A 57,671-nucleotide genomic window follows, 5' to 3' on the forward strand; every position below is an offset into this window, starting at 1 on the left:
CTTGAAAGTGTCATAAACTCATACAGTTTCACATTTGCAGCCCGCAATCACGCGGCCGCTGCGGCGGCTGCGCCCGCTGTGGCCTGTCGTGGCCAGCCACTGACAGCCACTGGGATAATCATGGCCAGCCGCACAGCAGTCGTCGGGCCGGCCACCGGGTATCTCCCTCAGCAGCCCCTACAGCAGCCCCTTCAGTCACACCCAAAATCCGCCCGATACTTGAGGATTCCACGCGACAAACTAGATTGTGTGTACGGTATTCCTTATATTCTTCATATTCTTTCCAGATAATCTTCCGGGAGAACGCGGCCGGGAACTGATTTGAACTGATCGGAACCGGTTGGAACTGATTGGAACCGATTGCGGGCCTCTCACAGCTGAAGCCCGGCCAGAGTCCGGCCAAGAACCCCAAGATTTAAACGAAAACAAGAACCTAAACAGTCAAAAACATTCAACGTTGCAGGATAGAAAAACTTCTATGGCGAATTCAGACGGCCTAAAGCGCCTTGTAATTGTCGAGTCGGCGACGAAAGCTCGCAAGATTCAGCCGTATCTCGGCGATGATTACATCGTGGAGGCGTCGGTGGGCCACATTCGCGACTTGCCCCGTGGCGCAGCCGACGTTCCGGCTCGTTACAAGAAGGAGCCCTGGGCTCGTCTGGGTGTGAATGTCGACAACGGATTCGCCCCGCTGTATGTCGTCAGCGCTGATAAGAAGAAGAAAGTCGCCGACCTGAAGGCCAAGCTCAAGGAAGTCGACGAGCTCTATCTCGCAACTGACCCCGACCGTGAGGGCGAGGCTATTGCCTGGCACTTGCTGGAGGTTCTGAAACCCAAGGTGCCGGTGCGTCGCATGGTGTTCCATGAGATCACCAAGCAGGCCATCCTGGAAGCCGCCGCCAACACCCGTGAGCTGGACCAGAACTTGGTTGACGCCCAGGAGGGTCGCCGTATCCTCGACCGTCTCTACGGCTACGAGGTCTCCCCGGTGCTGTGGAAGAAGGTCATGCCGCGCCTGTCGGCAGGCCGTGTGCAGTCGGTGGCAACGCGCGTCATCGTCGAGCGTGAGCGCGAACGCATGGCGTTTATCTCCGCCGAGTACTGGGATGTCGCCGCAACTTTGGACACCGGCTCGGCTTCTGCTGACGCCAACCAGCCGAAGGAATTCGTCGCAACCCTGACCAGCGTTGATGGTCAGCGCGTAGCGCAGGGCCGAGACTTCGATGACCGTGGCCAGCTGAAGAAGTCCGATGGCATCCGGGTCGTCGATAAGCAGCTCGCCGAAACCCTGGCGGCGGACCTCGTGGGCTCTGAGCTCAAGGTCGCGTCGGTGGAGGAGAAGCCGTACACGCGCCGCCCGTACCCGCCATTTATGACCTCCACGCTGCAGCAGGAGGCGGGTCGAAAGCTGCATTACACCTCTGAGCGCACGATGCGTGTGGCGCAGCGTTTGTACGAAAACGGTCACATTACCTACATGCGTACCGACTCCACGACGCTGTCCAAGGCCGGTATCGATGCCGCGCGTAAGCAAGCGCTGGAGCTCTACGGCTCGGAGTATGTCGCCGATGCGCCGCGCCAGTACTCGCGCAAGGTGAAGAACTCGCAGGAAGCGCACGAGGCAATTCGTCCGGCGGGAGAGACGTTCGCAACGCCGGGGCAGCTGGCGGGATCGCTGGATGCCGAGGAGTTCAAGCTCTACGAACTGATCTGGCAGCGCACGGTCGCCTCGCAGATGGCCGACGCACGCGGCACGTCCATGAAGGTCACCATCGCTGGCGCCACCGACACGCACGCCGTCGAGTTCGCCTCCACTGGACGCACGATTCGCTTCCCGGGCTTCCTCAAGGCATACGTTGAGGTCTCCGCGCTTTCCGACGGCCGCAAGGTCGCCGACAACGCTGAGAAGCGTCTGCCACAGTTGACTGAAGGCCAGGGCCTGACGGCCACGGACTTCAGTGCCGACAGCCACTCCACCAACCCGCCTGCGCGCTTCACCGAGGCCAGCTTGGTGAAGAAGATGGAGGACTTGGGAATTGGTCGTCCGTCGACATACGCGTCGATTATCAAGACCATTCAGGATCGCGGCTACGTCTACCCTCGCGGTAACGCACTGGTGCCCTCGTGGGTGGCCTTTGCCGTGGTGGGGCTGATGGAGGAAGCGTTCTCCGATCTGGTCAACTACGACTTCACCTCCGAGCTGGAGGATGAGCTCGACGGCATTGCTGCGGGCAACAAGGATCGCACGACCTGGCTGACCGGTTTCTATTTCGGTGATGACAAGGATCACCGCCACAAGGGTGCCGATGCCATTGCGACCCACGGTGGTCTGAAGAACATCATCGACGTGAACTTGGAATCGATTGATGCTCGGAAGGTCAATTCGCTCCACCTCTTCGACGATGCCGAGGGTAACCCAATCATCGTTCGCGTTGGCCGCTATGGGCCGTACCTGGAGCGCACTCGCCCGGGTACCGGTGAAAACGGTGCCGACGAGGTGCAGCGCGCCAACATCCCGGAGGCCATGACTCCGGACGAGCTGGATCTGGCCGCCGCCGAGAAGCTGCTGGCCATGCCGCAGGGTGGTCGTGAGCTGGGCATTAACCCGGCCAATGGTCGCATGATTGTTGCTCGTGATGGCCGCTACGGCCCCTACGTCACCGAGCTGGTTACCGATGAAGAGCGCGAAGGTGTCGTAGCCAAGGCTGAGGAGATCATCGCAGCTGAGCGCGCCGAAGAGGACGCTCAGCGCGCTGCCGAGGGCAAGCGAAAGAAGAACTGGGAAACCAAGACCGCTGCCAAGCAGAAGGAAAAGCGCACCGCGGAAATCATCGAGGAAACTCTGAAGCCGAAGACGGCCTCGCTGTTTTCCTCCATGGAGCCGTCGACTGTCACGCTGGAAGAGGCTCTGAAGCTGATGAGCCTGCCGCGCGAGGTCGGTGTCGACCCGGTCGATAACGAGGTTATTACTGCTCAGAATGGCCGTTACGGTCCGTACCTGAAGAAGGGCACGGACTCGCGTTCACTGGCTAACGAAGAGCAGATTTTCACCGTGACATTGGACGAGGCGCGTCGTATCTACGCTGAGCCGAAGCGCCGCGGTCGCGCTGCTGCGAAGCCGCCGCTGAAGCAGCTGGGCGACAACGATGTCTCCGGTCGCCCGATGTCGGTGAAGGATGGCCGATTCGGTCCGTACGTCACCGATGGTGTCACCAATGCTTCGCTGCGCAAGGGGGATACGCCTGAGACTCTGACCGATGCCCGCGCCTGCGAGCTGCTGTCTGAGCGCCGCGCGAAGGAAGCCGCCGATGGTGGCACTAAGAAGGCTGCGAAGAAGTCGACTCGCAAGACCACGAAGAAGGCTGCGAAGAAGACCACCAGGAAGGCAGTCAAGCGCACCACCAAGCGAGTGGTGAAGGCAACGCGTAAGGGCAAGTAGCGCATTGACCGTTAGCCGCGGCAGGGGCGAAATGGGTGCAGAGCACTTAAGCGCCCGGCGCCCCCTGCGGAGCTGGTGCGCCCGGCGCCTCCTGCGGAGTTGGCTTGGGGCCACCGACCCCGGCCACCTCCGCCCGCATCGTCGGCCCGTACGACAGCCGGCGATGCACCTTCTCAAACGGCCCCTGCATGCCGCGACGCTCCATCGCCCACGCGGCCAACAGTGTCACCAACCAGACGCCTACAGCGATGAGCGTTTGCACGAACGCGCCCATGTCGCGCGGGATATCCAGCATAAACGGGTACACCAGCACAAAGAAGATCACCGACTGCATCAGGTAGCCGGTCATCGAACGCTTGCCGAGCGCCACAATCGGCACCAGCCAACCTGGTACAGCGGCGCCCTCGTTCAGGCGTCGCTGGAGCGGCTGCAGCGCCAACGCCAGCCCGGCTAGGATGCCAGGACCGGCGAACACTCCGGCAAAGTTATTAATTACCAAGAAGGCCATGTGCTGTCCGGCTGGAAGAACTCCAATCGCTGCCAACCCCATAGGGATGCCGATACCGAAAGCCACGACCACAGCCACCACGAGCCACCGAATAAGCAGGGGGCGGTGCGCGTCAACGTCGTCAAGCACGCCCTTGCGAGCCCACACGAAGCCAATCATCATCACCGGCAGGTAGAGGAACAGCTGCAGCGGCAGGGTAGTGATGCTCATTGTCAGGACCTGCAGATTCGCGGCGAGCATATCCAGGTAACTTGTTTCAATCGCACCGCCGTTGACGAACTGGCTCATGTCGGAGCCGACGAACTCGGCGTCGGGCATCGCAATTACGAATCCCAAAAACAGCAGGCTCAGTGCAGCGTTGATCGTCAGCGCAATCCACGCGAGAATCGTCAGCACCTTGTTGCTGAGGCCCATAAGTAGCCCGAGGATGATGCCGCAGATGCCATAGAGAAACATGATGTCGCCAAAGAACAGAAACAGCATGTGCGCAACGCCGAACAGCCCCAGGAACGCATAACGCTTTACGACGACCACCCGCGCCCGCGACCGTGGAAAGTTCCTCCTGGCCAAACTGCGGACGATGAGTCCCACACCGAAGCCGAGCAGCGTTGCGAACATCGGCAGCCCGCGGTTATGCGCGGTCACTGCGGTAAACAGCACGGTGGCCTTGTCGGCGATGCTGTCGCTTATGACGCCGCCGAAGAATGCTGCGGGCAGTTCGGGATCTGCAACCAGCCAGGCGGTGGCAATGTTCGCGATCGCGATGCCGAGGAGAGCGAACCCGCGCGCAGCGTCGGGGACGAGCATGCGAGGTCTGGGGTTGGGGCTAGAACTGGGGCGGTTGTCAGTCATTCCTCCAACGTAAGGGAACTGTGGGTGGGTGCGCAGGTTGGCGGCGGACGGCGAGGTGGGGACGGCGGTTGTCGTGACGTTATGTTGTAGAAGCCTTGCGGTATATCGAAAAGCGATATAGTATCGAAAATCGATACATCGAATAACGATGTGTTGGGGTTTGGCTGCAGCTCCAAGCGCCCCGCAGAATAATCTCACTAACCGCGCCAATTACGGTGCAGTAAGGAAGTTAGCTATGGCATCTCCACAGACCAAGAAGCCAAATGACCCGTATGTCAATCAAACTAAGGAGCGCCGGGATGTAATCGTGAGCCTTTTTGCCGGAGTGTTTGCACTGGTTTACATTTTGCTCCAGCTCCGCCATCCGGTTCTTCATCAGCAGTTCCCCAGTGATCTGACCCTGCTTTTGCCCGAAGTGCTGGGAAGTGACAAAGGGGTTCCTATCGAGGTTATGAGTGGTGGAGTCCTCTCCTTGTTTATTGCTGCGACTGTTGTTCGATGCGCTATCGTCGCCGCGATTGCCGTGCTCTGCGTGTTGTTCTCACTCTCGTACCTGAAGGGCGAGTTTTTTACAGTTAAGACTGCGCGACGAGTTATGGCTATCTCCTGGCTGGTAGCGATGTATCCGGCAAGTAGTTTCCTGCAGCATATGGGTGAAAACTGGGTCGCAAGTGGCCTGAATCTGAGCGCGTGGTACCAGCGTGATCATGCCGATTTCAATGAGCACCTGGGAATATGGTTTGTGCTTATGATAGTCATCTCCACTCTCGGAGTTATGTTGTTCCGAGCTGCGCGAATGCAGGAAGATCAGGAAGGACTCATTTAAATGGCGAAGGTTGTGTGCCACTTAGATGAGCTGCTTGAAAGCCGCGGAATGACGTTGGCAGCCCTTTCCGAACAGGTCGGGGTCACTCCGGTCAACCTCTCAGTGCTGAAAAACAACAGGGCGAAGGCCGTGCGATTCACGACGCTCACTATGTTGTGCGAAGCTTTGGACTGCCAGCCAGGAGATTTATTCTCGGTGGAGTAAGTGTGTTCGCCGTCTGAGAAGTCTAGGGGTACTGGGCGCCCAACGAGCCCTAGGCTTCGTCGGCAAGCGTCGGGCGCACCGGGCGTGCAAGCTGCGTCATGTGCGTACGGCCACGCAGCTCCACAGACTTCAGGGTGGTCCAGCGAGCCTGCTCGTCCTCGTTAGCCAGGCGAATAGTAGAAGCCGTGGCGAGCACGCGGCCCGGGGTGTCCTTGGCCAGCTCGGTCAGACGGGCAGCCTGGTTAACCGCGTCACCAATAACCGTGTATTCAAAACGGTCGCGGGCACCGATGTGGCCGGCGACAACGTGCCCGGCGGAGACGCCAATACCCGCGGTGAGCTGGAGGTCGAGCAGTTCCTCGCGCAGTTCACGGGCGGCTGTGAGGGCGTGCCCAGCAGTGTCATCGAGGGGCAGGGGAGCGCCGAAGACAGCCAGAGCCGCGTCACCCTGGAACTTGTTGATAATGCCCTTATTGCGGTGCACACAGTCAACAACGTGGTCGAAGAAGGCATTGAGCTCACGGACAACGACTTCTGGTGAGTTCTTCTCCGCGAAGTTGGTCGAACCAATCACGTCCACAAACAGCACCGCGACGAGGCGATTCTCGCCGCCCAAAGTCGGCTTTTCTTCCAGAGCCTTACGGGCGACCTCAGACCCGACATAGCGGCCGAAGAGGTCACGGACCCGCTGACGCTCCTGCAGGCCACGCATCATTTCATTGAAACCCGCCTGGAGAACGCCCATCTCGGAGCCGTCGTAAATAGGCACGCGCGTATCCACCTGGCCCTGGCGGACCTTGTTAATCGCGCCCGTGAGATCACGAATCGGGTCGACGATGGACATGGTGGCCAACATCGTGCCGAAATAGCCGGTAATCAGAGCCAGAATTGCCAGCGCGGTGATGGTGGGCAGCAAATCTGCCGCGTCATCTGTGAATAGGCCACGGCGCTGACCTATCAGCACAAGCAGGATTGCTACCACTGGAACACCGCTGGTCAACACCCACGTCTGGCGCAGGCGGTGGCCAATCGGCGGCTCCAGCGAAGAATCCGGGGCCCTACGCGCCAGCGCCTCCACAGCAACCGGACGCACCATGCGCTCCGCAATTAGATAGGTCAACAGTGCCACCATGGCGCCACCGAGCACCGAGGTGAGCAGCACCATCAGGCCAATCTTGCTGTCATAGGCGAACGCGACTCCACTGAAGACAATCACGCCCAGAGACCAGATGACGGTACCCAAGAGTGCCTGATAGACAGGTACGCGCATGACCAGATATCGTACCCGCCGCGGATCGTGCATATCCGGATGACGCTGCCATTTCAACAACGGCTTGAACAGGATCCAAGTAGTGCCGATTCCCGCAATAATTGCCAGAACCAGGTAACCAGCCAGGGCATAGATGACCCCATTGGCCAACCGCGGCAGGTGAGTTTCTTGGTTCAGTGGCAACAGCATGCCGAGGAACAAGCCGACAATCATGGCTCCGACAAGGTTGCAGACGAAGATAAATGAGGCATAAGCAGGCCACATTGTCCCGCTTAGCCATTTCAGATTTCGCCAGAGCCGTTGCATGATTACTACCTTAGTGGCAACCCCGGATTGCAGGGAGTAGTTACCTCACAAGAGTCCCGTGGGGCGCGCTAGAGTTGGGGCCATGACAGAGCCCATGACAGAGCGCAGCGTGTTTTCTCGTATGCCCGAAACCGGTGGGGTTCGCCAGCGGTTGCAGGCTGCTGTGCGCGCTGCGCATTATCGCTTTGCCAACGGTCAACCGCTGGCAGGCGATGGGGTGGAGGTTTCGCCGGAAGGTGGGGACGCGGGGTCGTCGTTAAGCGATGTGCCACGCGACTCGGACATGACGCACGCCTGGCTGTTCACGGGACCTGCGGGGTCGGGGCGGTCGGTGACGGCGACGGCGTTTGCGGCGGCGCTGCTGTGCACGCGGCATGACAACCCCGGATGTGGCGAATGCGAGGGCTGCCGGACGGCGCTGGCGGGAACGCATGGCGATATCAAGATTGTGCGCCCGGAGGGCACCATCATTTCCGTGGCGACGGTGAGGGACGAGCTGCGGCCCTGGGCCTACAAGATGCCCACGACGGCGGATTGTCGCGTGCTAATCATCGAAGACGCCGACCGCCTCAACGAATCCGCCTCAAATGCGCTGCTCAAGGTGGTGGAAGAACCGCCGCTGCGCACCGTCATTATCATGTGCGCACCAACGACGAACGCGGAGGATTTCTCCGTTACGCTCCGTTCGCGCTGCCGTCATGTCTATGTGCCGACGCCGCATATCGACGACGTCACAAACCTCCTGCGCGCCGAGCGGCCAGAGCTTACCGACGAGCAAGCGGTCTGGGCCGCGACGGTGTCCAACGGTCACATTGGGCGTGCGCGTGGCTTTGTCTCCGATGAGGGCTCGCGTGCTTGGCGGGGTAAGGCCCTGGATTTCGTGGAGGCCGTGTTCGATCCGGCGAAGTCGTACGTGGCGGCGCGTGAGCTGGCCAACGAAGTAGCAGGCGAGGTCAAGCGGCGGATGGAGCCACTAGAGGCTGAGGAGCTGGAGAACCTTGAGCGTTCGCTGGGTGTTGGGGCGTCCGGTAAGGGAGCGCAGGCGGCACTGCGTGGCTCTAAGGGCGTGATTAAGGAGTTAGAGGATAATCAGAAGCGGCGGCGCAGGCGTGCGGAGTCGGACCTGATTGACCTGTCGTTGACTGACATTATGGGGCTTTACCGTGATGCCCTGGTGCTGGCGTTTGGGGCGGAATGTGCTGGGTCTGCTTTTGACGCTTCTGTTTCAGATTCCGGCGCTGATTCCGAGTTTGGGGATGGCTCCGTCTATCTCATTAATCCGGACCGTCGTCGGACAGCCGCAGAGCTAGCCCGACGTCTTCCGCCGGAGGCGATATTGGCCTCCATCGATGCTGTCACCGAGGTGCGCGGCATGCTGGTGACCGCGGTGAAGTTGACGGTCCTGATGGATGAATTGATGGCTAAATTGCAGATCGCAGGGCAGGTTGGTCGCAGGTAAGCCGCGAAAAGCACCTAATTCAGCGGACTGCAGGCCCCATTTTGGTAGCGATGGGGGCAGTGCAGTAGTATTACCGCTTGTACATTTTGTGCAGGGTTATTTCTGCTTGCTTGAAAGCTCGGCGCAATGTGCGTGCCGCCTTAGCTCAGTCGGTAGAGCGTCTCACTCGTAATGAGAAGGTCGCGAGTTCGATTCTCGCAGGCGGCTCGGTTTTAAAACGGGATCCTTGGAAAAGGGTCCCGTTTTTTATTTTTTGGATCGGTCAAACATGAGGAGAGCGAATCCGGCGGCAAGCCGACGTGCGGTGATTCCCCGAAACGAATGGGGGCGGAAATCTCGGAGCCGGGGACTCTCAATCGAGTGTTTGCTACTGTTACTCAGCACATGGCAGGTACGCAGATACTAGGAGAACGCACGATGCGACAGCCCGGACACCAGCGATTAGTAGTGCGACCATCAGCGGGACGACTAGCTGTGGTTTTGGCGGCCGCGGCAATCATGCCTGCCGGTCTTGTGGCCTGCACCATCGACACGGAGGCTTCCAGAGCAGGAAGCGCTCAGCAAGCTGCCTCGGCGGAAACTCAAACGTCCTTGGCAGCTGAAGAAGAGGCCATGCAGATGCCGAACCCCACTCCGCCGAATGAGGAGTTTGCAATGCCTGATTCTGCTAACCCCGACGCAGTCGCTCCGGGCGACGCGCCACAACAGCAAGCTAATCGCGCTACTTCGCGTGCCGACGGCTCCAGCGCTGTAGCCGGCAAGGTCATCTACCTCGACCCGGGGCACGCCGGCACCCCACCACCTGCTGACCTGATGGTCACTGACGGTCGTGGTGGCCAAAAGCCGTGTAATACCTCCGGCACCGCTTCCAACGACGGCTTCCCGGAGCACGAGTTCAATTGGCTGATGGCGCAGGAAATCAAGCAGCTGCTCGAACAGCGCGGTGCTCAGGTGCTACTCAGCCGCGAGGATGACGCAGGTCGTGCAGATTGCATCGATGCTCGCGCAGAGAAGGAAAATGCTTCCAACGCCGATGCCGTGGTGAGCCTCCACGCTGACGGCGCTGGAGAGGGCAACCGCGGATTCCATGTGTCGGCGATTTCTCAGCCGCTCGCTAATAATGACGAGCAGGGATCTACCGCGCTGGCAACCGCCCTGCGCGATGCCTTTGTTGCCGCAGGTTTTGCGCCGTCTAACTATCTCGGCAGCGAGGGGCTGAATCCGCGCGCAGACCTCACTGGACTCAACCTATCGACGAAGCCAAAGGCACTGGTCGAATACGGCAACATGCGCGATAGCAGCGACATTGCCCTCTTGACTTCCAGCGAAGGCCGTCAGCGCTTGGCAGAGGCCACTGTGGCTGGGCTGGAAGGTTTCCTGGCGCAGTAGCCAACCTGCTAACTAGCCGGGTTGGCCTTAGCCTTCGGCGTCATCGCTTCGTAAGGCTCCATCATGGGGATATCCAGCATGGTGCTGGGGACACCAAAGGCATCGACAAGTACCTCAGACCAGGGACCAAGGGAATCAACCAGATCGGCCAAGCCCGCTCGCGCGCCCTTGGTGCGAGTACCGGTGAGCAGTGACTGCTCCAAGAACCAGCCGGCGTTATCGCAGACAACCGACAGGAAGAACACATCACGAACCTGCTCGAGCACTTCTTGAGAGCGCTCGTCTGTGATCGTGGATTCGGCTTCGAAGAACGCTTCCAGGATCATGCGATCGATATGCGCCCACGCGCAGGAAATCATGTGGTCCTGGACCTTGTCCACCAGCTCCGCGGCCTTTTCAACAGGCAGTTTCCGCGCCGGGCGCAGCCTGCGAGCAAGGGACTTGAGAAGTCGGTTCTCGCGCTCGATAAGTAGCTGCATCTGGCTGGCGGGGTCAAAGAGCGAGGACTCATCAGCGTCAGTCAGCGCATCCAAGAGGTTCTGGACGACGGCATCTGCACCGGTGCGACGGCGCAATATGCCACTGAAATTGTCGAGGCCAAAGCGCACCATCTCCAGGTTGGAAAAACTCTGCACCTCCCGGGCAAAACCGCCCAAGAGTTCCTTGGTGACCAGCTGCAACATCACCACGTTGTCGCCCTCAAAAGTGGTGAATACGTCAGAGTCTTCTTTGAGAATGGTCAACAGGTTCTCTGCCATGTAACCGGCTCCACCGGTGGCCTCACGCATCTCCTGGATGGCGTCGGTGGCATGTGCGGTGTTGGCGACCTTCAATGCGGCGGCATGCGCCTCCACTTCACGCAAATCGCGAGCCTGCTCCGGGGTTAGATTCGCACGGTCCAGCCCCTCCGCTTCGAGGTCGTGAATCCGCTTGATTAGCAGGTTGGTGGCAAATTGCAGACCGTACGAACGCGCAATGCGGGGGAGTAGTCGGATTCGGTGTTGGCGGTGCTCAATGAGCTTCTTTTCCGGTAGCGAATCGTCGGGAGCAAATTGGCGCCGCAAGTGTGCGTACTTGGTGCCGATGGTCAATGCGGTGCGGGTTGCCGCACCAGCGGCTGCACCGACTGTCACGCGGCCGCGCACGAGGGCACCGAGCATTGTGAAAAACCGTGCATTGGGGCTGTCAATATCGCTGCTGTACTCGCCAGTGGCCGAGACATCTGCAAAACGGTTAAGCAGGTTCTCCCGCGGCACGCGGTAATGATCGAACATGAGAGTGCCGTTGTCCACGCCCAAGAGGCCGCCCTTGGTGCCGTGGTCGCCGATAGCAACTCCGTCGACAGGCGAACCATCATCATTGCGGATTCGAGCGACAATGCAGTGCACACCATGGGATTCTTCCTGCCCTGGTGTGTAGAGCTGGCAAAAGACCGCAGCCCAGCGCCCATCGCGCGCGGCATTGCCCAAAAACCACTTCTCAGAGGAAGCCGTAGGGGAATTGAGGATGAATTCTTCCGTCTCGGGGTCGTAGTGCGCCGTGGTCTCGAGTGATTGGACGTCCGAGCCGTGGCCGCGCTCGGTCATCGCAAAGCAGCCGAGAGCCCGCAGCTCAATGAGGTCACGCACCAACTCGCCGTGACGCTCTGTTCCCAGGTTGCTGACAGCGCCGCCGAAAAGGCCCCACTGCACTCCGGACTTCACCATCAACGACAAGTCGGTGTGGCCAAGCATTTCAATCCCGGTGAGAGTGCCACCGGTATCTCCTGTGCCGCCCTGGTCAGTGCGGAAAGCGCCATAGGGCATGCCGGTCTTAAGCACCTTGGACAGTGACTCGGTGGTGTGCTGCCTGGCCTCCTCCACGGTCAGCCCAGAGGTGGGCCGCAGGGAGGGGTCTTCTAGAAGGACGCGGACATCAGCGCGCGCCTCGGGGAAATAGCCGTCCAGGGCCTTTTGCAGTGCACCTGCCACTTCCGGTTCAGGACGGGAGGGGAGCGTCTTCGGACCGTCGGTCGAGCGACGGCGGGGGATTCGCGTGGAGCTGGAAGAAGTCTGTGCCATAACCCAACGTTAATGGGATATCTGGGGCTTGTCAGCCGCTTTCGACTGAGAAACTCATGAGGAAATCGGGGCCACGGGTCGGAAACAAGCTACCGGGATAGAACGAAGGCGGAAACGCAAAAGCCGTCGTCAAGCAAATACTGCGTTGTGCAGTGCTTGACGACGGCTCGCGTAATCAGACCCTCGGTGGGGCAGACCCCCTAGCTGTGGGAACTAGACGCGCGACTTAACTTCGTCGAGGTTAGTTTCCGGGTGCTCGATGAGGTCTCGGTCTTCAAGACCCTTCGGCAGCAGGAACAGGGCAATCAGTGCCGGGATAGCCATGGCCATCAGGTAGATGGAGATGTAGAACGGGTTACCGGTGGCGTCCATGATCATCTGGGCAATCATCGGTGCGAATGCACCACCCAGGACAGCGCCGATGGCGTAAGCGATGGAAGCGCCGGAGTAGCGAACCTCAGCCGGGAACATCTCGGAGTACATGGCCGGCTGCGGGCCGAAGGTCAGTGCCAGCGGCAGAGTGAGGACTGCGACGGTCATGACGTAGAGGAACGGGCCCTTATCCAGGAGGCTCCACATGACGGCTTCCCAAATCATGATTAGGACGTAGCCGATGATGAAGGTCTTTGCGCGGCCGATACGGTCGGACCAAGCGCCGGCCATGAACATGAAGATGGTCCAGCAGATACCGGCGACGAGAGTGCCTGTCCAAGCGACGGTTGCGGGGTAGCCCAGTGTCTTCTGTGCGTAAGCGCCGAAGAATGCGATCACGAGGTAACCGGTGGCCTGCTGAGCAGCGAAGATCAGGGCGCCCTGGATAACCTTGCCCCAGTGGTTGCGGAAGAGCTCCGGCAGCGGAGCGGAGCGCTCAGCAGACTCAGCCTGCATAGCCTGGAAGACCGGGGACTCATCGACGGTGCGACGAATCATGTAACCAATCAGAACCAGGATGAAGGACAGCAGGAATGGCACACGCCAACCCCAGTCCATGTAGGCTTCCTCGCCGATGATAGCCATAACAATCAGCATGGTGCCGGTAGCCAGGGTCAGACCCAGCGGAACACCGGCCTGCGGGAATGCGCCGTAGATACCGCGCTTTTCCTTCGGTGCGTACTCCACGGACATCAGGGCCGCACCGCCCCATTCGCCACCCGCGGAAAGGCCCTGGAAGATACGGAGCAGAACCAGCAGGATAGGTGCAGCGATGCCGATTGACTCATAAGTCGGCAGCAGACCGATACAGAAAGTAGCTGCACCCATGCCGATGAGGGTGAAGACCAGAATCATCTTGCGGCCGTAGCGGTCACCGATATGGCCGGCGACGATAGCGCCAAGCGGGCGGAAGAGGAAGGAAATACCCAGGGTTGCCCAGGCGAGCACCTGAGCGACCTGTGGGTTCGACTTCGCAGCCGGCTCGATGAAGTGCGGAGCGAGCACGATAGCTGCGGCCTGAGCGTAAATCAGGAAGTCATAAAACTCGATGGTCGTACCCACGAGAGTTCCCGTGAGCACCTTGCGGCGCTGCTTGGGATCATTCGCGATGATCGAAGTAGTCATAAAACAACAAGACTTTCTTTACATACCCGTCCGCACGGCCATCGAGGACCTTGGCGATCTCAGCGGTCGTGCAGAAATCGCCCCAGGTTTTTCTCAGCCAGCGTTTGGGGAATGGACAGATTGTTTGACGGTGTCGAATTCTTACACAGCCAGACCGGTAGCGACCAGCGTTTGAACTTCAGCGAGCGACGACAAAAAGTGGGCAACGGGGGTAATGGGGGTTGGTGAATGGCGGTAGATTTCCTTTGTTTGTGACCGAATTCATTTTCTAGATGTCTGAAAAAGGTGGAATCGGGGGTATGTAAAGGGTGTGGAATGGATGCTGCTTAACGACGGGCCGTTTCCGGCCTGATGTGCGCGAGCTGATGGCCGTTTGTGCGTGAGACTGTCTTAAATAGGGGAAATCTGCGTTTTATGGCTGTTCGGCTACCCCCACATTGAACTAATCTGTAATTATATAATCAGAAGTTGTGTGAATAGTGCGGCGAAAGTGGCGCAAGATACGAAAGAAGTAACGGAACAATAACGATGTAGTGTCGAAAAGGTCATTGCCCCCGGATGGGGCAGGGATGCAAGGTCGGCAACATGCCACCCCGAGACGGGGGTGTGAGCCCCAGGTTTCAGGGGCATTTGTGCCGAGACCAACCCGAGGTGACCAAACTGGGCACGCCACCGCATTAGCCACCACTCCACTAGTCGCCACAGCACTAACCGACTCAGTTGCCCCGCCCCGCCTGCTCAACTATCTCGGCACACCTCTTGTGGTTAGCTCCGGTGGCTTAAAATCTGCACCATTGTGCGTAAGGCGCTGGGGACCGTCGTAAAGTAAACGACATGTCTTCTCACGCAGGAACTAACGGCAATGAAAATGAGGTACCTCACGGCAGGGCCAAATCCAATAAAGGCACGCCGTTGTGGCTGCTCGCCGCAATTGCAGTTTTCGCCGTCGCGTGGGGTGGCAATGAATTCACACCGCTGATGGTGATGTACCGCGAAAACGCTGACCTGGCGCCGGTGTTCATTGACCTTCTATTGCTGGTCTACGCTCTCGGCATCGCGCCGGCACTGCTGATTTCTGGCCCAATCTCGGACCGTATCGGCCGTAAGCCGGTGATGCTCGCCGCGCCGGTGCTCTCGATTCTGGGCTCGACTCTCATCGCGCTGGGCGAGACCATCGCTCCGCTCATTCTCACCGGTCGCTTTATCTCGGGCCTGGCAGTCGGCATTGTCATGGCCGTGGGCGGCTCGTGGGTAAAGGAGCTTTCCGATCCACGCTTTGACCCCAAGGCCACTTCCACCTCGGGCGCGAAGCGTCAGTCCATGGCGTTGACCTTGGGCTTTGGCCTGGGTGCGGGTATTGCCGGCACGCTGGCGCAGTTCGCACCGCTGCCGGGGCAGTTGGCTTATATCATCCACATCCTGATTTCCATCCCAACGATCTTCGGTCTTGTGGCTGTGCCGGAGACCCGCCAGTCGCCGCACCTGGGCGGCAGCAATGCTCCGCACGAAAGCGTCTGGGAATCTCTACACACCCCTTCGGTAACTAACCGTCGCTTCCTGCTCGTCGCCGCGATGGGAGCGCCGTGGGTCTTCGGTGCAGCCGGTGTTGCCTATGCAATCATTCCTTCTCTGCTTCAGGACCACGTCTCCCAGCCAGTGTTCTACTCCGCGATGGTCACACTGTTTGCGCTGCTCTGTGGTTTTGGCATTCAGCAGATTGGTCCACGCTTTGTAACCGAGCACAACGCCCGCGGCTCGCTGATCGCAATGGGCATTGTGGTTATCGGCATGGGAATGGCCGCATGGATGTCCACCAACCCCACCGCAGTGACGGCGTTTATTGCAGCGCTGGTGCTGGGCACCGGCTACGGCCTGGCCATGTTTACCGGCCTCAACGAAGTACAGCGCATCGCCGGCCCGCGCGACATGGCCGGGCTGACCGGTATCTTCTACTGCCTGACTTACATCGGCTTCGCATTCCCAGCAATTCTGACCAAGCTCTCCGAGTCCATCTCCTGGATGACCTACCCGGTCATGCTCGGTGGCGGTATGGTCATCGCCATCCTGATGGGCTTGGTTATTTTCTTCAATTCCACCGTCAACCTGCCACAGCGCGCTGAGTAATCTCGCATTCCCTGGAAGACTAATCAACCCCGTCAATGTGAGGTTGGCACACGTATAAGCGGCTTTCCTTACTAAGCGCCTATAGTTCTTCCTATGGAGAAGCACAAGAACGAATCACCGGCCACCGCGATGACAGAATCGTCGGCAAGCGCGAAACCGCGTGCGCTGGTGACGGGTGGTGCGGGATTTATCGGTTCGACGCTGGTTGACCGGCTGCTGGCTGAAGGGTACGCAGTCACGGCGCTGGACGATCTCTCCCACGGAAAGCTGGAAAACCTCCAGCAGGCATCGCTTAACGACGACTTTGAGTTCATAACCGCCGATGTGCTGGAGGTGGACTGGGACGAGCTGCTCGAGCAAAGCGGCCCGGAGGTTATTTTCCACCTCGCAGCGCAGATTGATGTTCGGATTTCCGTGGCCGACCCGGTGCGAGATGCGACGCTGAACATCATTGGCACAATCAAACTTGCCGATGCGGCCCGAAAGCACGGTGTCCGCAAGGTTGTGTTTACATCTTCGGGCGGTTCCATCTACGGCACGCCGGAGGAGCTTCCGGTGACGGAAAACGTGCCGGTCAATCCGATGAGCCCCTATGCCGCCTCAAAGGCAACGGGCGAACTGTACTTGAATATGTTCCGCAATCTTTACGGGCTCGAATGCTCGCACATCGCGCCGGCGAATGTGTACGGCCCGCGGCAGGATCCGCACGGCGAGGCCGGTGTGGTTGCTATTTTCGCCCAGCGACTGCTGGCGGGAGAGCCAACCAAGGTATTCGGTGACGGAGGAAATACCCGCGACTATGTCTATGTCGACGATGTGGTGGATGCTTTCTACCGCGCATCCGGCGAGGTCGGTGGTGGAATGCGCTTTAATATTGGCACCGGCGTAGAAACCTCGGATCGGCAGCTGCACTCGTTGGTGGCGCAGGCTGCGGATGCCGAGGATAATCCAGAGTTTGCACCGCCGCGCACTGGTGATGTGGCGCGGTCGGCGTTGGATCCCACGCGGGCGCGTGAGGTACTCGGCTGGGAGCCAGCTATGAGTATTCAGGAAGGTGTTGCTCGTACTGTGGAGTACTTCCGGAATCAGGGCTAGCGCAGCTTACGCGGGCGGCTTCGCGCAGTCGTCCGCGTAGGTTAGCCGTGAGTCAGCCAGGTTACTTGCCAGCTTCCTCCGCGCGCTTGGCGTGGATGAGAGCCAGCTCGATATTGTCCTCGAACACGTCGAGAGGCTGTGCGCCCGAGACGAACTGAGTACCAACGAGGAAGCCCGGAGTACCGGAAATGCCCAGCATGGAACCGAACTGGGTGGCATTCTCGACCGCCTCGGTCCACTTGCCGTCCTTAAGCTCCTTTTCAAAGCGCTTCATGTCCGGCACACCGGCCTCACGAGCGACGGCAATCAGTTCCTTTTCAGTGAACTCCGGGTGGCCCTGGCCCTTTTCGCCGGCCTTCTTAAACAGCGCACGGGAGAACTCCCAGAACTTGCCCTGAGCTGCCGCGGCACGGCCGGCCTCAGCGTCCTTGATGGCCTTCTCACCATTGATGGCCATATCGTTCCACTCCAGGCGGACCAGTCCCTCATTGACGTACTTTTCCACGAGGGCAGACTCGGTTTCGTTTGCGAACTTCGCGCAGAACGGGCATTCGAAGTCCGAGTAGATTGAGATTACGACCGGCGCATCCACTGCACCGAGAGCAAAAGGATCATTTTCATTGCGGCGGTGGACATTGTCCATATCCTCCGGGGACTTCAGCTGCGCTCCCGCCTTTGGGCCGTAGATGCTGGCGTCGAAAGAGCCATTCGGGCCAGGTACAGGCGCAATTTCCCCCTTGCCTGGTGCAACGCCCGCCATGTTGACGGTGCTCACGCCGTTGAAGCTAGCCGAACGCGAGCCAGCGAAGAAGCCCGCTGCGCCGACAACGATCAATGCGACGACAGCTAGCGCCCATGCGGCGTTCGGAATCGAGTACCACGACTTGGTTTTTCCATCACTGTCGGCAGACCAGGACTCCAAGTCCTGTTCAGTGGGTACCGGCTGAGAAGCCTGCTGGGGTTCCTGCTGTGTCCCCTGCGGCGCTGCGTCTGCCGAGGGCTGCTGCGAATCGCTGCTGTTGTCAGCGGCGATGTTGTCCTTATTTTCTTCGCTCATGGCTTCTATGGAACCACAGCCTCAGATTCACATGCGCTTAGCGTGCCGATTAGTCGGACGGAGCGTTGTTCTCGGCGTTCGTCGCGCTGTCTTTTTGGCTGCTGTTCTGGCTGCCCGAAATCACAATTTCTTCTTCCGGACGCACAGCGGTCTTCAAGGCCACTGCACGAGCCAGTCGCGCGTAGCGTAGCTCCTGTTCGCGGAAGCGAATGTAGGACGACACCGTGGTAAACACGAACGCCAACACCAGTACGTAGAGCAGCAAATCGGTGCCCCGGGTCACACCAATCCAGTTGGCCACCACGGTCAGATCGTCGGGACGCACGATTGCCCACAGGCACGCGATGACGAAAACGACGAATCCCAGTTTCACGCCCGCCTTGGCGCGTGCTTTACGACGGTTAGCGACGAAGTAAGCCACCAGGCCCACCATCGCCAGCAGCAAAATAATTTGAACGATGGATGCGGTCATGGCAGCCTCTTCGAAATCAGGGAGTCGGCAAGGATATTGACACCGTTGAACAAGGATTGCCCTTTGGACATGGAGTATTCCGTGTAGAGGATGTCCACCGGCTGCTCAGCGGTACGCCAGCCTCTGTTGTCCATGACCTCGACAAATTCGGAGGCATGGCTCATACCGTTCATGCGCAGGTTCAGTTGCTCTGCCACCGTGCGGTTGAAGGCGCGCAGGCCGTTGTGGGCGTCGGTAAGACCGAGCCGGCGCGTGCGTGGTGACAACATGACCACCGTCTTGAGGACAATTCGCTTAATCAGCGGCACCTGGTCATCTTCGGCGCGAGGGCGGCCGAAACGGGTCCCCACAATGATGTCGATTGGTTCGCTGCGCAGTCGCTGCACCATGGCGACTACGTCCTTGACCTGGTGCTGGCCATCGGCGTCGAAGGTGACAAAGTACTTCGAGCCAGCCTGCGCGCGAGCGTATTCCACGCCGGTCTGGATAGCCGCCCCTTGACCCAAATTGACAGGGTGGTTGACCAGGTGAGCGCCAGCCCTGTGGATCTCCAGGCTGGAGTTATCCGAAGAGCCGTCGTTGACCGCGACAATGTTGGGGAAGGTCTCGCGAGCGTGCTCGAGAACCTCACGAATAACCTGGCCCTCGTTGTAGCACGGCACAATCAGCCAGGTGTCCGAGAAATCCATGTTGTCAGTCATCGTTCCGAAGCCTACCGCACAAACAATCGTCGATATGCGCGTGACATGAGCTGAGTTGGCAAAAGTCGGAAAAGTGTCCGCACCGCCAAGTTAAACACCGCCCGCGGCCTGGAAATCAGCCCCTCAGCTATCAGCGTGCGCTGGAGCTGGCGTTCACCGCGGATGATGCCGCGCGAGGTTCGCCGCTCGAACATGCCGTCGGCACGGAAGTACACCAGCGGCTCGGGCAGATTCTCAAACTTCGCGCCGGCGGCCATGAGGCGCACCCAGAGGTCGTAGTCCTCCATCAGACGGATGTCGCGATACCCACCGACCTCACGCACCTTCGCCGTTCGCAGCATCGAGGAGGGGTTATTCACGGGCGAATTGATCTTGATATAACGCGCAATCTCGGCGTGCGTCTGCGGCAGAGTCCGCACGCGCACCACGTTGTCCGGCGTGCCCTCGAACTCCGCCATTGCACTGCCCAGCACATCCAACTCCGGATTAGCGGTCAGCACGTCCCACTGCTTTTCAAAGCGGTCCGCACGCGCAATATCGTCCGCATCCAGCCGCGCCACCCATGGCGTTTCCACCAACTGAAGACCCGCCTGCGAAGCCACTCCCGAGCCGCCATTTTCCGCACAACGCAGCACGGTCATCTCCGAATGCGCCTGCTCATGCTTGACGACGACCCGGTCGAGTTCCTGCCCGATCGGGCCATCGATGACCACAATGACGTGCGCGGCCGGACGCGTCTGGTTCCACAGCGACTGCAGCGCAGCATCGAGCTGGTCGGGGACGACGCGGTGGTAGACGGTCATGAGAACCGTGAGGTTAGTGATGGTGGACATGTGAGTCTCGAACCTTGGGAGTTGCAGGGGGATTTGGACAGTTTTTTTTGGGGGGGGGGGCGGTATTGGATGCGGGTGGTGTTATTCCACCGCAAAAGCCTCCGATACGGCTGACCTGGCAGCACGTGGGGAAAGTGTGCGCAGCGCAAGCAGGTGAATGACAACACCTACTGCAGAGCCTACGGCGATAGCCGCGACCGTGCGTACCGACAGGTGCCCAGGAAGGAAAAGAATAGCAACGGCGATCGTGGTCGCAGCCAACCAACCGATCAGATACATATGGTGCTTTTCCACTGCCAAGGTGACCGAGCCGGTAATCATCAACATGGCGGTCAACGTCGCACCGAGCGTCAGCGCTGCGAGCACCGGCCCGGACACGTGATAGCTATCGTCCAGGATGAGAGTCATAATCCACGGGCCGATGAGCCATGCCAGGCCCGCCCCGAAGGTGCCGAAAGCAGCCAGCGCTCCCAACGGCTTGGCCAGCGCTGCCAGCACGCCTTCGGAGCGATGCCGGACAAAGCTCACAATGATGGCGTTTTGGAACTTCTCTAAGGGCATGAGCAGTGGAGCGCGGGTCAGCGTTACGGCGTAGGCGATACCCGCAATGGTCACCGCTGCGGTGAAGTTGTTGGCATGCGGCGGGGTAAGCGACTCGGCTATCCCTGCGCCAGTGGTGACCGCTTCGCCGGCAATCTTGACGATTGTCGGAAAACCTGTGACCAGCACAGCAGATGCGCCGGATGCGCCCATGGCCGTGACCATGAGAGTGATGAAGCGGCGCACCGGGACGTCGGCACGCGCGAACATGACCGAGCGGGTTGCCGGGGAAAACAGCGCGAGAATAAGCCAACTGACAGTGCCGAACACCGTGATAATCAGCCAGGCCAGCAGGCCCCAGCCGAAGTACCAGGCGATGAGTGCCAGAGCCACGCGCACGAGAATGTCAATCATGATTAGCGCGGCGTAGGGGCCCCACAGTTGGCGGCCGCTGAGCAGACCCGAGGTGGTTGCCTGCATAGAGTACAGCGCCAGACCAAAAGCCATGAGCAGAATTGCAGTGCCGGCGCCATCCTGCACGACCAGTGGGGCCCACAGCGGACCCGTCACTGCCATGGTGACGAAAGTAACTGCGGCGACGCCCAGGGACACTGTGATGGGACGAGCACCGAGAGTTTGACCCGCTTCCGAGGCTTCCTGCTCCTGGCTCTGCCCCTGCTCTCGATCCCGCTCCCGCGATTCCGCAGCACCGATTGCGCGCGTGGTCTCCTGCATCAGCCCGCCGAGAACACCCGTGAGCGCGAAGAAAAGCCCCCAGAACGCCACGAACTGCAGGTTTACCGCATTGGGAAGTGCGCGGGCCGAGATAATCAGCACCGCGAAGCTGCCTATCGCCGCGACAATCGTGGCCAGCGACAACCATTTGAAACCGGACATTGACGTGCCTCTAGCTCTCTAGTCCTTGGCCTTCGAGTAGCCGAGCTTTTCAAACTGAGCGGCCAGTTCCTCATCCACGATTGGAGCACCATTATCGTCGATGCCCTGGTCAGCAGGGGAGCGCGTCGGATCAGTGGGGAAGTCCGGCAAGGAGCTGCGTGACAGCCAGGAGTCAAAGATGACATCCAGGTGCGAGGTGGTGATGCCACGCTCGCGGCATACACGGTTGGCCAGTGCGCGGAAGTCCACTGCATCGACCACACTGTGGCGGTTGGTGGTGGTCCACTTGTGCACCAGGTCGAAGAACACCTCGTCGCCCAGCAGCAGACGCAGAGCGTGCACAGTCAGCGCGCCGCGCTTGTACAGACGGTCGTCGAACATCAGCTTGGGCCCTGGGTTGGCGATGACGATGTCCTGATCATCTTCAAGCAGGTCCAGGTAGTGCTTGCGGGCGTGCACATCCGCGCTGGCACCGCCGCTGACCTCGGACCACACCCACTCGGAATAGCAGGCAAAACCCTCGTTGAGCCAGATATCGCGCCACTGCGAAATGCCGACACTGTTGCCGAACCACTGGTGCGACAACTCGTGGGCAATCAGTCGATTCCACGTGTCCTTGCCGTCGGCGTGGTTGGCTCCGAAGATGGACAGACCCTGTGCCTCGATGGGGATCTCCAGGTCGTCTTCACAAATGACCACCTGGTAGGCACGGAAGGGGTAAGGGCCAAAGAGCTTGGCGAATTCATCGAGCATGCGTCCCTGGTCGCGGAAGTCGTGGCGGGCATTTGCCACCAACTCAGAGGGCACCCAGGCCACTACGGTCGAGGTCTGGCACGGCAGCTCGACCTTCTTAAACTGGCCGACATTGATGGTGGCCAAGTAGGAGGCCATGGGCTCCTCGGTGACAAACCGCCAGCGGCGGCGCGATCCGCCCACGTTCACCGGAGCGTCGGCAAGCCCTGGTGCGACGACCTCGTAGGGAGCGTCGGTGACCATCGTGAACTCGTAAAATGCCTTGACCTCGGGATCGTCATCGCAGGGGTACCACGACGCCGCGCCCACCGGCTGCGATGCCACGAGTGCACCGTTTTCGAGTTCCTCCCAGCCAATTTCGCCCCACTTCGAGCGCACCGGACGTGGCGTGCCCGAGTAAGTCACAATCAGCCGCAGCGTCTCGTCGGGAGCCAACTCGCGGTCAAAGGTGACGCGCAGCTTGCGTCCCGAATGGCGCCAGCGCTTTACATCGATTGAGTGTGCCTGCGAATCGGAAATCGCATCCACCGAATCGACCCCCAGCGCATCCGCAAAGTCGAGCGTGATGTGTGAGGTCCAAGCATTGATTTCGATATGCAGAGTCGCCGTCGCCTTCAGACGATTCGGCCCGACCCGATAATCGAGGTCCAGCTCGTATTTGTTCACCCGGAAACCCAGGTTGAACGCAATACCGGTATAAGGATTAGTGAAATCAGCGCTACTCACGGCTGTTACCTTACTTGAGCTTGTTCCACAGCCACGTAGATATGAGTGCCTCGACGAACGCGACCTGCGAATTATCCGCCGCACCGGCGTGGCCTCCTTCGGTATTTTCGTGATAATCCACCGGCTGTCCCGCTTCCTCCAGCAGCCACGCCAGGCTCCTCGCATGTGCCGGGTGGACACGGTCATCCCTGGTAGACGTCGTAATCAACGCTGGTGGGTAGGCGCGCTGCTCTCGCTTGACGACGCGCTGGACCGGCGAATACTGCGCAATCGCAGCCCGCTCGGTGGGGTCGTCCGGGTTTCCATATTCGGCCATCCAGGAGGCTCCTGCGGACAGCTTGTGGTAGCGCATCATGTCCGCCAGTGGCACCTGGGACACCACCGCTCCCACTAACTCCGGGTAGGAGGTGAGGCAGACTGCGGTCAGCAGCCCGCCGTTGGAACCACCGCGCACGCCCAGCTGTTCGCGCGTGCAGTAGCCACGTGCAACCAAATCGCGCAGTACGGCCTGATGATCCTCATAGACCCTCATCCGCTCAGTCTTGACCACCGAGGAGTGCCAGGTCGGGCCAAATTCGCCACCGCCACGCAGGTTGGCCTCCACGAAGTAGCCGCCCCGATCGAGCCAGGTCAGTCCACGAATCGCCGAGTACTGTGGGACCAGCGAGACCTCGAAACCGCCGTAGGCGTGCACGAGGGTAGGGGCTGGGTTCGGAGTGGGTGTGGCTGTGGTTGTCTCTGCACTAGCGCCTGCGTCGAAGCGGCCGGTGATGCGATACGGAATCCGCGTGCCATCGGCCGAGGTCGCCCAGTGCTGCCGCGTCTCCATCCCCTCACTGTCGAAGAGCGCCGGAGCACGCCGCACTTCCGTGAGCGGGTTGCCGACTTGCCCGTACCAGAGAGTTGCCGGCTGCGTTGCCGAGGTCGACACCAACCAGATTTCATCGTCGCGTTCAGAGGCCGTATCAATCACGCTCACAGTGGCCTGTGCCGGTAACTCGCCGAAAGCCTCCACCGGCTCCCACGAGCCCTCCCGCAACACGACCAACTTCGTCGCCACATCCTCCAACAGCGTCAACACCAGGAAGTTCTTCGTCCACGCCAGCTGCTGGAACGAGGTGTGCGCATCAGGGGTGAAAATCACCTCCACCTCACGCGAGCCCGCCAGCCACTTATCGAGCTCCACAACGGCCACGCCACCAGCCGGAATGCCATTGAACTCCGTGCGGGGCATCAACACCAACCACTGCCGATGGACACTCGTGCGACAGTCCTGCGGCACCTCCAGGATCTGCAGGGAAAAGTCCCCATTCTGCTGCGCCGCCAACTTGCCCGGACGCTCCGCTGCCACGAACCGCTGCGAATTATAAAAATCATGCGCACGCTCGACAAACAGCCGCTCGAAACCCTCCGTCGCGTCGAACCAGCCGCCCACGGCCACATCATCACTGTGGCCTGAGAAAATCACATCCGCGCTTGACGACGGCATGCCGCGCCGCCACCTCCGCACCTGCCGCGGGTAGCCCGAATCCGTCAGTGACCCCGGACCAAAGTCACTGCCAACGAGAATCTCGTCACGGCCCAACCAACAGACATCGGACTTCGCCTCCGTGAGGTAGAACGGCTCATCCTCCACAAAAGTGCAGTTGACGAGGTCAAACTCCCGCACCACAGTGGCATCGGCGCCGCCGCGAGAGAGCAGAATCAACGCGCGGTCATACTCCGGATAACGGCACACCGTGCCCTTCCAGACCCAGTTTTCTCCCTCGGCTTTCGCCAGCGCATCGAGGTCGATGAGAGTTTCCCACTCGGTCGCCTGCGGATCGTCCTGGCCAGCCAGATAGCTCTGCAACGAGGTGCGCCGCCACAGGCCCCGCGGATGCTCGGCATCCCGCCAGAAGTTATAGAGGTACTCGCCGCGCCGCACCGGGTATGCGATCCGGGCATCGGTGTTGAGCGCAGCCAGGATGCGTTGTTCCAGGTTGGTGCGGTCGCTGGTGTCGTCGGCAAGCGAATCGACACCTGCGACGGTGGCCTCCGACTGCGCGCGGGCCCACGCCAGCGCCTGGGAGCCGTCGATATCGTCCAGCCAATCGGGGACAAGATCAGTGGAGAGGAAGGAGAGATTGTTGCCCAAGTCGGTGTCCGTGTCGGTGCCCATGCCCACCACCGTAGCCGACCGCAGTAGGTAAAACCGGGACTCGCGCGTGAAGTAAAGACAAGTCGTGCGTAGACTTGTGCACGTGGCTGAACATTTTGATCTTGTAGTACTCGGCGGCGGTCCTGGCGGATACGTCGCAGCAATCCGTGCATCCCAGCTGGGCCTGAAGACTGCCGTGGTGGAGAAGCAATACTGGGGCGGTGTCTGCCTCAACGTTGGCTGTATTCCATCCAAGTCTCTGTTGAAGAACGCCGAGGTGGCGCACATTTTCAACCATGAGGCTAAGACCTTCGGTATCTCCGGCGATGTCTCCTTTGACTTCGGTGCCGCACACGCGCGTTCGCGCAAGGTGTCCGCGGGCATCGTCAAGGGTGTTCATTTCCTGATGAAGAAGAACAAGATCACCGAAATCAACGGTTTCGGTGAATTCACTGGCCCGACCTCCATGGCCATCACTGATGGCGATGACAAGGGCAAGGAAATTACCTTCGACAAGGCGATTATTGCGACCGGTTCTGTCGTCCGTTCCCTGCCGGGCGTTGAGGTCGGCGGCAACATCGTTTCCTACGAAGAGCAGATTCTCTCCGACGAGCTGCCGGACTCCATGGTTATCGTCGGTGCTGGCGCCATCGGTATGGAGTTCGCATACGTCTTGGCTAACTACGGCGTGGATGTCACCATCGTCGAGTTCATGGACAACGTTCTGCCGAACGAGGACGCAGACGTCTCCAAGGTTATTGCCAAGGAATACAAGAAGCTGGGCGTCAAGCTCATGACCGGGCACAAGACCACCTCCATCGTGGACAATGGTGACTCGGTTGAGGTCAAGGTCGAGGCCAAGGATGGTGGCGACGAGCAGACTCTGACCGTCGACCGCGTTATGGTCTCCATCGGCTTCGCACCGCGCACAGAGGGCATCGGCCTGGACAAGGCCGGTGTTGAGCTGGGCGAGCGCGGCGAGATTGTCATCGACGAGTACATGCGCACCAACGTCGACAACATCTACGCCATCGGTGACGTCACCATGAAGCTGCAGCTGGCACACGTCGCTGAGGCACAGGGCGTTATCGCAGCTGAGCACATGGCGGGACACGAGACCGAGACCATCCCGGACTACAACATGATGCCGCGCGCAACCTTCTGTAACCCGCAGGTTGGTTCCTTCGGTAAGACCGAGGCGCAGGCCAAGAAGTGGGCAGAGGAGAACGGCCGCGAGATTAAGGTTTCCACCTTCCCGTTCTCTGCCAACGGTAAGGCCCAGGGTCTGGCGGAGCCGGCTGGTTTCGTGAAGCTCATTGCAGATGCTGAGTACGGCGAGCTGCTGGGTGGTCACATGGTGGGCGCCAACGTTTCGGAGCTCATGCCGCAGCTGGTTCTGGCTGAGAAGTACGAGCTGACCACTGAGGAAATCGGCCGCGCCGTCCACATTCACCCGACCATGTCCGAGGCTATGAAGGAAGCAGCTGAGGGCGTTATGGGCAAGATGATCAACCTGTAAGAGGTTGTGGTTTTTGCCTGGGGCCAGTTTTCGCTGGTCCTGGCTCTCACTGGGCTGGTTCCGGTTCAGGCAAATACGAGTTAGTGCTTAAGTTTATGACAGTTTGACCGTGAAAATCGGTGCGAAAGTGTCATAAACTTAAGCACTTTCTTTTTGGGGTCTTCCTTTTTTTGGGGGGGGGCATCCTGCGCGAACCAAGCCCCCCGCAAACAGGCCGGCCCTGCGCCCGTCGTAAAGCGAACTAGTACGGCGAGACGGTGGAGCGGTGCATGTTGATGTCGATATCGCGATGGATCGGCGGGAACGCGCGCTGCGGACAGGCCTCGCGGGAGCAGACCCTGCAGCCGGCACCGATCGGAGTGGCGGCGTCGAGGTCCGCGAGATCGAGACCATCGGCGTACACGGTGCGCTCAGCGTGACGGGCCTCGCAGCCCAAACCGATGGCAAAAACCTTACCTGGCTTGCCGAAACGGGCCGCGTGATGCTCCACGGTCCGCGAAATCCACATGTACGGCCGACCATCCGGCATGAGTGCGACCTGCCGCATGACTTTGCCGGGGTAGGAGAAAGTCTCGTAGACGTTCCACAGCGGGCAGGTACCGCCCGAATGCGTGAAGTGGAAGCCCGTGGCGGATTGGCGTTTGGACATGTTACCCGCGCGGTCGACGCGCACGAATGTCCATGGAATACCGCGCAAGCTGGGGCGTTGCATCGTGGACAGTCGGTGGCAGATGGTCTCGTAGCCCACGCCGTAAGTGCGAGACAACAGCTCGATGTCGTAGCGTTTCGACTCAGCCATCGCATGGAACGACTCATACGGCAGAATCAGGGCCGCCGCGTAGTACGTCGCGACTCCGCGCTGCGCCAGCTTCCGCGACTCTTCCGACATGAAATGCCCGGACGCGACGGCTTCGGAAATGGTCTCGCCCTGCTCCAAAAACCCCAGCTCCGTGGCCATGCGGAAGGCCCGCTGTCCCGGCGAGAGGTGCCGCGCGAGGTAGAGCGTCTTCGTCCGCCGATCAAGGCTGTGCTGCACATCGCCTAACGACGATTCCAGCGCAATCCGAATCCCATGGTCGTTGGACAGCCTGTCGGCCAGCACAGAGACCACATCGGTGGTCTCGTCGGTGATGCGCAGCTCGCGGGCCAGCTCCTCAGCGGCGGTGTCGACCGAAGCGATGTAGTTCTGGCGGGCGTAGAAGTAGTCGCGGACCTCCTCATGTGGCATGGTCAGCGCCTGTGAGCCGGAGGCGGTGTCGGTGCTGTTGCCGAAGTTGCGCTCCTCGGTGGCCAGGGAGAGCTTGTCGGTGACGTTGCGGTAGCGGCGGTGGATGTCCACCATGATGCGGGCGATATCAGGGTGGTCGCGAACCATTTCCGAGATCTCCTGCAGATCCATGGGGGACTTAGCGATCTCCTTGTCCATCACCACGTCCTGAACCTCAGCGAGGAGACGGGAGTCGTCATCGCGGGAGAAGAAAGTCGCGTCAACGCCGAATGTGTCCGTGATGCGGAGCAGCACGGGCACAGTCAGCGGGCGGACGTCGTGCTCAATCTGGTTGACGTAACTAGCCGAGAGGCCCAACGCCTGCGCGAGCGCAGCCTGGCTGAGGTCGCGCTCGCGGCGTAGCTGGCGGAGGCGGGATCCGACATAGGTTTTCGACATACTGCCCAGCATATCGCGGGCTTTGCTGAACTTGTGTAGAAAACCGTTGCAACCTTTGCTTACGTGTGTAGGTGCTGAGGTTCTCAGGCACGCTTCACGACGGCCCGGAGTCGACACGTCGATGAACACACAAAAACACCCAGCGAGGGCTGCAAGTGCAACCCTCGCTGGGTGTTGAAGTTAGGTCCTTGACCTAAGTCCTAAGCCGAGTGACTTAGAACTGACCCTCCTCGGTGGAGCCCTTCAGGGCGGTGGTGGAGGAGTTCGGGTCGACGGTGGTGGCGATGCGGTCGAAGTAGCCAGCGCCAACCTCGCGCTGGTGCTTGACAGCGGTGAAGCCGCGCTTCTCGGCAGCCTCGAACTCGCGGTTCTGCAGGTCGACGAATGCGGACATCTGCTCGCGAGCGTAGCCGTAAGCCAGGTCGAACATGCCGTAGTTCAGGGCGTGGAAGCCAGCCAGGGTGATGAACTGGAACTTGAAGCCCATCTTGCCCAGCTCGTTCTGGAACTTGGCGATCTCGTCCTTCTCGAGGTGAGCGGACCAGTTGAAGGACGGGGAGCAGTTGTAAGCCAGGAGCTGGTCCGGGTACTCAGCCTTGACGCCCTCAGCGAACTTCTTAGCCAGCTCGAGGTCCGGAGTACCGGTCTCCATCCAGATCATGTCAGCGTACGGAGCGTAGGACTTTGCACGCTCGATGCACGGCTCCAGGCCGTTCTGGACGTGGTAGAAGCCCTCGGAGGTGCGGTCACCGGTGATGAACTTCTGGTCGCGCTCATCAACATCGGAGGTGATGAGGGTAGCGGCCTCAGCGTCGGTGCGGGCGATGATGACGGTCGGGGTGTTGGAGACGTCAGCAGCCAGGCGAGCAGAGGTCAGGGTGCGGATGTGCTGCTGGGTCGGGATCAGGACCTTGCCGCCCAGGTGGCCACACTTCTTCTCAGAAGCGAGCTGGTCCTCCCAGTGGGTACCAGCGGCACCAGCGTTGATCATAGCCTTCTGCAGCTCGTAGACGTTCAGAGCGCCACCGAAGCCAGCCTCACCGTCAGCGACGATCGGCAGCAGCCAGTTGTCGACGGAGTCGTCGCCCTCGATGCGAGCGATCTCGTCTGCGCGGAGCAGAGCGTTGTTGATGCGACGAACGACGTTCGGCACGGAGTTAGCCGGGTACAGGGACTGGTCCGGGTAGGTGTGGCCGGAGAGGTTAGCGTCACCAGCAACCTGCCAACCGGAGAGGTAGACAGCCTTCAGGCCAGCGCGAGCCTGCTGAACGGCCATGTTACCGGTCAGCGCGCCCAGAGCGTTGATGTAGGAGTCGTCCTTAACGTTGACGCCTTCCCACAGGATCTCAGCGCCGCGGCGAGCGAGGGTGTTCTCCTCGACGACGGAGCCCTGGAGCTCAGCAACCTGCTCAGCGGTGTAGTCGCGGGTGATACCTTCCCAGCGCGGGTTCTCGTCCCAATCCTTCTGGATTTCGGCGGCGGTACGTGCCTTACCAACGTTAGACATAAACGGAGTCACTTCCTTTTGCTTGCTTTTTGAACTCCGGGTGCTGACTTAAGAACAATTCCGACAGAACCGATCTACAGGCTGACCCGATAGTGACCGCGGTGTCACGTGAATGCAGGGGGCGCTAGCAAAGTGCTGTACCCCTGCACACAAACATGCGAACAAAAACAATGTCCGCTTCCGCGTGCCATGTCTCACATTTTGGGGCATAGCGCTACGTTCGTCAAGCAGCTTCCGATGTGAATTCAAGTATGTAATACGGATAACACTTGTGAAGATTGCAAACATTGTGATGTGTAGCTTGGCTTTAACAATTTTCGCCTGTGACCGGCCGGTACATTTGTACTGTTATTTCCCTATGGCGGACTCGCGAATAATGTTCCCCCCGCTTTGGGGTGATTTATATTTTGGTATTTATCAAAGCTGGCCGTTAACAGTGTTTGGGGTTTAGGGGGTGTTTCGCTACCCCCGAAATTACGGCCGTAAAGGTGGAAACGGGCTTCTAAATACACTGCCGTTACACCGTCAGTACCCCGCCGGAGCATCCCTGGGTAGTGGCCAGGGTCTCGGTTGTCATCTCGCTTTTATGGTCTGGTTTGAAGGCGGAGGCTGTAGCGACGTGATTGGTCGCTGGCCGTTGATATGCAGGTCGCAATAGTAAATGTCTGTGAGGCGCGACACTTTCCCATTGTGTGTGGTGTTCTGTGGCTGGAGGAAAGAGTGCCGGGGATGCTGCAGTCAATGCGGGTGGGGGAGGGCTGGTTGTGGCGTCAGGACTGAATGCCCGAATGGTCATTGGGGAGGGGTGGGGTCTGTTCGCAGGGTGCTCGTCGTAAAGCGAATGAAATGGCAAATGTGAGCGGCGCTATACCGGGCTGGCGGTTGGCGGTTATGGAAAAAGACGGTTCATAAGTGCGCCGAATCACATACAGTAGGGGAACAACGCATCCAGTGTGAGCCGCTGACGTGGCCGTGGCTGGATGGGCAAATTGCAATCAATAGTTTTGAGGAGAGCAATGGCACAGCGTATTTCGGCAGGTGGAATGCAGGTCGCGAAGGTTCTTTACGACTTCGTTAATGACACCGCACTCCCCGCCGCCGGCATTGAGGACAAGGACGCGTTCTGGAACGGCTTCGGTGACATTGTCGCTAAGTACACTCCGCGCAACCGCGAGCTGCTGGCCAAGCGCGATGAGCTGCAGGAAAAGCTCGACGCTTGGTACAAGGAACACCCGGGCGAGCAGAATCAGGATGAGTACGTCGCATTCCTGAAGGAAATTGGCTACCTCGTTGACAACCCGGGTGACTTCCAGGTCACTACCGCTAACGTCGACACCGAGATCACTTCCACCGCTGGCCCGCAGCTGGTTGTGCCGGTCCTCAACGCCCGTTTCGCCATCAACGCTGCGAACGCACGCTGGGGCTCGCTTTACGACGCGCTGTACGGCACCAACGCTATTCCTGAAGATGGCGGTGCGGAGAAGGACACCCCGGGCTACAACAAGGTCCGCGGTGACCGCGTTATCGCATGGGGTCGTAACTTCCTGGACAAGGCTCTGCCGCTGGTCGACGGTTCCCACGCGGACGTCACCTCTTACGACATCGTCGACGGTCACCTGCAGGCAACCCTGGAAGGCGGCGCTACCTCCGGTCTGCGCGAGCCGGAGACCCTGGTCGGCTACACCGGTGACAAGGACGCGCCGGAGTCCATTTACTTCAAGCACAACGGTCTGCACATCCAGCTGCTGATTGACCCGGAGTCCCCGGTTGGCAAGACCGACAAGGCTGGCGTCAAGGACATCATCCTGGAAGCCGCTGTCACCAACATCATGGACCTCGAGGACTCTGTCGCCGCAGTCGACGCTGCAGACAAGACCCTGGGTTACACCAACTGGCTGGGCCTGAACGTCGGTGACCTCGCAGTCGAGTTCACCCGTGGCGGCAAGAAGCTGTCCCGTACCATCAACGACGACCGCACCTACACCGCTCTTGACGGTTCCGAGGTCACCCTGCACGGTCGTTCCCTGAACCTGGTCCGTAACGTCGGCCACCTGATGCAGAACCCGGCCATCCTCGACCGCGACGGCGAGGAGATTTTCGAGGGCATCATGGATGCCGTCGTCACCGCTGTGTGTGCAATCCCGGGCCTGGATCAGGACAACGCACGTAAGAACTCCCGTACCGGCTCCATCTACATCGTGAAGCCGAAGCAGCACGGCCCGGATGAGGCTGCTTTCACCAACGAGCTGTTCGCAGACGTTGAGAAGCTGCTGGGTCTGCCGCACAACACCCTGAAGGTCGGCCTGATGGACGAGGAGCGTCGTACCTCCGTCAACCTGGACGCCGCCATCAAGGCTGTTTCCGAGCGTGTCGTCTTCATTAACACCGGCTTCATGGACCGCACTGGTGATGAGATCCACACCTCCATCCAGGCTGGTCCGATGTTCCGCAAGGCTGTTCAGAAGACCGCTCCGTGGATGCTGGCTTACGAGGACAACAACGTCGACTCCGGTCTGGCACACGGCCTGCAGGGCAAGGCTCAGATTGGTAAGGGCATGTGGGCCATGACCGAGCAGATGGCCGAGCTGCTGGAGCAGAAGATTGGTCAGCCGAAGCAGGGTGCGTCCACCGCGTGGGTTCCGTCCCCGACCGGTGGTGTGCTGCACGCTACCCACTACCACGAGGTTGACGTCTTCGGTGTTCAGGACAAGCTGCTTACCGACGGTCGCCGTGACACCTTCGGTGACCTGCTCACCATCCCGGTAGCGGCAGCTAAGGCTGGCGAGCCGGGCGCTGACTGGTCCGATGAGGACAAGGCTAACGAGCTGGACAACAACTGCCAGTCCATCCTGGGCTACGTTATCCGCTGGGTTGAGCAGGGTGTTGGCTGCTCCAAGGTGCCGGACATCAACGATGTTGACCTGATGGAGGACCGCGCTACCCTGCGTATTTCCTCCCAGACTCTGGCTAACTGGCTGCTGCACGGTGTTGTCACCGAGGAGCAGATCATCGATTCGCTGGAGCGCATGGCCGAGGTCGTTGACCGCCAGAACGAGGGCGATGAGGCATACCTGCCGATGGCTCCGGACTTCGACAAGTCCATTGGTTTCCAGGCTGCCAAGGAGCTCATCCTCGATGGTGTGAACCAGCCGTCCGGTTACACCGAGCCGATCCTGCACCGCCGTCGCCTGGAGTTCAAGAAGCGCGAGGGCATCGACCAGGATTAATTCTTGGTCGGGCTGCGGCTACCGAGCCTGAAATAGCAAAATAGATACCCAAACTGCCGGCGCGCATGCGCGCCGGCAGTTTTGTTTTTGGGGGAAGCGCACCATGATTCTCAGATTCGAGATACCCGGGTTCACAAGCGGGGTAGGGGCAACGTTGCTAGCGTTGATTGGGAAGTTAATTGAGAATATGCAGTCTGCAACGTCCAAGGAGCAGCGACCCCCATGACTAATTCCACGACCGATAGTGCTACCAACCTCGCCAAGGCCAAAGAATTCCTCCATAGCGCGGGCGCAATCCTCTTTGACCTCGACGGGGTAATTACGCCTACCGCCGATGTGCACGAGCAGGCGTGGGCGGACATGTTTAGCGACTACTTCGAGCACAAGGGTGTCTCGGCCTACACAGAGGAGGACTACTTCACCTACCTCGATGGCCGCCGCCGCGATGAGGGCATCGCAGCAATCCTGGAATCTCGCGGCATTTCGCTGCCACACGGTAGTGATGAGGACACAGCGAAAGACGAGACGATTGTCGGGCTCGGGAAGCGCAAAAATGATGACTTCTTGGCGCGAGTCGAGAGGGGAATTGAGGCCTACCCGGGGTCGGTTGCGCTGCTCGACGAGTTACAGGGCGCGGGGGACTCGTCGGCAAGCGAAAAACCGCAGTTGGCGGTGGTTAGCTCGTCGAAGAACGCGGTGCCGGTGCTGACGGCCGCTGGGCTGCGTGAGCGGTTCGTGGAGATTGTTGACGGCGTGGTGGCGCATGAGAACAACCTGCCGGGTAAGCCAGCCGCCGATACTTTCGTGTACGCGGCGAAGAATCTGGGGGTGGCGCCGCGCGATGCTGTGGTGGTCGAGGATGCCATCAGTGGTGTGCAAGCGGGTGCAGCCGGCGCATTTGGTCTGGTCATTGGTGTTGACCGCGGTGCTGGTGCGGAAGCGCTGCGCCGAGCGGGCGCCGACGTTGTGGTCAGTGACTTGGCGGCACTCGTCTAGGCTGGCTCGTGACAAATGGCTGAGACAAAACCGGAAGGCATCATGGCCAACGATTCGACCACGGCAGCAGTCGACGAGACCGAGCGTGTGATTCCGCAGGGGCAGGGTCACGACGCGGAGACCGCCGAGGCTGAAAAACAGGAGGAGACGGTGTCCCCAGTTCGTCGTAAGCAGCGTCGTAACTTCCCGGCGGATCGTGCGGATAAGCACCACCACCTTGTAAATGCCGAGGGACTCATGGACCGAGACATCACTCCGGTCGATGAGTGGCGTCTGATTGAGACGAAGCCGAACGGCCTCCCGCTCGGTTTGGGCGAGACGCTGTTTGCGCTGTCGAACGGGTACATCGGCATGCGTGGCAACCCGCCGGAGGGCCGTGACTCCAGTGAGCACGGCACTTATATCAACGGTCTGCATGAGACCTGGCCGATTAGGCACGCCGAGGACGCCTACGGCCTAGCCCGTCAGGGGCAGACGATTGCCAATGCTCCGGACGCCAAGGCAATGCGTCTCTACATTGACGATGAGCCCCTGCGTCTCGGCAATGCTGAGGTCAGCGACTACGAACGTAGCCTGGATTTCCGTGAGGGGGTGCTGCGTCGTCGGTTCATTTGGCGCACCCCGGGTGGCAAGCACGTTCGCGTCACCTCTGAGCGCATGGTGTCTTTCCAGGAAAAGCATGTCGCCGCGATGAGTCTGGAAGTCGAGCTGCTGGATGCGGATGCTGCGGTGATGATCAACTCGCAGATCCTCAACCGCCAGGACGGCGAGGACGAGTACCACGATGCCGCCAAGGCGCAGGGCACCGAACTGGATCCCCGTCGCGCCGAAGCATTGGAAGACCGCGTTCTGATTCCGGCATTTCAGTCGGAATCGGCGCACGGGCAGCGCTCGACACTGGGCTACCGCTGCGCAAACTCCGGTATGACCGTGGCCACTTCCATGGACCACACCTTTACTGTCCGCACTCCCGACGGCACGGAGCCGTTCGTAGAGGTTTCGCAGTCGACCGAGCCGGATGTGGCCAGCTCCCTGTTTAACCTGGATGCGCCGGTCGGCACTGTCATCCGCCTGGAGAAGCTGGTCGCGTACCACTCCTCCCGCAAGGTTCGTGCCGAAGAGCTGGCATTCCGCTGTGAGCGCACCCTGAACCGCGTCGGACGCATCGGCATGCTGGGGCTGATGGAGAACCAGGAGGAGTGGCTCGAACGCTTCTGGGAGCGCTCTGACGTGGTCATTTACAATCAGCCGGAGATTCAGCAGGCAGTGCGCTGGAACATTTGGCAGATTATCCAGGCCGCCGCCCGCGCTGAATTCCAAGGTGTGCCGGCCAAGGGAATGACCGGCACTGGCTACGGCGGCCACTACTTCTGGGACACGGAAATCTACGTGACCCCATTCCTTACTTATACGTCGCCGCAATTCTCGCGCAATGCCATGCGCTTCCGCTGGGACATGCTCGAAGCCGCGTGGGCGCGTGCCGACGAACTGGCGCACGACGGTGCCCTCTTCCCGTGGCGCACTATCAATGGTCAGGAGTCCTCGGCCTACTTTGAGGCCGGCACGGCGCAGTACCACATCGATGCGGACATCGTGTACGCGATGATGAAGTACGTCTATGCCTCCGGCGATGAGGAGTTCCTGCTCAAGGAGGGCACGGATCTGCTGCTCGGCACGGCCAGATTCTGGATGTCGCTGGGATTCTTCGATGCCGAGCATCGAGAGTTCCAGATTCACAGCGTCACCGGTCCAGATGAGTACAACACGGTGGTGAACAACAACCTGTACACCAACGTGATGGCGCAGTATAACCTGCGGGTTGCTGCGGACGTCGTCAAGCAGATGAAGCGTGATCGCCCTGCTGCCTATCGCGAACTGACCAACCGCTTCGACCTCACCGAGCGCGAGGTTGAAGAGTGGGAGCAGGCCGCTGAGGCGATGTACATCCCGTTCGATGAGAAGCTCGGCATTCACCCTCAGGATGACCAGTTCCTACTGCGTAAGCGCTGGAATCTCGACGATCCCGAGGTCGGACCCCTGCGCCCGTTGCTGCTGCATTACCACCCGCTGACGATTTACCGTCACCAGGTCATTAAGCAGGCGGACGTCGTCCTCGCACTGTTCCTCATGGGCAATCGCTTTACGACGGAACAAAAGCGCGCAGACTACATGTATTACGATCCGCTCACCACCGGTGATTCCTCGCTGTCCGCCGTTGTGCAGTCCATTGTTGCGGCCGAGTTGGGCTTGCAGGAGCAGGCAATGGACTTCTTCCTCCGCGGACTCTATGTGGACCTGGCGAACTTGCATGGCAACGCTGCCGATGGTGTCCACGTCGCATCTGCCGGTGGTGTGTGGCAGTCCCTGGTCTATGGCTTCGGTGGTTTCCGCGATCATGACGGCCGCTACAGTATTGACCCGCGTCTGCCGGAGGACTGGAGTGGCCTGACGTACCGAGTCACTATTCGTGGTTGTCGTATCCGAGTGACGGTGCGCGGCCGCACGGCGGAAGTCGTCCTGGAGGAGGGAGACCACCAGGTTGGGCCGATTATGGTCGCAGGCCATGAGGTAATCATTGGCCCGGAGCCGTTGACCGTGGTGATGGCGAACTCGGATCAGAGCGAGGATTAGTCGGACGGCTTCGGCCGTACACGGCGCCAATGGGGGGGGGATTGCCTGTTGGGGGTGGCTGTTTGGGCCTTTGGGGAATTCGGCAGGGGTAAAAATAAAGAATTTCGCAACAAAATTATTGAGTATTAAATCCGTCCACCTGAGAAAAGTGGGCGGTTTTTTATTTTCGTGCTATTTATGTTGCGTTATTAGTCGGTTTGGGCGGGTGAAAAATCGGCAAAAGTCGGGGTAGGCGCGTTTTTATGGTGGGGGAGAGGGTTTATGCAGCGACGACCTCAGAAGTGGCTAAAATGCGATAACCTGAGAAAAGGCGGAGAAAAGACCTAGGTAACCTGTGAAAATCCCCACCCAAAAGGGGGAAAAATGTTTACCAGACGCTGTGTGACTTTAGAGTGAATATGACACTGGAGGTGCCATGACTGTTAAAAGTTCAAACCGTGACGCAATCGCGCACGGCAAAATTAATGTAGAACCGCTGCGCGAGCAGCCTAAATACCCTTCATGGGCTCTGAAGCTGACCATGGCCGTCACTGGCGTGCTGTTTGGCCTCTTCGTTATTGTCCACATGCTGGGTAACCTGAAGATTTTCGCTGGCGAGGAAGACTTCAACGCATACGCGACCTTCCTGCGCACTGTCGGTGCTCCGGCAGTTCCGAACGAGGGCATTCTGTGGATTTTCCGCATTGTCCTGCTGGTAGCTATTGTCCTGCACATTTTCGGTGGCCTCACCCTGGCTGCACGTGCTAAGCAGTCCCGCGGCAAGTTCCGCCGTCAGGGCATGGTGTCCAGCTGGAACACCTTTACTGCGCGTTCGATGGTGATCACCGGCATTGTGCTGCTGGCCTTCATCATCTTCCACCTGCTGGACCTGACCATCGGTGCTGGCGTTGCTCCGTCTTCTTTCGAGCACGGTGAGGCATACCAGAACGTGGTTGCGTCCTTCTCGCGTCCGGGTGTTGTTGTTTGGTACATCATTGCGCAGCTCGCTCTGCTGCTGCACCTGTCCCACGGTCTGTGGACCGCTACTTCCGACCTCGGTATCACCGGTAAGCGCTGGCGCAAGGTTCTGCTGTTCCTGTCCGGCCTGCTGCCGCTGCTGGTTGTTGTCGGCAACATCTTCATCCCAGTCGCCGTCCTGACCGGTCTGGTCTCGTAGGTCGAGGAGGAAATTTACTATGACTAACACTGAAGCAACCGTCGCTGCGGACTTCCGCGCGCCGGAAAGCGCTGTCGACGGGGTCAAGATCGGCAAGGTTCTGTCCGATAACTCCCCGGGTGACAAGGTCTCCATGAAGGACCACTGGCAGTACCAGAAGGATCACGCCAACCTGGTTTCGCCGCTGAACCGTCGTAAGTTCCGCGTCATGGTCGTCGGTACCGGCCTGGCTGGCGGCGCTGCCGCTGCTGCGCTCGGCGAGCTCGGCTACGACGTGCAGGTTTTCACCTACCACGACGCTCCGCGCCGTGCGCACTCCATTGCTGCACAGGGTGGTGTCAACTCCGCTCGCGGTAAGAAGGTCGACAACGACGGCGCTTACCGCCACGTCAAGGACACCGTTAAGGGCGGCGACTACCGCTGCCGCGAGAACGACTGCTGGCGTCTGGCTGTCGAGTCTGTCCGCGTCATCGACCACCTGAATGCAATTGGTGCTCCGTTCGCTCGCGAGTACGGCGGTACCCTGGCAACCCGTTCCTTCGGTGGTGTGCAGGTCTCCCGTACGTACTACACCCGTGGTCAGACGGGTCAGCAGCTGCAGCTGTCGACTACCTCGGCTCTGCAGCGTCAGATTGGTCTCGGCAACGTCGAGATCTTCACCCACAACGAGCTGGTTGACATCATCGTCGCCGACGGCCGTTGCCAGGGTGCCATCATGCGTAACCTCATCAATGGTGAGCTGACCGTTCACACTGCTCACGCAGTTATTCTGGCTACCGGCGGTTACGGCAACGTCTACCACATGTCCACGCTGGCCAAGAACTCCAACGCTTCGGCCATCATGCGTGCATACGACCAGGGTGCTTACTTCGCATCCCCGTCCTTCATCCAGTTCCACCCGACCGGTCTTCCGGTCAACGCGCACTGGCAGTCGAAGACCATTCTGATGTCCGAGTCCCTGCGTAACGACGCACGTATTTGGACCCCGAAGAAGAAGGGCGACGAGCGCCCGGCCAACGACATCCCGGAGGACGAGCGCGACTACTTCCTGGAGCGTCGCTACCCGGCATTCGGTAACCTCGTCCCGCGTGACGTCGCTTCCCGCGCCAACTCTCAGCAGATTAACGCCGGCTACGGTGTTGGCCCGCTGAAGAACTCCGTCTACCTGGATCTGCGTGACGCAATTGAGCGCCTGGGCCAGCCGGTCATCAAGGAACGCTACTCGAACCTGATTCAGATGTACGAAGAGGCAATCGGTGAGGACCCGTACAAGGTTCCGATGCGTATTGCTCCAACCTGCCACTTCACCATGGGTGGCCTGTGGTCTGACTTCAACCAGATGACCTCCATCCCGGGTCTGTTCACCGGTGGCGAGGCATCCTGGACCTACCACGGTGCAAACCGCCTGGGTGCAAACTCCCTGCTGTCCGGTTCGGTCGACGGTTGGTTCACCCTGCCGTTCACCATTCCGAACTACCTCGGCCCGCTGCTCGGTACCGACCGCCTGGCTGAGGATGCCCCGGAGGCCAAGGAAGCACTGGACCGCGCTCAGGCTCGCCTGGACAAGCTGATGAGCATCCAGGGTAAGCACGGCGCTGAGTACTTCCACCGCCAGCTCGGTGAGATTCTCTACCGCGACTGTGGTGTGGCCCGTAACAAGGAAGACCTGGCTCGCGGTATCGAGGAGATCCGCGAACTGCGTAAGGCATTCTGGTCTGACCTGTTCATTCCGGGTGAGCCGAACGAGATGAACCAGCAGCTCGAGTACGCTAACCGCGTTGCTGACTACATCGACCTCGGTGAGCTCATGTGTGTCGACGCCCTCGACCGCGATGAGTCCTGCGGTGCTCACTACCGCGATGACCACATCTCCGAAGATGGCGAGGCAGAGCGCGATGACGCTAACTGGTGCTTCGTTTCCGCATGGGAGCGAGGCAACAACGGTCCTGCATGGGATCAGTCCGGTTACGAATTCATTCGCCACGCCGAGCCGCTCACCTTCGAAGCCGTCCCGCTCATGACAAGGAACTACAAGTAATGAAACTGCACCTTGAAATCTGGCGCCAAGCAGGTCCGAACGTCGAGGGACACTTTGAATCCGTTGACGTTGACGACGCCGTCGCAGAGATGTCGATCCTGGAGCTGCTTGACCACGTCAACTCCAAGTACGTCGAGTCCGGCAAGGAGCCGTTCGCGTTCGCATCTGACTGCCGTGAGGGTATCTGTGGTACCTGTGGTCTGAACGTCAACGGTCGTCCGCACGGCCCGGGCCAGAACACCCCGACCTGTCAGCAGCGTCTGCACCAGTTCAGCGATGGTGACACCCTGAAGATTGAGCCGATGCGCTCCGCCGCATACCCGGTCATCAAGGACATGGTCGTTGACCGCTCCGCTCTGGACCGTGTCCTCGAGCAGGGTGGCTACGTCTCCATCAACGCTGGTACCGCTCCGGATGCAGATACTCTGCACCTGAACCACGAGACCGCTGAGTTCGCACTTGACCACGCAGCCTGCATCGGCTGTGGTGCTTGTGTGGCAGCTTGCCCGAACGGTGCTGCACACCTGTTCACCGGCGCAAAGCTGGTTCACCTCTCCCTGGTCCCGCTGGGTAAGGAAGAGCGTGGCAAGCGTGCTCGCAAGATGGTTGACGAGGTCGAAGGCACCTTCGGTCCGTGCTCCCTCTATGGTGAATGTGCTGATGTCTGCCCGGCCGGTATCCCGCTGACTGCGGTTGCCGCCGTTACCAAGGAACGAGCTCGTTCGTTCTTCCGCGGTAAGGACGACTAAACTCTTTCTCGATTAGAGTTTTCCAGAAGGGACATAGATTATGGCGAATGCAGTCAAGCGTTACCAGGGCGAAGAGCACTTCGTCGACGGTTACGTGCCTCAGAGCATGAATGCCGAATACTCCTCGCTTCACAAGAGCATTACCTGGATTGGCATGGGACTCATGCTCGCCTCTCTGGCGGCTTGGGGCACCTTCATTTTCGGTCTCGCAACGACCGTTTTTGCCGACCAGACTGCTGCCTCTCACAGCAACGGTTTCCTGGCTAAGGATGCCGCCAACTACACCGACTACACCGGTGGTTGGAACTTCGACGGCAGCGTGTTCATGTGGGCTGGCCTGGTAGTCGGACTGGTTATGGTTATTGCGGGTCTGGCCTGCATCTCCATCGGTCGTCGTGACTACAAGGCTTACCGAAAGGAATTCGGCACTCACCACTAAAGGCTTGCCCCAGTTTAAAGGGGCTCGCCTCTAGTCGGATGCAACGCTAGCCTTTTGAACTAGCACCTCCACAGTTGATGCCACCGTGCACAGTGTGCTGGGGTAGGGAAGTACTGAGAAGTACTTCTCTCACCAACAGCGGACTGCGGCGCGGTGGCATTTTCGCGTTTTCGGCGCCTAATCTATACACATGGATAACAACCCCGCTAAGCTCCCGGCAGCTGTCGATTCGGTCTCGGACCGTCTCGAAGTTCCCGGGCCATCACCTGAGGTTGAATCGGAAAAACGTGCGCAACTGCGTAAGGCCAAGGCCTTCGCTACGATGCTGCTGGTCATCGCAACCGCTGTGTATTTCACATGCCGCGGTATTGAGTCTTCACACCTATCCGCAGGCGAAGTTGTGCCCGCGTGGGTGGGCTACGTTCGCGCTGCTTCTGAGGCCGGCATGGTCGGTGCCCTCGCCGACTGGTTCGCAGTCGTAGCTCTGTTCCGCCACCCGCTCGGCATTCCTATCCCACACACCGCTATCGTCCGCCGCAAGAAGGACCAGGTCGGTGAGTCCCTGGCGCAGTTCGTCGGAGACAACTTCCTGAACCCCGCTTTGATTGTGGACAAGGTGCGTAAGGCCGAGATCCCTGAGCGTATCGGCGAATGGCTGGTAGCGCCGGGAAACGCCGACAAAGTGTCAGCAGAGGTCGGTAAGTTCACCGGAAATGTGCTGGAGGCGATTAATCCCGACGATGCCGCCGCAGTGCTGAAGTCAGCAGTCATCGACGAAGTTGCAGCTCCGGAGTGGGGACCACCAGCGGGTAAGGTTCTCGAGCAGCTGATTGAAGAGGGGCGCACCGAGCCCATCGTCCAGCAGATGGCTGAGTGGCTGCACCGGAAGTCGCTGGGCTCCCAGAATCTTATCGACCGCCTCGTCGGAGAGCGCGCCCCATCCTGGGCGCCGAGCTTTGTCAACGATCTCATCGGCGACAAGGTCTATCGCGAGCTGGTTGATTGGACCTGGCAGGTGCAGCATGACCCTAAGCACGACGCGCGCCTGGCGCTCCACCGCTTCCTCACGCAGCTCGCCATAGATTTGCAGAACGACGAGAAGACCATCGCCAAAGTCGAAGAAATTAAGACTGACATTCTTTCGTCCGCCGCCGTCACACAGGCGCCGGCGAAGATTTGGGCATCAACATCCGCAAAGCTTGTCGACGCTGCCCGCGACCCGGACTCCCTGCTCCGTCGGAAGGTCTCGGAAACGGCCGCCCGCTACGGCGAGCGGATCCAATCCGATCCTGAGTTGCGCAAACGAATGGACCGCCGTTTGGAAGCGGCTGTCGTCTTCATCGCTGAGAATTACTCGGGCGAGATTACCTCGATCATTTCCGAGACCGTCGAGCGTTGGGACGCCGATGAGGCTTCCGACAAGATTGAACTGATGGTCGGTCGCGATCTGCAGTTCATTCGCGTTAACGGCACGGTTGTCGGATCACTGGCCGGTTTGGCTATTTACACCCTGTCGACCTTGGTGTTTGGGGCTATTTAGCAGCACAACCCAGCACATCAGACGGTGTGCGTTAGCATGTAAAAAGCAATGCATCCCTGTTAAAGGAGTTGTTCCCCCGGTGCGCCTGTTACCATCTTTGCCCAGTCTTGCGGACTCGCCGCTAGTGGCGATTTCCGTCTATGTGGACGTCCTGTTTCAGTTCGCCATTCCGTTTGTCATCGGCATCTTGGCGCTAATCGGTGCGGTGCTTGTCATCACCACCCGCGCGGATGCCTTTGACGCTGCAGACCGCAAGAGCCGCAACGTCTGGGCCGGTATGCTGGTCGGTTCGGCGATTTTCCTGCTCCTGCCGTGGCTGGGCTGGGCAATGCTGGGCATCCCGCTGATTGCCGGGCTAGTCATTACGGGTATTTACTGGCTCGATGTCCGCCCACAGATCAAGGACATTTTGTCGAACGCTCAGGGCGGTTATTAGTCCCGGGCGGGTCCTAGCCTGCACTACTGAGAAAGTGTCTGGGTTTATGACAGTTTCTGGGTGAAAAACCCGGTTATTTTGTCATAAACCCAGACACTTTCTTTCTGGGGGAGCGGATAGGGATAGGTCTGGCTCCCCGAAAACCTACTGGAACACCACGGTGCGGTTGCCGTAGACCTGCACACGATCCTCCAGGTGCCAGCGCAAACCGCGGGCGAGGACCTGCTTCTCCGCATCGCGACCCTCACGCTGCATGTCCGCAGCGGTGTACTTGTGGGAGACACGCATGACGTCCTGCTCAATAATCGGGCCGTCGTCGAGGTCCTCAGTGGCGTAGTGGCAGGTGGCACCGATGAGCTTCACACCACGTCGATAAGCCTGCAGGTACGGGCGCGCGCCCATGAACGACGGCAGGAAGCTGTGGTGGATATTGATCGCGCGGCCTTCCCACTTTTCGCACAGATCCGGCGGCAGAATCTGCATGAAACGTGCGAGCACGATGGCATCCGGGTTTTCGGCGTCGACGATCTCGGCGACCTCATCGAATGCCTTACGCTTGCCGACGGCATCCTTGGGGAAGGGCACGTGGTGGAAGGGAATGTCATACGCTGCGACCAGTGGCTCCAGATCGCGGTGGTTACCAATTACTGCAGCGATTTCCATCGGATAGTCGGACTGTGCGACGCGGCCGAGCAGATCCTGCAGGCAGTGGCCTTCCTTGGTCACCAGGATGACAGCGCGCTTCGGGACAGCGTTGTCGGTGACCTTCCAGCGGACCTCAGGGCCCCAATCACCGACGAGCTCAGCGAACTTCTCGCGCAGCTCGTCTACCGTCAGGTCGAGAGCGTCGGCGCGGACCGCCTGGCGAGTGAAAAACCATCCGGTCTCCGGGTCGGAGAAGAAGTCCGCCTCGGTAATCCACGCACCAATGTCGGACAGGAAGGTCGACAGGGTGGAAACGATACCGGTACGGTCTGGACAGCCGAGCGAGAAGATGTACTGGCGCTCGGTGGGAGTACCGCTATTTGCGGTGATGAGAGAGCGAGTCATTCTCGGTATCTTACCTGCTAGCTAAAGGTAAGTTCGCTCACGGTCGACAAAGGCAGATTTGCGCCCGTCAGCGTCAACGCCAGGCCCTCCCCGGTGACGTGCGCTTCCTCCACCTGCATACCGTGGCCGATGTCGTAGCTCAACAGCGTACCGCTCGCTTCTCCCAGCCAGCCGGCCAGGCCATCGAGGTTTAAGCCGAGGATTGAGCCGCCCTCCAAGTTGATTTCGATATGACCGCCGTTGGCAATCGGGCGGAACTTGGAGGTCGCAAATCCGGAGGCGAATTCAATGTTGAACAGGCCTTCGTCCGGCAACGGCGTGATTGTGGAAGCGCGTACACCGCTTTCCCGGTTAATTAGCGCCTGCAGCAGCTGAGGTGGGATTGTGACGTCTACTCGCAGCGACTCTGCCGTCGGATCCGCACGATTGCTCAGATCCACGTTTTCCAGGTGCACTTCCGCTGCCGGGTCACCGTTGATCTCCGGTGCGCCACCCAGCGCCTCCGGGTTCTTGACCTCCAGTGTGTTCGGAGTGGACAGATCCATCGAGGGCACTGACTTGGTGGCCAAGGCGAGCAGTATCGGGCGGGTGCCGAAAGAAACCTTGGGGTCTTCAGTGACCGTCGCACCACGCTCTTCGGCGGAGGTGCGGTAGCCGTCGGAAATCTCCTTGCTCACGAACATCCGGACGCCGATTTCGCCGGCGATCGCAATGAGCGCCACCACGATGATGACACCGAGGACGGTGGGCAGGACTTTGACGCTCGACGAGCGTTTAGCAGAACTCATGGTTCCCAGTCTTGCTTAACGACGGCTCCGTCGCTACCACTTATCTTCGCCCGGTATCCGTCCCCTCGGTGTCGCCCCGGAGTGCCCCCCCCAGTGCGCAACCTACTTAGCGACGTAGTCCGCCAGCACAGCGGTCTCAGCGTTGAGGACGCGTTCCAGGTACGGAGCTGCCTTCTCCTCGAGCTTGCCACCGAGCAGCGGCACGTTGATGGAGAACTCGGAGTTGGTGGTCAGCACTGAACCTTCACCCTGGGCGGTGAGCTTCTGGGACGCACTGAAGGACGCCGGTACGCCCGAAGCTTCTGTGGTCACGGTAGAGGTCGCGCCGTCGTCGTTAAGCGGGCTGATGACGAACGTGCGCGTCATGCCGACCCCGGACTTAACGAACTTCTGCGCCTGCGCCGGAATCTTGTCAGCAGAGACGGTCTGGCGAATCACGACGGTGGTGCCAGCGTCGGTGGTCTCGAACTTTTCCACCTTGCCGTCAGCTGCCGAGAAACGGTTTGCGACCTTCTCCCAGAAACCGGCGTCGGTGAGGGCCTCGTAAACCTTCTCAATCGGCTGGTCGAAGTTGACGGTGTGCGTGTTAGTCGTAGTCATGCGCTTGATGATACGTAATTTGCACTACGCTAGGGGCGTGGAAAATCTCGACCAATCGCCGAACCCAATTCACCTGACCTCCGACATGGAAGAAGCCATCGATGGGCTTGCGGGGCTAGAGGGGGTGGAGCTCAGCACGCATACCGCTTTCGCGGATTTGACGACGCTCCGCCTCGGCGGGGTGCCGCGTGCCGTCGTCCGGTGTAGCACGACGGACGCTGTGGTCGATGTTGTACGCGCGCTTGACGACGCTAACGTACCCCTCCTCATCGTGGGAGGCGGATCCAACCTGGTGGTAGCCGATGAACTCGAGCCGCTGGTGGCCGTGGTGATCGAGGCCGACAACGTGACCATGAGCACTCGCGGACACGGGCTGGAGTCCGTGTCGGCAATCGTGGAGGCCGAGGCCGGTGCGGTCTGGGACGAGGTCGTGGAGATGAGTGTCGACGCAGGTTTTGGCGGCCTTGAATGCCTGTCGGGTATTCCGGGATCGGCCGGAGCCACTCCGGTGCAAAACGTGGGCGCCTACGGTGCTGAGGTGTCGCAGGTCCTGGACGCGGTGCAGCTTTACGACCGCGCAACCGGCTCGGTCGAGTGGGTGGAACCGGAGTCTCTCGACCTTTCCTACCGCTACTCGAACCTGAAGTTCACCGCACGGGCAGTGGTGCTGGCCGTGCGGTTCGAGCTCAGTGTGGATGGCATGTCCGCGCCACTTCGCTATGGCGAACTGGCGCGGCGCCTGGGCGTCGACGAGGCCGAGGCTGCGGCTGGCGAGATTCGCAGGCCGGCTGCGCTGGTGCGCGAAAAGGTGCTTGAGCTGCGCCGGAGCAAGGGCATGGTGCTCGAAGATGCTGACCGCGATACCTGGTCGGCGGGTTCTTTCTTTACCAACCCGATCATTCCGGAGAACTCGGTGGAGGCCGTGCGTGCAAAGGTTGCCGCGCTGCGTGGGGCCGATGAGGCCGCGAATATGCCCGCATTCCCCGCTGGCCCCGGCCACGAGGGAGCCGTGAAGCTCTCGGCGGCGTGGCTTATCGAGCGCGCCGGGTTCCCCAAGGGCTACCCCGGTGACGGTGCGCCCGCGCGACTGTCGACTAAGCACACTCTTGCCCTGACCAACCGCGGGGAGTCCGGCGATGGTACGCCTACGACCGCCGCCGACTTGGTGGCTTTGGCGCGCGATGTGCGCGCTGGCGTGGAAAAGGCCTTCAGCGTGACCCTGGTGCCCGAGCCGGTGTGGGTCGGCGTGAGCATCGATTAGGCCCGCGGCGGGTGGCTGATGGCCAGTGGGGGCGGACTGGAGAGGCTGGCGGGACTGCTGGGGCTGGCGGGGGTGATGGGGCTGACCGGGGCGCTGGGGCTGATAGAACCGCCGGGTAGTCCTCAGTTTGCGCTCCCGGGCCTTCTCCCAATGGCGGGGATAGAGAAAGTGACTAGGTTTATGACACGTGAATATTATTCACCCTCAGTTTTTTGTCATAAACCTAGTCACTAAGTCTGGGGGGGGAGCCGGGGTCCGCCTTAAAGGGATAGGAGCCCGCTCTACTCAGGCCCCTATCCCAACTACAAAACCACCGTGAACTAATGGTGCTTGCGGTGGGAAAGCGAATCGACGCTCTGGCCCTTCTGCTCCAGCTGCGTGAGCAGCACGTCGCGGACATCGCGGCGGCGGACCTTGCCCATCTGGTCGCGAGGTAGTTCCTCCAGGTGGAAGAATGCGCGCGGCACCTTGTACCGGGTCAGGTTGTCGTAGCAGTGGTCGCGGTAGGCGTCGGAATCCAGTCGGGCGTAGTCAGCAAGGGTGATGGCGGCCACGACCATCTCGGAGCCGTCACTCTTCGGCAGGCCGACGACCGTGGCATCGGTGATGTCCGGGTGGGAGAGCAGTACTTCCTCGACCTCGGCCGGGTAGACATTGAAGCCACCGGTGATGATGACCTCCTTGATGCGGGCAACCAGCTTGATGAAGCCGTCCGACTCCATGACTCCGACATCGCCGGTGCGGTACCAACGGTCGCCAGCGGGAAGCTCAGCAGGCCCATCGGTGAAGGACTTCTCCGTTGCCTCCGGGAGGTTGAGATAACCGGCGAAAACCTGTGGGCCTCGGACGATGACCTCGCCCTCCTCGCCGTCAGCGCGGAGTTTGGTGGGATTTTCGGGGTCAACGATGGCAACCTCGGTGTCGGGGAATGGCAGGCCAACGTAGCCCGGGCGGCGGTTGCCGTCCATCGGGTTGCCGACGATAATCGGTGACGTTTCGGTGAGGCCGTAGCCTTCGACAAGGCGCCCGCCAGTGAGTTTCTCCCACTTCTGCACAAGGGAAACCGGCAGGGTAGCAGCACCGCAGAAGGCGAACTTCACGCCGGAGAGGTCGACATTATCGCGCTCGGCGGCTTCGACAATCTTCTCGTAGAGAGTCGGCACACCAGGCACCCATGTCGGGCGATTGTTCTTCATCACCTTCATAATCAGCGGAATCTCCGGTGCCGGCACCAGCACCAGTTCAGCGCCAATCAGCATGGACAAGTTGGTGACAATGGTCAGGCCGTAGGCATGGAACATCGGCAGAACACCGAGGGAGATCTCCCGCTCCTTGCCAAGGCCCGGCACCCAGGCCTTGCCCTGCAGAATGTTGGCTACCAACCCCTGGTGACTCAACTGCGCGCCCTTTGGCGAGCCCGTGGTGCCAGAGGTGTACATCATCACTGCAGTGTCATCGGCAGTGATGGATTCATCGGCCTGGAGGTCGTGGCCGTCTCCGCCGACGGCGTCGTGAAGCAAAGCGTCAAAACCCATGACCTGCGGTGCGGAGGAGTGCAGCTTAGCGCGGGCGGCGCGGAGTTTCGGCAGCGGGATCGACAGGGCGGTGCGCATGACAAACGGCAGGTCCTGCAGCATATTGACCGCGATGATGGTCTCGAGCGGGGTGTTGTTGCGGAGGTCCTCAAGTACGGGGACGATCTTGTCCCAGCAGATGGCAAAGCGGGCGCCGTGGTCGTTGAATGGGTGGCGCAGTTCGTGGGCGGTGTAGAGGGGGTTGTGCTCTACGGCAACAGCGCCGAGGTGCAGAACTGCCCAGTAGGCGATGACGTGCTGCGGGCAGTTCGGCATGAGCAGTGCCACGCGATCGCCTTTGCGTACGCCAAGTGCGCGCAGGCCGGCGGCAACGCTGCGAACCTTGGCATCCAGCTCGGCGTAGGAGGTGGAGCGACCGAAGAAGGTCAATGCCTTGCGGCGCGGGTGGTTGCTCAGAGTGTGGCGGTAGACGTCTAGGAGGGTGTCGAAGTTGTAGTCGATGTGGGGTGGGGTCCACTCCGGATACAGGTTCAGCCAGGCCTTGGAGGCCGCAGCGTTGGGTGTGGAACCGTGAGCTGGGGCAGAGTCATTTGCAGCGTGTGAGCTGGATGTATCGGCCATGGGATCCTCCTAGGTTTTTGTTTATCGCCTGACTATGTCGTGAGGTGATAATAACCTACGACGTAGTAGGTATCGACCTCTATTGTGCCGTACGTCGCACTGCGATGCCGGAATTCCTATACACGTATTTGAGGTACTCATTTGCGGGGTTGCCCCTGGCATAGGCACTCTGGGCAGTATGAGCGAAACATTTCCGGCGGCAACGGCGGGCGCAGACGCGGCCACCTCTAACACCCCGGCGTGGCCGAACCGCATCGCGATGATCTCCATGCATACCTCTCCGCTGGAGCAACCGGGCATCGGTGACGCTGGTGGCATGAATGTCTACGTGCTGCGCACCTGCGAGGAGCTGGCGCGACGCGGTGTGAAGGTGGATGTTTTCACCCGCGCCACGCGTTCCAGCGATGGGCCGGTGATTCAGGTCAGTGAGAACTTCCGCGTCATCAACATTGTGGCTGGCCCATATGAGGGGTTAGAGAAGTCAGACCTGGCTACGCAGATGCCGGCCTTTGCCGGTGGGGTCATTGAATTCGCCCGCAAACAGGGGATTGAATACGACCTGATCCATTCGCACTACTGGCTCTCTGGCCAGGTGGGGTGGCTGCTGTCGGATTTGCTTGACATTCCGTTTGTGCACACGGCGCACACGCTGGCGGCAGTGAAGAATCTCCATCTGGCGGAGGGAGATACGCCGGAGCCGGAGTCTCGGCGTATCTGTGAGCAGCAGATTGTGGACAATGCGTGCCGGCTCATCGTCAACACCGATGCCGAGGCTAAGCAGCTCGCGGATCTCCACGATGCCGACCCGTGGCGCATCAATGTCGTGCCGCCCGGGGTGGACGTGGAGCTCTTTTCGCCGGGCAGTGATCGTGCCACCGAGCGGTCCCGTCGTGAGCTGGGCATCCCGTTGCACACTAAGGTCATTTTGTTCGTCGGTAGGCTGCAGCGGCTGAAAGGCCCGCAGGTATTGCTGCGGGGTGTCGGTGAGCTCATGCGTCGCCATCCCGCCACTAATGTCCGAGTGATTATCTGCGGTGGACTTTCCGGTTCTGGGCTGCATGCGCCCGACGAATTCACCAATCTCGCCGCGGAAGAGGGGATCGACCACCTGGTCCGGTTCATGCCCCCGCGCCCGCCGCAGGACCTGGCGAAGCTCTACCAGGCCGCAGATATTGTCGCCGTGCCCAGTTACAACGAAACTTTCGGGTTGGTGGCGATGGAGGCTCAGGCCACCGGTACTCCCGTTGTCGCGGCGAATGTCGGCGGACTCTCCATCGCTGTCGACGATGGGGTCAGCGGTTTGCTTGTCGACGGTCACGAGCCCGCAGCCTGGGCCGATGCCCTCGGTCGCCTGGTGGAGGACGACGAGCTGCGCATTAAGTTGGCCACCCAGGCGCGCGAGCACTCCGTGGAGTTTTCCTGGCAAAAGACCGTGGATCGGTTGGCCGATGTCTATCATCGAACCGAACTCCAAAAGGAAAATTGTCCCGGCTCTATCCGGGATGCGGGTGGCTCTCGGTAGGTTTCGTTAGCTTCAGGATCGCCAGGGCCGTAGCCACATAAACAGGGAGATGATTCACGATGAGCACGGACATCCAAGGACTGCTGAAATCCCTCGGTGAGCAGCTAGAACGTCTCGGTGTTGAGCATGGCATTGCCGACAATGCCGCCGTGGTGGTTCTGCCTGGTAAGAAGAAGCTGAAGACCGTCGTTGGCCTCATCCCGGCGCCTGACTCCCTGCGTGTCGAAGCCTTCGTTTGTCGCGCTGTCGAAGAAAACCACGAGGCCGTCTACAAGTGGTTGCTGCAGCGCAATCGTCGGCTGTTCGGCATCGGTTACACCATTGACGCCGCCGGCGACATCTACCTGGTTGGTCAACTGCCGGCTCAGCTTGCCGACGATGACCTCGACCGCCTCCTTGGTCAGCTGCTGGAGACGGCCGATGGGGATTTCAACCAGATCCTCGAACGCGGCTTTGCATCGGCAATTAAGCGCGAGTGGGAGTGGCGGGTTGACCGCGGGGAAAACCTGGCCAATCTGGAGCAGTTCCGCCACATGGTTGAGTAGCCGGGGGTAGTAACCCACATAGCGGGGCAACGAACGGCGGGCTCTCCAGTTTTGGGGCACAATTGGGGGTATGAGCAATGGAAAACTGATTCTTGTCCGTCATGGCCAGAGTGAGTGGAACGCATCCAACCAGTTCACGGGCTGGGTCGACGTTGCACTGACCGACAAGGGCCGCGCTGAGGCAGTACGTGCCGGTGAGATGCTCGTAGAGGCAGGCCTGAAGCCGCAGGTTCTCTACACGTCGCTGCTGCGTCGCGCAATTAACACCGCACACATTGCCCTGGATACCGCTGACCTGTTGTGGATTCCGGTTATCCGTGACTGGCGTCTGAACGAGCGCCACTACGGTGCTCTGCAGGGGCTGAACAAGGCAGAGACCAAGGAGAAGTACGGCGAGGACCAGTTCATGTCCTGGCGTCGCTCCTACGACACTCCGCCGCCGGAGCTGTCGGATGACAGCGAGTTCTCGCAGGCTAATGACCCGCGTTACGCCAACCTGGATGAGGTTCCGCGCACGGAGTGCCTCCTGGACGTCGTGAAGCGTTTCATTCCTTACTTTGAAGAGGAAATCCTGCCGCGTCTGAAGGCCGGTGAGACTGTTATGGTGGCAGCTCACGGTAACTCCCTGCGTGCACTGGTCAAGCACCTGGACAACATCTCGGACGAGGACATTGCCGCTCTGAACATCCCGACCGGTATCCCGCTGGTTTACGACTTTGATGCTGAGGGCAAGGTTTTGAACCCGGGTGGCACCTACCTGGATCCGGAAGCTGCAGCTGCAGGTGCTGCTGCTGTTGCCGCTCAGGGCAACAAGTAAAAATGTAGGTGTTTGATAGGCCGATAAGGGGCGCAGCCAAGTGGGGCTGTGCTCCTTGGTCTATTTAGAGCTAGCTAGCGCACTGATTTTCAGCGCGCGCGGATTGTGAAAAGAGCTTAGGGTAAGACCCGTGTCAAAAATCATTATCGCCGCTCTATTAGGTGCTGCGGTTATGGCAGCTGTGCTGATTCTTGGTGGAGTTGTCTCGGGTGCCTATAACGCCGCTCGGCGTCAGAAGAGCGACGAGGAAAGTTCAATAACCACCATGGCGCAGGTCATGCACCTGGCCATTCAGAAGTCTCCGACGGGTGTGGTGGTCGTTGACATCTCACGTGATTTGGTTTTGTCGAACTCCATGGCGCACAAGTTAGGGCTGGTCTATGAGCGCCGCCTCAATGACGTGGGCTGGGAAGCTGCGCTCAAGGTCTTTGACTCGCAGGAGGACCAGGAGCTAACGCTGGTGCTGCCGTCGCGCCGGGCGGGGGCGCCGGACACAATTGTCCGCTGTCAGCTAACTCCGTTGTCACTGGTGGACGACCGTTTTGTGGTGATTTATGCGGCGGATGTCTCCGAACAGGCCCGTATGGAGGCCGCGCGACGTGACTTTGTGGCTAACGTTTCCCACGAGCTCAAGACTCCGGTGGGGGCCATCAGCCTCTTGGTCGAGGCGCTGAATGAAGCTACCGACGACCCGGTTGCCGTGCGTCACTTCAGTGAGAGCCTGACGCAGGAGTCCAAGCGGATGTCGACCATGATTACGGAACTCATCTCGCTGTCGAAGCTGCAGGGGGCAGAGCCGCTGCCGGACATGTCTCCCGTGAGGGTTGAAGAGATTGTCCAGGGAGCTGTGCGTCGTAACCAGATGCTCTCGGAGCAGGCGGGTATTGAAATCACCGTTGACTGTGAGCCGGATTTGGTGGTTGAAGGTGAACGCAGCCTGCTGATTACCGCGGTGTCCAACCTGATTTCAAATGCGATCAACTACTCGCCAGAGGCCACGCCTGTATCTGTGACTGCGGTCAAGGAGGATAACGACACCGTCGCTATCCGCGTCACTGACCGCGGTATCGGCATTTCCCAGGCGAACCAGAAGCGCATCTTCGAGCGCTTCTTCCGTGCGGATAAGGCACGCTCGCGGGCGACAGGCGGTACCGGTCTGGGCTTGGCAATTGTTAAGCACGTCGCAGCGAATCACAAGGGAACCGTCAAGCTGTGGAGTCGGCTGGGCACAGGATCGACCTTCACCATTGAGCTCCCGCTGATGGAAAAGAACGGTTCCGCGTCGAATGATGGCGATGTATCTGCACGTTTGCCAATCGGCCACACCCAGCCTGCGGGTAAAATTGCGGCTAAGAAAAACGCGCAGCGAGGTACGGGCAAAACCCGTGGCAAGGATAAGGATTCCCAGAACAAGGATTCCAAGGAAGGAATGAAGTAATCCGTGACTGAGGTACTTATTGTCGAAGACGAGACGGCTTTGGCGGAGCCGCTTGCGTTTCTGCTGCAGCGCGAAGGATTCGAGGTGCGGATGGCCGCTGACGGCCAGGAAGCACTTGCAGAATTCTCCAAGGCAGAACCGGACATTGTGCTGCTGGACCTCATGCTGCCAGGTATGAGTGGCACCGAGGTCTGCAAAAACATCCGCTTAAAGTCCTCTGTCCCAGTGATTATGGTGACCGCCCGTGACACTGAGATTGACAAGGTCGTCGGCCTCGAAATTGGTGCGGATGACTATGTGACCAAGCCGTATTCCTCTCGGGAACTTATTGCCCGTATCCGGGCTGTGCTGCGCCGCGGTCGCCACGACGACTCTGACGATGTCGAGGATATCTACGAGGAGGTCTTGCGCGGCGGCCCGGTCGTGCTGGATGTCGAGCGCCATGTAGTCACCGTTGACGGCGATGATGTCGCAATGCCGCTCAAGGAATTCGACCTGCTGGAGTACTTGCTGCGCAACCGTGGTCGTGTGCTAACCCGTGGCCAGCTCATCGACCGCGTCTGGGGCTCCGACTACGTCGGCGACACCAAGACGCTGGACGTACACATCAAGCGCCTGCGCTCCAAGATCGAGCGCAATCCTTCCTCGCCAGAGTTCTTGGTCACCGTTCGCGGCTTGGGTTACAAGTTCGAGGACTAGCTCAGCAGACTGCTGCCGACGGTCTCCGCCGGCGGTCTGAGAAACCTCGACTTAAACCTCGTCCGGTGCCAACCCCTCGGCCGCTGCGCGTGTGGCCGGGTGAATCGCCAGCAGTGGGTAGCCACTCGGCCCGAAAGCCTTGGCCGCGCCCGCTATTTCTCGGGCACGGCAGTGCTCCGCCAGAATTTCGTAGCACTCTTCGCCGATGAGCTCTATTAGCTCGGACTTGTGCGTGCGCCACACCGGCTCGCCACCGGTATGTGTGGCCGGCGCGCCCGTGCAGAACCACTCAAAGTCCTCGCCGCCATCGCCCCAGGCACGACGATCGTATTCAGTAATGGTCGTGCGCAGAATCTCCTGGCCGTCTGGGCGTTCCTCCCAGTCCTCCAGTCGGCGCAGCGGCACCTGCCAACACACATCCGGCTTGACCTTTACGGGGTCAATGTCATTGGCCATCGCCCATTGGTGGATGGCACAGCCCGCACCATTGCGCCATCCGTCACGGTTGGCAAAAATGCAGGCATTCTTCACGACCTTCGTTTTCAGAGCAGGCTCAGGCTCTCCGTTTTCGTCGTCAAGCTCGTCCCACACTAACCACGGTTCCAACGGTTCGGAGGGGTCGGTTTCGTAGGTTTCAAGCCACTTCAGAGTTTGTTCGGGGCGGTTCTGCCACCACTGGGGCTCTGCGGAGTCGCCTTCCATTCGCTTTACGACGTCAATAACCCTCTCGCGGTCTTCTTCGTCGGTGATAAAGGCGCCATGGCCGCAGCATCCGACATCCGCGTTCGCGGAGTCGATGCCCTGGCAAGCGGAGGTGCCGAAAGCGCATTGATAGGAGCTCATCAACCAGGTTAGGTCGCAGGTGATGATATGTTCTGGGTCCTCCGGGTGGGCGAACTCGAACCACTCGCGGGGAAAGTCATAGGCGACTTCAGCGGGAGACGGTTGCGGTCCGCGACCGGGGCGGGGGTGGGGTTGATTCACACCAATACACCGTAGACCGTCTAACCTACTAAGAGTGAGATTAGGTGTATTAGATGTAGGTAGTAATACCGTCCACTTGGTGATGGTGGACGCCCGCCGGGGCGGACATCCGACTCCGATGAGCGATTCCAAGTCGACGATGAAGCTGGTCGAGTACCTGGATAAGGACAACAACCTGTCCAAGAAGGGCATTGACAAGCTGACGGGCTACGTCGCTGAATCCAAGGAATTGGTTGAGCAGATGAAGTGCGAAGAGATGATTAGCTTCGCCACTTCAGCTGTTCGCGATGCCACGAATGCGGACGAGGTTCTCGCCCACGTTGAGAAAGAAACTGGCATTAAGCTGCAGATTCTCTCCGGTGAGGATGAGGCTCGTCTGACCTTTTTGGCAGTACGGCGCTGGTACGGCTGGTCTGCTGGTCGTCTAATCAACCTGGATATCGGTGGCGGTTCTCTTGAGCTGACGTCGGGTACTGATGAAGATCCGGAGGCGGCGTACTCACTGCTGCTCGGTGCGGGACGGTTGACCCACGAGTGGTTCGAGACCGATCCGCCGGAGCGCAAGAAGATTGACCTGCTGCGCGATTACATTGATGCTGAGCTCGCTGAGCCAGCTCGTCATCTGCGTACGCTTGGTGAGCCGGACTTGGCTGTCGCCACCTCGAAGACTTTCCGCACTCTCGCCCGCCTGACCGGTGCGGCGCCTTCCGCCGCTGGTCCGAGGGTTAAGCGCACTCTGACTGCGGCTGGTTTGCGTCAGTTGATTGCGTTTATTTCACGCATGACGGCGGCTGACCGTGCTGAACTTGAGGGTGTTAGTGCAAATCGTTCTCACCAAATTGTCGCAGGTGCTCTCGTTGCAGAGGCTAGTATGCGAGCATTGGGATTAGAGAAGGTCGAGATTTGTCCTTGGGCTCTGCGCGAGGGCATTATCTTCCGACGACTGGACAGTGACCTATACGGAAAGGGTTGAGATGAGCGAGGAAAAGCTCACCGTTGCCGAACTGCTGGCGCGGCGGCAGAAGGAGGGAGCCCCCTCTGAACCACCGCGGCGCCGCCGTCGACGCAGCCTTGAAGAAGGCGGTGTGTCCGTTCAGGAACTCACTGGCTCAATCCCTCGCGTTAAGGCCGGTGAACCGCGACGCGGTGCGCACGCTCTTTCCAACGCAGACGACGGTCAGACGACTACGAGCGATCTGCTTGCCGACGAAGCTGCGACCAACGGCACCGAAGAAGCACGGGCATCCGAACCGGAGGCAGAAGCTCCGGAGCACTCGGAGGCCGTTGCTGAGTCAGTGATAGTTGCTGAAGAGGCGGATTCTTCGGAGCATGAGGTTCAAGCTGAGGTCGAGGCTGAAGCAGCTGCTCCGGAAGAGGATGAGCCGGAATTAATTGAGGCTGACACCGAGGTCGCTGATGCCGAAGTAGCCGACGCCGAGGTCGCTGACGTCGAAGCTGACGAAGTTGCCGAAGAACCGGCTGCTCCAGCTGTTCCGGTTGCTCCGGTAACTCCGCAGCAGGAGCAAGCTGCGCCGAGCATGCCAACTACGCAGCCAGCAGCCACTGCAGTGCCATTGGCAATTCCGATGGAACCCCGTCCGGTCATGGTCAACTCCGAGCGTTCGGAGATTACCTACACCTTTACCGAACTGCGTGACATGGCAGACGAGTCGCAACAGATTGGGGAGCCGGGGCCAGTCGCTCGTGCAGTACTCACCGGTTCCAACGCTTACGACGACCGTCCGACTGCCTCCATTCCGGTTGTCCAGGACAGTGTCGACGAAGAGGCTGCGGCATCCGCGGAATCGGATGACGTCGACGGTGAACAGCTTGCTGAGTCTGAAACAACAGAAGCTCCGGAAGAGCAAACCCGTGTGCTGCCGCAGGTGGAAGAGGCAGACGCAGCCGGTGAGACCGAAGCTGCTCAGGAAACGGATACCTTCGAGGCTGCCGACGCTGATGCCGATACCGGGGCCGCTTCCGAGGCGGCAGTAGCAGCCGCTGTCGCTCCTGAAGTAGCACAGCCAGAAGACGTACAGGCCGAGACCACACCGACCCAGGTCGCAGCTGACGAGAAGCAGTCGGAGCCCCGGGACGTCGTTAAGCGTGAGGAACCCAAGAGCTCCAAGGGCAAGGTCGCCGCGCGCGATGGCTACGCCGAGGACAATTCCCTCTCGGTGCCGTTGCTGCTGATTCAGGTCTTCGTGGGTCTGATTGCTGGTGCATTGGTGTTCCTGGGCTTCACCATGGCCTGGTCGTCGCTGCCAAAGATCGTGGTTGTCATCATGGCTCTCGTGGTCGCTGGTGGCTTCGCGGGAATGGCTAACTACCTGCGCCGTGAGAAGGACAAACTGACACCGATTCTCGCGGGGCTTGTCGGTTTGGCACTGACATTTGGCCCCTGGATTCTCTTCCAGTTGTAGTGGGGCCAACAAAATAATCATCACCTGATGCAGGGGCCGGAAGCGAAGTTTTCCGGTCCCTGCATTCGCATGTGTGGGCCAGTTTTGGCACACTTAGCGTCCATGACAAGAATTGCTGTAATTGGTGGCGGAAAGATTGGTAGCGCACTCGTCGGTGGTCTCATCGACGGTGGTGTCTCGCCCTCCTCGATTTATGTGGTGGGGCGCACCAAGGAGAGCCTGGCCGGTCTGAAGGAGACCTACGGCATTGTCGATACCGATGACCCAGTAGGGGCC

Annotated in this window: 44 protein-coding genes and 1 tRNA gene (1 of these 45 running past the window's edge); 27 read left to right on the forward strand and 18 right to left on the reverse strand. The window is 59.9% G+C overall.

Annotated elements, in window-relative coordinates:
- Positions 1 to 478 precede the first annotated feature (478 nt).
- Entirely contained in the window at positions 479 to 3,439 is a 2,961-nt protein-coding gene (gene topA, locus ADB02_RS01860) for a type I DNA topoisomerase (protein WP_049189499.1), read from the forward strand.
- A gap of 46 nt (positions 3,440 to 3,485) precedes the next feature.
- Here topA and ADB02_RS01865 read toward each other — a convergent pair whose 3' ends face one another.
- Complete coding sequence (locus tag ADB02_RS01865) at positions 3,486 to 4,799, reverse strand: DUF418 domain-containing protein (RefSeq protein WP_343217394.1); 1,314 nt, start codon at positions 4,797 to 4,799, stop codon at positions 3,486 to 3,488.
- A 235-nt stretch (positions 4,800 to 5,034) separates the two neighbouring features.
- On the opposite strand from ADB02_RS01865, the gene ADB02_RS01870 reads away from it, so the two are divergent.
- Positions 5,035 to 5,625 (forward strand): hypothetical protein, encoded by a 591-nt coding sequence (locus ADB02_RS01870; RefSeq protein ID WP_049189501.1) that lies wholly within the window; start codon positions 5,035 to 5,037, stop codon positions 5,623 to 5,625.
- Entirely contained in the window at positions 5,626 to 5,829 is a 204-nt protein-coding gene (locus ADB02_RS01875; RefSeq protein WP_005511351.1) for a helix-turn-helix domain-containing protein, read from the forward strand.
- Between the two features lie 49 nt (positions 5,830 to 5,878).
- On the opposite strand, the gene ADB02_RS01880 is transcribed toward ADB02_RS01875, so the two are convergent.
- Positions 5,879 to 7,405, reverse strand: coding sequence for an adenylate/guanylate cyclase domain-containing protein (locus ADB02_RS01880; protein ID WP_076773268.1), 1,527 nt, complete (start codon positions 7,403 to 7,405; stop codon positions 5,879 to 5,881).
- Positions 7,406 to 7,487: 82 nt separating this feature from the next.
- On the opposite strand from ADB02_RS01880, the gene ADB02_RS01885 reads away from it, so the two are divergent.
- The 3 genes from ADB02_RS01885 to ADB02_RS01895 all read left to right on the forward strand — a co-directional run bounded on the left by ADB02_RS01885 (position 7,488) and on the right by ADB02_RS01895 (position 10,253).
- The gene (locus ADB02_RS01885) at positions 7,488 to 8,864 is read left to right on the forward strand and encodes a DNA polymerase III subunit delta' (protein ID WP_049189503.1); all 1,377 of its coding nucleotides are present in this window, start codon (positions 7,488 to 7,490) and stop codon (positions 8,862 to 8,864) included.
- Between the two features lie 134 nt (positions 8,865 to 8,998).
- Positions 8,999 to 9,071: transfer RNA gene (locus ADB02_RS01890), tRNA-Thr, on the forward strand.
- A 210-nt stretch (positions 9,072 to 9,281) separates the two neighbouring features.
- The gene (locus tag ADB02_RS01895; protein ID WP_049189504.1) at positions 9,282 to 10,253 is read left to right on the forward strand and encodes an N-acetylmuramoyl-L-alanine amidase; all 972 of its coding nucleotides are present in this window, start codon (positions 9,282 to 9,284) and stop codon (positions 10,251 to 10,253) included.
- 8 nt (positions 10,254 to 10,261) lie between these two features.
- On the opposite strand, the gene ADB02_RS01900 is transcribed toward ADB02_RS01895, so the two are convergent.
- Positions 10,262 to 12,313, reverse strand: coding sequence for an acyl-CoA dehydrogenase family protein (locus tag ADB02_RS01900; protein ID WP_049189505.1), 2,052 nt, complete (start codon positions 12,311 to 12,313; stop codon positions 10,262 to 10,264).
- A gap of 213 nt (positions 12,314 to 12,526) precedes the next feature.
- Positions 12,527 to 13,870: an MFS transporter gene (locus tag ADB02_RS01905; protein ID WP_048732297.1), complete on the reverse strand. Its 1,344-nt coding sequence runs from the start codon at positions 13,868 to 13,870 to the stop codon at positions 12,527 to 12,529.
- An 834-nt stretch (positions 13,871 to 14,704) separates the two neighbouring features.
- Here ADB02_RS01905 and ADB02_RS01910 point away from each other — a divergent pair.
- Positions 14,705 to 15,994: an MFS transporter gene (locus ADB02_RS01910; protein WP_048732299.1), complete on the forward strand. Its 1,290-nt coding sequence runs from the start codon at positions 14,705 to 14,707 to the stop codon at positions 15,992 to 15,994.
- Positions 15,995 to 16,123: 129 nt separating this feature from the next.
- The gene (locus ADB02_RS01915) at positions 16,124 to 17,089 is read left to right on the forward strand and encodes a GDP-mannose 4,6-dehydratase (RefSeq protein WP_038629306.1); all 966 of its coding nucleotides are present in this window, start codon (positions 16,124 to 16,126) and stop codon (positions 17,087 to 17,089) included.
- A gap of 61 nt (positions 17,090 to 17,150) precedes the next feature.
- On the opposite strand, the gene ADB02_RS01920 is transcribed toward ADB02_RS01915, so the two are convergent.
- The 7 genes from ADB02_RS01920 to ADB02_RS01950 form a co-directional block, all read right to left on the reverse strand.
- Positions 17,151 to 18,146 carry a DsbA family protein gene (locus tag ADB02_RS01920; protein WP_049172390.1) on the reverse strand — a complete coding sequence of 332 codons (996 nt, stop codon included), beginning with the start codon at positions 18,144 to 18,146 and terminating at the stop codon, positions 17,151 to 17,153.
- A 49-nt stretch (positions 18,147 to 18,195) separates the two neighbouring features.
- Positions 18,196 to 18,618, reverse strand: a complete 423-nt coding sequence (locus ADB02_RS01925; protein WP_049172389.1) for a DUF2304 domain-containing protein — start codon at positions 18,616 to 18,618, stop codon at positions 18,196 to 18,198.
- A complete protein-coding gene (locus ADB02_RS01930) occupies positions 18,615 to 19,307 on the reverse strand; it encodes a glycosyltransferase family 2 protein (RefSeq protein ID WP_016421953.1) in 693 nt (230 codons plus the stop codon). The genes ADB02_RS01925 and ADB02_RS01930 overlap by 4 nt, the downstream gene beginning before the upstream one ends.
- 23 nt (positions 19,308 to 19,330) lie before the next feature.
- Positions 19,331 to 20,152, reverse strand: a complete 822-nt coding sequence (locus ADB02_RS01935) for a glycosyltransferase (protein WP_049189506.1) — start codon at positions 20,150 to 20,152, stop codon at positions 19,331 to 19,333.
- Positions 20,153 to 20,233: 81 nt separating this feature from the next.
- Positions 20,234 to 21,589 carry a lipopolysaccharide biosynthesis protein gene (locus tag ADB02_RS01940; RefSeq protein ID WP_049189507.1) on the reverse strand — a complete coding sequence of 452 codons (1,356 nt, stop codon included), beginning with the start codon at positions 21,587 to 21,589 and terminating at the stop codon, positions 20,234 to 20,236.
- A gap of 18 nt (positions 21,590 to 21,607) precedes the next feature.
- Positions 21,608 to 23,068, reverse strand: a complete 1,461-nt coding sequence (locus tag ADB02_RS01945) for a M1 family metallopeptidase (protein ID WP_016421956.1) — start codon at positions 23,066 to 23,068, stop codon at positions 21,608 to 21,610.
- A 10-nt stretch (positions 23,069 to 23,078) separates the two neighbouring features.
- Positions 23,079 to 25,229 carry a prolyl oligopeptidase family serine peptidase gene (locus tag ADB02_RS01950; RefSeq protein ID WP_016421957.1) on the reverse strand — a complete coding sequence of 717 codons (2,151 nt, stop codon included), beginning with the start codon at positions 25,227 to 25,229 and terminating at the stop codon, positions 23,079 to 23,081.
- Positions 25,230 to 25,311: 82 nt separating this feature from the next.
- Between ADB02_RS01950 and lpdA the strand changes: the two genes are divergently transcribed.
- Positions 25,312 to 26,727, forward strand: a complete 1,416-nt coding sequence (gene lpdA, locus ADB02_RS01955; protein ID WP_049189521.1) for a dihydrolipoyl dehydrogenase — start codon at positions 25,312 to 25,314, stop codon at positions 26,725 to 26,727.
- 241 nt (positions 26,728 to 26,968) lie between these two features.
- Here lpdA and ramB read toward each other — a convergent pair whose 3' ends face one another.
- A complete protein-coding gene (ramB, locus tag ADB02_RS01960) occupies positions 26,969 to 28,393 on the reverse strand; it encodes an acetate metabolism transcriptional regulator RamB (RefSeq protein ID WP_038629316.1) in 1,425 nt (474 codons plus the stop codon).
- Positions 28,394 to 28,607: 214 nt separating this feature from the next.
- Positions 28,608 to 29,900: an isocitrate lyase gene (aceA, locus tag ADB02_RS01965; RefSeq protein ID WP_016421960.1), complete on the reverse strand. Its 1,293-nt coding sequence runs from the start codon at positions 29,898 to 29,900 to the stop codon at positions 28,608 to 28,610.
- Positions 29,901 to 30,916: 1,016 nt separating this feature from the next.
- Here aceA and ADB02_RS01970 point away from each other — a divergent pair.
- From ADB02_RS01970 to ADB02_RS02010, 9 genes are all read left to right on the forward strand, one after another.
- Complete coding sequence (locus ADB02_RS01970) at positions 30,917 to 33,127, forward strand: malate synthase G (RefSeq protein WP_048732321.1); 2,211 nt, start codon at positions 30,917 to 30,919, stop codon at positions 33,125 to 33,127.
- Positions 33,128 to 33,349: 222 nt separating this feature from the next.
- Positions 33,350 to 34,123: an HAD family hydrolase gene (locus tag ADB02_RS01975; protein ID WP_179078196.1), complete on the forward strand. Its 774-nt coding sequence runs from the start codon at positions 33,350 to 33,352 to the stop codon at positions 34,121 to 34,123.
- Positions 34,124 to 34,138: 15 nt separating this feature from the next.
- Positions 34,139 to 36,754, forward strand: a complete 2,616-nt coding sequence (locus ADB02_RS01980) for a glycoside hydrolase family 65 protein (RefSeq protein ID WP_049189508.1) — start codon at positions 34,139 to 34,141, stop codon at positions 36,752 to 36,754.
- 415 nt (positions 36,755 to 37,169) lie between these two features.
- Positions 37,170 to 37,910: a succinate dehydrogenase cytochrome b subunit gene (locus ADB02_RS01985; RefSeq protein ID WP_049189509.1), complete on the forward strand. Its 741-nt coding sequence runs from the start codon at positions 37,170 to 37,172 to the stop codon at positions 37,908 to 37,910.
- A gap of 19 nt (positions 37,911 to 37,929) precedes the next feature.
- Positions 37,930 to 39,948 (forward strand): fumarate reductase/succinate dehydrogenase flavoprotein subunit, encoded by a 2,019-nt coding sequence (locus tag ADB02_RS01990; protein ID WP_049189510.1) that lies wholly within the window; start codon positions 37,930 to 37,932, stop codon positions 39,946 to 39,948.
- On the forward strand, positions 39,948 to 40,697 hold the full coding sequence (locus ADB02_RS01995; RefSeq protein ID WP_016421966.1) for a succinate dehydrogenase/fumarate reductase iron-sulfur subunit: 750 nt from the start codon (positions 39,948 to 39,950) through the stop codon (positions 40,695 to 40,697). The genes ADB02_RS01990 and ADB02_RS01995 overlap by 1 nt, the downstream gene beginning before the upstream one ends.
- 40 nt (positions 40,698 to 40,737) lie before the next feature.
- The gene (locus ADB02_RS02000; protein ID WP_016421967.1) at positions 40,738 to 41,136 is read left to right on the forward strand and encodes a hypothetical protein; all 399 of its coding nucleotides are present in this window, start codon (positions 40,738 to 40,740) and stop codon (positions 41,134 to 41,136) included.
- A 190-nt stretch (positions 41,137 to 41,326) separates the two neighbouring features.
- Positions 41,327 to 42,676, forward strand: coding sequence for a DUF445 domain-containing protein (locus tag ADB02_RS02005; RefSeq protein WP_049189511.1), 1,350 nt, complete (start codon positions 41,327 to 41,329; stop codon positions 42,674 to 42,676).
- 124 nt (positions 42,677 to 42,800) lie between these two features.
- The gene (locus tag ADB02_RS02010; RefSeq protein WP_042388363.1) at positions 42,801 to 43,112 is read left to right on the forward strand and encodes a DUF2516 family protein; all 312 of its coding nucleotides are present in this window, start codon (positions 42,801 to 42,803) and stop codon (positions 43,110 to 43,112) included.
- Between the two features lie 144 nt (positions 43,113 to 43,256).
- Here the strand turns inward: ADB02_RS02010 and purU are convergent, their stop codons facing one another.
- From purU to ADB02_RS02025, 3 genes are all read right to left on the reverse strand, one after another.
- Complete coding sequence (gene purU / locus ADB02_RS02015; RefSeq protein WP_049189513.1) at positions 43,257 to 44,162, reverse strand: formyltetrahydrofolate deformylase; 906 nt, start codon at positions 44,160 to 44,162, stop codon at positions 43,257 to 43,259.
- Between the two features lie 17 nt (positions 44,163 to 44,179).
- On the reverse strand, positions 44,180 to 44,950 hold the full coding sequence (locus ADB02_RS02020; RefSeq protein ID WP_049189514.1) for an LmeA family phospholipid-binding protein: 771 nt from the start codon (positions 44,948 to 44,950) through the stop codon (positions 44,180 to 44,182).
- 102 nt (positions 44,951 to 45,052) lie between these two features.
- Positions 45,053 to 45,550 carry a DUF2505 domain-containing protein gene (locus ADB02_RS02025; RefSeq protein WP_049189515.1) on the reverse strand — a complete coding sequence of 166 codons (498 nt, stop codon included), beginning with the start codon at positions 45,548 to 45,550 and terminating at the stop codon, positions 45,053 to 45,055.
- A gap of 85 nt (positions 45,551 to 45,635) precedes the next feature.
- Between ADB02_RS02025 and ADB02_RS02030 the strand changes: the two genes are divergently transcribed.
- The gene (locus ADB02_RS02030) at positions 45,636 to 46,811 is read left to right on the forward strand and encodes a UDP-N-acetylmuramate dehydrogenase (protein ID WP_049189523.1); all 1,176 of its coding nucleotides are present in this window, start codon (positions 45,636 to 45,638) and stop codon (positions 46,809 to 46,811) included.
- A 320-nt stretch (positions 46,812 to 47,131) separates the two neighbouring features.
- Here ADB02_RS02030 and ADB02_RS02035 read toward each other — a convergent pair whose 3' ends face one another.
- Positions 47,132 to 48,967: a long-chain-fatty-acid--CoA ligase gene (locus ADB02_RS02035; RefSeq protein ID WP_080969550.1), complete on the reverse strand. Its 1,836-nt coding sequence runs from the start codon at positions 48,965 to 48,967 to the stop codon at positions 47,132 to 47,134.
- Between the two features lie 259 nt (positions 48,968 to 49,226).
- On the opposite strand from ADB02_RS02035, the gene mshA reads away from it, so the two are divergent.
- The 5 genes from mshA to ADB02_RS02060 all read left to right on the forward strand — a co-directional run bounded on the left by mshA (position 49,227) and on the right by ADB02_RS02060 (position 53,988).
- A complete protein-coding gene (gene mshA, locus ADB02_RS02040) occupies positions 49,227 to 50,489 on the forward strand; it encodes a D-inositol-3-phosphate glycosyltransferase (RefSeq protein WP_193388744.1) in 1,263 nt (420 codons plus the stop codon).
- Between the two features lie 59 nt (positions 50,490 to 50,548).
- Entirely contained in the window at positions 50,549 to 51,034 is a 486-nt protein-coding gene (locus tag ADB02_RS02045; RefSeq protein WP_049189517.1) for a YbjN domain-containing protein, read from the forward strand.
- A gap of 70 nt (positions 51,035 to 51,104) precedes the next feature.
- Positions 51,105 to 51,851 carry a phosphoglyceromutase gene (locus ADB02_RS02050; RefSeq protein ID WP_016421977.1) on the forward strand — a complete coding sequence of 249 codons (747 nt, stop codon included), beginning with the start codon at positions 51,105 to 51,107 and terminating at the stop codon, positions 51,849 to 51,851.
- A gap of 130 nt (positions 51,852 to 51,981) precedes the next feature.
- Entirely contained in the window at positions 51,982 to 53,289 is a 1,308-nt protein-coding gene (locus ADB02_RS02055; protein ID WP_049189518.1) for a sensor histidine kinase, read from the forward strand.
- 3 nt (positions 53,290 to 53,292) lie between these two features.
- Positions 53,293 to 53,988, forward strand: coding sequence for a response regulator transcription factor (locus ADB02_RS02060; protein WP_016421979.1), 696 nt, complete (start codon positions 53,293 to 53,295; stop codon positions 53,986 to 53,988).
- Between the two features lie 51 nt (positions 53,989 to 54,039).
- Here ADB02_RS02060 and ADB02_RS02065 read toward each other — a convergent pair whose 3' ends face one another.
- Entirely contained in the window at positions 54,040 to 54,972 is a 933-nt protein-coding gene (locus ADB02_RS02065; RefSeq protein ID WP_016421980.1) for a hypothetical protein, read from the reverse strand.
- 34 nt (positions 54,973 to 55,006) lie between these two features.
- On the opposite strand from ADB02_RS02065, the gene ADB02_RS02070 reads away from it, so the two are divergent.
- From ADB02_RS02070 to proC, 3 genes are all read left to right on the forward strand, one after another.
- On the forward strand, positions 55,007 to 55,945 hold the full coding sequence (locus tag ADB02_RS02070; protein WP_161798518.1) for a Ppx/GppA phosphatase family protein: 939 nt from the start codon (positions 55,007 to 55,009) through the stop codon (positions 55,943 to 55,945).
- A 1-nt stretch (position 55,946) separates the two neighbouring features.
- Positions 55,947 to 57,395 (forward strand): membrane protein, encoded by a 1,449-nt coding sequence (locus ADB02_RS02075; protein WP_049189519.1) that lies wholly within the window; start codon positions 55,947 to 55,949, stop codon positions 57,393 to 57,395.
- A 102-nt stretch (positions 57,396 to 57,497) separates the two neighbouring features.
- Positions 57,498 to 57,671, forward strand: the 5' end (the start) of a protein-coding gene (proC, locus tag ADB02_RS02080; RefSeq protein WP_049189520.1) for a pyrroline-5-carboxylate reductase. The gene runs 636 nt beyond the window's last position; 174 of the gene's 810 nt are visible here — the first part of the coding sequence; it begins with the start codon at positions 57,498 to 57,500; its stop codon lies off the right edge, out of view.

Source organism: Corynebacterium sp. 212_CJEI, assembly GCF_001055915.1.
Classification (GTDB): domain Bacteria; phylum Actinomycetota; class Actinomycetes; order Mycobacteriales; family Mycobacteriaceae; genus Corynebacterium; species Corynebacterium jeikeium_D.

Bases quoted from the DNA above. Each gene is read 5' to 3' on its own strand.
- ADB02_RS01970 (WP_048732321.1), top strand. From the start codon at position 30,917: ATGGCACAGCGTATTTCGGCAGGTGGAATGCAGGTCGCGAAGGTTCTT.
- ADB02_RS02050 (WP_016421977.1), top strand. From the start codon at position 51,105: ATGAGCAATGGAAAACTGATTCTTGTCCGTCATGGCCAGAGTGAGTGG.
- ADB02_RS02075 (WP_049189519.1), top strand. From the start codon at position 55,947: ATGAGCGAGGAAAAGCTCACCGTTGCCGAACTGCTGGCGCGGCGGCAG.
- ADB02_RS01940 (WP_049189507.1), bottom strand. From the start codon at position 21,589: ATGTCCGGTTTCAAATGGTTGTCGCTGGCCACGATTGTCGCGGCGATA.
- ADB02_RS01990 (WP_049189510.1), top strand. From the start codon at position 37,930: ATGACTAACACTGAAGCAACCGTCGCTGCGGACTTCCGCGCGCCGGAA.
- ADB02_RS01900 (WP_049189505.1), bottom strand. From the start codon at position 12,313: ATGGCACAGACTTCTTCCAGCTCCACGCGAATCCCCCGCCGTCGCTCG.
- mshA (WP_193388744.1), top strand. From the start codon at position 49,227: ATGATCTCCATGCATACCTCTCCGCTGGAGCAACCGGGCATCGGTGAC.
- purU (WP_049189513.1), bottom strand. From the start codon at position 44,162: ATGACTCGCTCTCTCATCACCGCAAATAGCGGTACTCCCACCGAGCGC.
- ADB02_RS02045 (WP_049189517.1), top strand. From the start codon at position 50,549: ATGAGCACGGACATCCAAGGACTGCTGAAATCCCTCGGTGAGCAGCTA.
- ADB02_RS01875 (WP_005511351.1), top strand. From the start codon at position 5,626: ATGGCGAAGGTTGTGTGCCACTTAGATGAGCTGCTTGAAAGCCGCGGA.
- ADB02_RS01950 (WP_016421957.1), bottom strand. From the start codon at position 25,229: ATGGGCACCGACACGGACACCGACTTGGGCAACAATCTCTCCTTCCTC.
- ADB02_RS01895 (WP_049189504.1), top strand. From the start codon at position 9,282: ATGCGACAGCCCGGACACCAGCGATTAGTAGTGCGACCATCAGCGGGA.
- ADB02_RS01865 (WP_343217394.1), bottom strand. From the start codon at position 4,799: ATGACTGACAACCGCCCCAGTTCTAGCCCCAACCCCAGACCTCGCATG.
- ADB02_RS01925 (WP_049172389.1), bottom strand. From the start codon at position 18,618: ATGACCGCATCCATCGTTCAAATTATTTTGCTGCTGGCGATGGTGGGC.
- ADB02_RS01980 (WP_049189508.1), top strand. From the start codon at position 34,139: ATGGCTGAGACAAAACCGGAAGGCATCATGGCCAACGATTCGACCACG.
- ADB02_RS01870 (WP_049189501.1), top strand. From the start codon at position 5,035: ATGGCATCTCCACAGACCAAGAAGCCAAATGACCCGTATGTCAATCAA.
- ADB02_RS01935 (WP_049189506.1), bottom strand. From the start codon at position 20,152: ATGTCCACCATCACTAACCTCACGGTTCTCATGACCGTCTACCACCGC.
- ADB02_RS01885 (WP_049189503.1), top strand. From the start codon at position 7,488: ATGACAGAGCCCATGACAGAGCGCAGCGTGTTTTCTCGTATGCCCGAA.
- topA (WP_049189499.1), top strand. From the start codon at position 479: ATGGCGAATTCAGACGGCCTAAAGCGCCTTGTAATTGTCGAGTCGGCG.
- ADB02_RS01930 (WP_016421953.1), bottom strand. From the start codon at position 19,307: ATGGATTTCTCGGACACCTGGCTGATTGTGCCGTGCTACAACGAGGGC.
- aceA (WP_016421960.1), bottom strand. From the start codon at position 29,900: ATGTCTAACGTTGGTAAGGCACGTACCGCCGCCGAAATCCAGAAGGAT.
- ADB02_RS01905 (WP_048732297.1), bottom strand. From the start codon at position 13,870: ATGACTACTTCGATCATCGCGAATGATCCCAAGCAGCGCCGCAAGGTG.
- ADB02_RS02030 (WP_049189523.1), top strand. From the start codon at position 45,636: ATGGAAGAAGCCATCGATGGGCTTGCGGGGCTAGAGGGGGTGGAGCTC.
- ADB02_RS01910 (WP_048732299.1), top strand. From the start codon at position 14,705: ATGTCTTCTCACGCAGGAACTAACGGCAATGAAAATGAGGTACCTCAC.
- ADB02_RS01995 (WP_016421966.1), top strand. From the start codon at position 39,948: ATGAAACTGCACCTTGAAATCTGGCGCCAAGCAGGTCCGAACGTCGAG.
- ADB02_RS01975 (WP_179078196.1), top strand. From the start codon at position 33,350: ATGACTAATTCCACGACCGATAGTGCTACCAACCTCGCCAAGGCCAAA.
- ADB02_RS02035 (WP_080969550.1), bottom strand. From the start codon at position 48,967: ATGGCCGATACATCCAGCTCACACGCTGCAAATGACTCTGCCCCAGCT.
- ADB02_RS01915 (WP_038629306.1), top strand. From the start codon at position 16,124: ATGACAGAATCGTCGGCAAGCGCGAAACCGCGTGCGCTGGTGACGGGT.
- ADB02_RS01920 (WP_049172390.1), bottom strand. From the start codon at position 18,146: ATGAGCGAAGAAAATAAGGACAACATCGCCGCTGACAACAGCAGCGAT.
- ADB02_RS02025 (WP_049189515.1), bottom strand. From the start codon at position 45,550: ATGACTACGACTAACACGCACACCGTCAACTTCGACCAGCCGATTGAG.
- ADB02_RS02020 (WP_049189514.1), bottom strand. From the start codon at position 44,950: ATGAGTTCTGCTAAACGCTCGTCGAGCGTCAAAGTCCTGCCCACCGTC.
- ADB02_RS02000 (WP_016421967.1), top strand. From the start codon at position 40,738: ATGGCGAATGCAGTCAAGCGTTACCAGGGCGAAGAGCACTTCGTCGAC.
- ADB02_RS02005 (WP_049189511.1), top strand. From the start codon at position 41,327: ATGGATAACAACCCCGCTAAGCTCCCGGCAGCTGTCGATTCGGTCTCG.
- ramB (WP_038629316.1), bottom strand. From the start codon at position 28,393: ATGTCGAAAACCTATGTCGGATCCCGCCTCCGCCAGCTACGCCGCGAG.
- ADB02_RS01985 (WP_049189509.1), top strand. From the start codon at position 37,170: ATGACTGTTAAAAGTTCAAACCGTGACGCAATCGCGCACGGCAAAATT.
- ADB02_RS01880 (WP_076773268.1), bottom strand. From the start codon at position 7,405: ATGCAACGGCTCTGGCGAAATCTGAAATGGCTAAGCGGGACAATGTGG.